Annotated in this window: 50 protein-coding genes, 1 tRNA gene and 1 riboswitch (1 of these 52 running past the window's edge); of the genes, 36 read left to right on the top strand and 15 right to left on the bottom strand. The window is 72.9% G+C overall.

The features are described 5' to 3' along the window. The 4 genes in view from ABD811_RS08955 to ABD811_RS08940 are tightly spaced (at most 59 nt apart) and all read left to right on the top strand, a layout consistent with a single transcriptional unit that may run on beyond the window. Positions 1-215, top strand: partial view of a TadE family protein gene (locus ABD811_RS08955; protein WP_344943691.1) — the end only. It extends 262 nt beyond the left edge of the window; 215 of the gene's 477 nt are visible here — the last part of the coding sequence; the start codon falls outside the window, past its left edge; it ends in the stop codon at positions 213-215. 59 nt (positions 216-274) lie between these two features. Further along, positions 275-697, top strand: coding sequence for a TadE/TadG family type IV pilus assembly protein (locus tag ABD811_RS08950; RefSeq protein ID WP_344943688.1), 423 nt, complete (start codon positions 275-277; stop codon positions 695-697). Between the two features lie 8 nt (positions 698-705). Then, positions 706-1,143 carry a TadE/TadG family type IV pilus assembly protein gene (locus ABD811_RS08945; RefSeq protein WP_344943685.1) on the top strand — a complete coding sequence of 146 codons (438 nt, stop codon included), beginning with the start codon at positions 706-708 and terminating at the stop codon, positions 1,141-1,143. A gap of 7 nt (positions 1,144-1,150) precedes the next feature. Next, entirely contained in the window at positions 1,151-4,309 is a 3,159-nt protein-coding gene (locus ABD811_RS08940) for an AfsR/SARP family transcriptional regulator (protein WP_344943682.1), read from the top strand. Between the two features lie 30 nt (positions 4,310-4,339). Here the strand turns inward: ABD811_RS08940 and ABD811_RS08935 are convergent, their stop codons facing one another. The 4 genes from ABD811_RS08935 to ABD811_RS08920 form a co-directional block, all read right to left on the bottom strand. Further along, positions 4,340-5,530 (bottom strand): hypothetical protein, encoded by a 1,191-nt coding sequence (locus tag ABD811_RS08935; RefSeq protein ID WP_344943679.1) that lies wholly within the window; start codon positions 5,528-5,530, stop codon positions 4,340-4,342. Between the two features lie 92 nt (positions 5,531-5,622). After that, positions 5,623-6,681, bottom strand: a complete 1,059-nt coding sequence (locus tag ABD811_RS08930; RefSeq protein ID WP_344943676.1) for an NYN domain-containing protein — start codon at positions 6,679-6,681, stop codon at positions 5,623-5,625. Positions 6,682-6,878: 197 nt separating this feature from the next. Then, entirely contained in the window at positions 6,879-7,118 is a 240-nt protein-coding gene (locus ABD811_RS08925; RefSeq protein ID WP_344943673.1) for an acyl-CoA carboxylase subunit epsilon, read from the bottom strand. A gap of 42 nt (positions 7,119-7,160) precedes the next feature. Next, positions 7,161-8,753, bottom strand: coding sequence for an acyl-CoA carboxylase subunit beta (locus ABD811_RS08920; protein WP_344943670.1), 1,593 nt, complete (start codon positions 8,751-8,753; stop codon positions 7,161-7,163). Between the two features lie 198 nt (positions 8,754-8,951). Between ABD811_RS08920 and ABD811_RS08915 the strand changes: the two genes are divergently transcribed. Further along, positions 8,952-11,546 carry a phosphoenolpyruvate carboxylase gene (locus ABD811_RS08915; protein WP_344943847.1) on the top strand — a complete coding sequence of 865 codons (2,595 nt, stop codon included), beginning with the start codon at positions 8,952-8,954 and terminating at the stop codon, positions 11,544-11,546. Between the two features lie 35 nt (positions 11,547-11,581). Here the strand turns inward: ABD811_RS08915 and ABD811_RS08910 are convergent, their stop codons facing one another. Continuing rightward, on the bottom strand, positions 11,582-12,364 hold the full coding sequence (locus ABD811_RS08910; RefSeq protein WP_344943667.1) for an enoyl-CoA hydratase/isomerase family protein: 783 nt from the start codon (positions 12,362-12,364) through the stop codon (positions 11,582-11,584). Positions 12,365-12,425: 61 nt separating this feature from the next. Here ABD811_RS08910 and ABD811_RS08905 point away from each other — a divergent pair, with 61 nt between their 5' ends. Together ABD811_RS08905 and ABD811_RS08900 are read left to right on the top strand one after the other, a co-directional pair. Next, positions 12,426-13,301 carry a biotin--[acetyl-CoA-carboxylase] ligase gene (locus ABD811_RS08905; RefSeq protein WP_344943665.1) on the top strand — a complete coding sequence of 292 codons (876 nt, stop codon included), beginning with the start codon at positions 12,426-12,428 and terminating at the stop codon, positions 13,299-13,301. Positions 13,302-13,477: 176 nt separating this feature from the next. Continuing rightward, a complete protein-coding gene (locus ABD811_RS08900) occupies positions 13,478-14,551 on the top strand; it encodes an adenylate/guanylate cyclase domain-containing protein (RefSeq protein WP_344943662.1) in 1,074 nt (357 codons plus the stop codon). Positions 14,552-14,643: 92 nt separating this feature from the next. On the opposite strand, the gene bfr is transcribed toward ABD811_RS08900, so the two are convergent. Further along, positions 14,644-15,141 carry a bacterioferritin gene (gene bfr, locus ABD811_RS08895; protein ID WP_344943659.1) on the bottom strand — a complete coding sequence of 166 codons (498 nt, stop codon included), beginning with the start codon at positions 15,139-15,141 and terminating at the stop codon, positions 14,644-14,646. A 93-nt stretch (positions 15,142-15,234) separates the two neighbouring features. Then, entirely contained in the window at positions 15,235-15,441 is a 207-nt protein-coding gene (locus ABD811_RS08890; protein ID WP_344943656.1) for a (2Fe-2S)-binding protein, read from the bottom strand. Between the two features lie 197 nt (positions 15,442-15,638). On the opposite strand from ABD811_RS08890, the gene glgX reads away from it, so the two are divergent. The 5 genes from glgX (at position 15,639) to ABD811_RS08865 (ending at position 24,478) form a co-directional block, all read left to right on the top strand. Then, positions 15,639-17,807 carry a glycogen debranching protein GlgX gene (gene glgX, locus ABD811_RS08885; protein ID WP_344943653.1) on the top strand — a complete coding sequence of 723 codons (2,169 nt, stop codon included), beginning with the start codon at positions 15,639-15,641 and terminating at the stop codon, positions 17,805-17,807. Beyond that, on the top strand, positions 17,800-20,151 hold the full coding sequence (gene treY / locus ABD811_RS08880; protein WP_344943651.1) for a malto-oligosyltrehalose synthase: 2,352 nt from the start codon (positions 17,800-17,802) through the stop codon (positions 20,149-20,151). The genes glgX and treY overlap by 8 nt, the downstream gene beginning before the upstream one ends. Then, positions 20,148-21,995: a malto-oligosyltrehalose trehalohydrolase gene (gene treZ, locus ABD811_RS08875; RefSeq protein WP_344943648.1), complete on the top strand. Its 1,848-nt coding sequence runs from the start codon at positions 20,148-20,150 to the stop codon at positions 21,993-21,995. The genes treY and treZ overlap by 4 nt, the downstream gene beginning before the upstream one ends. Before the next feature lie 216 nt (positions 21,996-22,211). Continuing rightward, positions 22,212-22,883 carry a response regulator transcription factor gene (locus ABD811_RS08870; protein WP_019629095.1) on the top strand — a complete coding sequence of 224 codons (672 nt, stop codon included), beginning with the start codon at positions 22,212-22,214 and terminating at the stop codon, positions 22,881-22,883. Positions 22,884-23,200: 317 nt separating this feature from the next. After that, positions 23,201-24,478, top strand: coding sequence for an ATP-binding protein (locus ABD811_RS08865; RefSeq protein ID WP_344943645.1), 1,278 nt, complete (start codon positions 23,201-23,203; stop codon positions 24,476-24,478). On the opposite strand, the gene ABD811_RS08860 is transcribed toward ABD811_RS08865, so the two are convergent. Then, the gene (locus ABD811_RS08860) at positions 24,462-25,172 is read right to left on the bottom strand and encodes a GtrA family protein (protein WP_344943642.1); all 711 of its coding nucleotides are present in this window, start codon (positions 25,170-25,172) and stop codon (positions 24,462-24,464) included. The two genes, ABD811_RS08865 and ABD811_RS08860, sit on opposite strands and share 17 nt — an antisense overlap. Positions 25,173-25,413: 241 nt before the next feature. Between ABD811_RS08860 and ABD811_RS08855 the strand changes: the two genes are divergently transcribed. Both ABD811_RS08855 and purE read left to right on the top strand, forming a co-directional pair. Then, a complete protein-coding gene (locus tag ABD811_RS08855; RefSeq protein WP_344943638.1) occupies positions 25,414-26,595 on the top strand; it encodes a 5-(carboxyamino)imidazole ribonucleotide synthase in 1,182 nt (393 codons plus the stop codon). Next, a complete protein-coding gene (gene purE / locus ABD811_RS08850; RefSeq protein WP_344943636.1) occupies positions 26,592-27,089 on the top strand; it encodes a 5-(carboxyamino)imidazole ribonucleotide mutase in 498 nt (165 codons plus the stop codon). The genes ABD811_RS08855 and purE overlap by 4 nt, the downstream gene beginning before the upstream one ends. Here the strand turns inward: purE and ABD811_RS08845 are convergent. Then, positions 27,086-27,502 (bottom strand): CoA-binding protein, encoded by a 417-nt coding sequence (locus ABD811_RS08845; protein WP_344943633.1) that lies wholly within the window; start codon positions 27,500-27,502, stop codon positions 27,086-27,088. The genes purE and ABD811_RS08845 overlap by 4 nt on opposite strands. Positions 27,503-27,556: 54 nt before the next feature. Continuing rightward, entirely contained in the window at positions 27,557-28,831 is a 1,275-nt protein-coding gene (locus ABD811_RS08840; RefSeq protein ID WP_425549386.1) for a UDP-glucose dehydrogenase family protein, read from the bottom strand. A gap of 199 nt (positions 28,832-29,030) precedes the next feature. Here ABD811_RS08840 and ABD811_RS08835 point away from each other — a divergent pair, with 199 nt between their 5' ends. From ABD811_RS08835 to ABD811_RS08820, 4 genes are all read left to right on the top strand, one after another. Further along, positions 29,031-30,200 (top strand): acyl-CoA dehydrogenase, encoded by a 1,170-nt coding sequence (locus tag ABD811_RS08835; RefSeq protein WP_344943628.1) that lies wholly within the window; start codon positions 29,031-29,033, stop codon positions 30,198-30,200. A gap of 113 nt (positions 30,201-30,313) precedes the next feature. Next, on the top strand, positions 30,314-31,711 hold the full coding sequence (cysS, locus tag ABD811_RS08830; RefSeq protein ID WP_344943625.1) for a cysteine--tRNA ligase: 1,398 nt from the start codon (positions 30,314-30,316) through the stop codon (positions 31,709-31,711). A 137-nt stretch (positions 31,712-31,848) separates the two neighbouring features. Next, positions 31,849-32,781 carry a 23S rRNA (guanosine(2251)-2'-O)-methyltransferase RlmB gene (gene rlmB, locus ABD811_RS08825; protein WP_344943623.1) on the top strand — a complete coding sequence of 311 codons (933 nt, stop codon included), beginning with the start codon at positions 31,849-31,851 and terminating at the stop codon, positions 32,779-32,781. A gap of 66 nt (positions 32,782-32,847) precedes the next feature. Continuing rightward, positions 32,848-32,920, top strand: a tRNA-Thr gene (locus tag ABD811_RS08820). Positions 32,921-33,046: 126 nt separating this feature from the next. Here ABD811_RS08820 and ABD811_RS08815 read toward each other — a convergent pair. Continuing rightward, entirely contained in the window at positions 33,047-33,502 is a 456-nt protein-coding gene (locus ABD811_RS08815; protein WP_344943620.1) for a tellurite resistance TerB family protein, read from the bottom strand. 152 nt (positions 33,503-33,654) lie between these two features. On the opposite strand from ABD811_RS08815, the gene ABD811_RS08810 reads away from it, so the two are divergent. From ABD811_RS08810 to ABD811_RS08800, 3 genes are all read left to right on the top strand, one after another. Next, positions 33,655-34,230 carry a TerD family protein gene (locus ABD811_RS08810; RefSeq protein ID WP_344943617.1) on the top strand — a complete coding sequence of 192 codons (576 nt, stop codon included), beginning with the start codon at positions 33,655-33,657 and terminating at the stop codon, positions 34,228-34,230. A 370-nt stretch (positions 34,231-34,600) separates the two neighbouring features. Next, positions 34,601-36,622, top strand: a complete 2,022-nt coding sequence (locus tag ABD811_RS08805; protein WP_344943614.1) for a S8 family serine peptidase — start codon at positions 34,601-34,603, stop codon at positions 36,620-36,622. Positions 36,623-36,728: 106 nt separating this feature from the next. Continuing rightward, the gene (locus tag ABD811_RS08800) at positions 36,729-37,028 is read left to right on the top strand and encodes an SHOCT domain-containing protein (protein WP_344943611.1); all 300 of its coding nucleotides are present in this window, start codon (positions 36,729-36,731) and stop codon (positions 37,026-37,028) included. A 40-nt stretch (positions 37,029-37,068) separates the two neighbouring features. Here ABD811_RS08800 and ABD811_RS08795 read toward each other — a convergent pair whose 3' ends face one another. Then, on the bottom strand, positions 37,069-37,659 hold the full coding sequence (locus tag ABD811_RS08795; RefSeq protein ID WP_344943609.1) for a MarR family winged helix-turn-helix transcriptional regulator: 591 nt from the start codon (positions 37,657-37,659) through the stop codon (positions 37,069-37,071). 476 nt (positions 37,660-38,135) lie between these two features. Between ABD811_RS08795 and ABD811_RS08790 the strand changes: the two genes are divergently transcribed. The 3 genes from ABD811_RS08790 to ABD811_RS08780 all read left to right on the top strand — a co-directional run bounded on the left by ABD811_RS08790 (position 38,136) and on the right by ABD811_RS08780 (position 40,310). Beyond that, complete coding sequence (locus tag ABD811_RS08790) at positions 38,136-38,453, top strand: DUF3263 domain-containing protein (protein ID WP_344943606.1); 318 nt, start codon at positions 38,136-38,138, stop codon at positions 38,451-38,453. Between the two features lie 19 nt (positions 38,454-38,472). Next, positions 38,473-39,321, top strand: coding sequence for a trehalose-phosphatase (gene otsB / locus ABD811_RS08785; protein ID WP_344943603.1), 849 nt, complete (start codon positions 38,473-38,475; stop codon positions 39,319-39,321). A 167-nt stretch (positions 39,322-39,488) separates the two neighbouring features. Then, positions 39,489-40,310 carry a hypothetical protein gene (locus ABD811_RS08780; RefSeq protein WP_344943600.1) on the top strand — a complete coding sequence of 274 codons (822 nt, stop codon included), beginning with the start codon at positions 39,489-39,491 and terminating at the stop codon, positions 40,308-40,310. Between the two features lie 30 nt (positions 40,311-40,340). On the opposite strand, the gene ABD811_RS08775 is transcribed toward ABD811_RS08780, so the two are convergent. Further along, positions 40,341-40,973 (bottom strand): PadR family transcriptional regulator, encoded by a 633-nt coding sequence (locus ABD811_RS08775; protein WP_344943598.1) that lies wholly within the window; start codon positions 40,971-40,973, stop codon positions 40,341-40,343. Positions 40,974-41,168: 195 nt separating this feature from the next. On the opposite strand from ABD811_RS08775, the gene ABD811_RS08770 reads away from it, so the two are divergent. Further along, complete coding sequence (locus ABD811_RS08770; RefSeq protein ID WP_344943595.1) at positions 41,169-41,873, top strand: GNAT family N-acetyltransferase; 705 nt, start codon at positions 41,169-41,171, stop codon at positions 41,871-41,873. 67 nt (positions 41,874-41,940) lie between these two features. Here ABD811_RS08770 and ABD811_RS08765 read toward each other — a convergent pair whose 3' ends face one another. Then, positions 41,941-44,130 (bottom strand): serine/threonine-protein kinase, encoded by a 2,190-nt coding sequence (locus ABD811_RS08765; protein ID WP_344943593.1) that lies wholly within the window; start codon positions 44,128-44,130, stop codon positions 41,941-41,943. Between the two features lie 55 nt (positions 44,131-44,185). Between ABD811_RS08765 and ABD811_RS08760 the strand changes: the two genes are divergently transcribed. Together ABD811_RS08760 and ABD811_RS08755 are read left to right on the top strand one after the other, a co-directional pair. Beyond that, the gene (locus ABD811_RS08760) at positions 44,186-44,737 is read left to right on the top strand and encodes an RNA polymerase sigma factor (RefSeq protein ID WP_344943590.1); all 552 of its coding nucleotides are present in this window, start codon (positions 44,186-44,188) and stop codon (positions 44,735-44,737) included. 194 nt (positions 44,738-44,931) lie between these two features. Then, positions 44,932-46,047 carry a sulfotransferase family protein gene (locus tag ABD811_RS08755; RefSeq protein WP_344943587.1) on the top strand — a complete coding sequence of 372 codons (1,116 nt, stop codon included), beginning with the start codon at positions 44,932-44,934 and terminating at the stop codon, positions 46,045-46,047. A gap of 42 nt (positions 46,048-46,089) precedes the next feature. Here ABD811_RS08755 and ABD811_RS08750 read toward each other — a convergent pair whose 3' ends face one another. Continuing rightward, entirely contained in the window at positions 46,090-47,556 is a 1,467-nt protein-coding gene (locus ABD811_RS08750) for an alpha,alpha-trehalose-phosphate synthase (UDP-forming) (protein WP_344943585.1), read from the bottom strand. Between the two features lie 142 nt (positions 47,557-47,698). Between ABD811_RS08750 and ABD811_RS08745 the strand changes: the two genes are divergently transcribed. From ABD811_RS08745 to ABD811_RS08705, 9 genes are all read left to right on the top strand, one after another. After that, entirely contained in the window at positions 47,699-48,664 is a 966-nt protein-coding gene (locus ABD811_RS08745) for a cation diffusion facilitator family transporter (protein WP_344943582.1), read from the top strand. A 260-nt stretch (positions 48,665-48,924) separates the two neighbouring features. Continuing rightward, positions 48,925-49,066, top strand: a riboswitch (SAM riboswitch). 15 nt (positions 49,067-49,081) lie between these two features. Beyond that, positions 49,082-50,326 (top strand): threonine synthase, encoded by a 1,245-nt coding sequence (gene thrC, locus ABD811_RS08740; RefSeq protein ID WP_344943580.1) that lies wholly within the window; start codon positions 49,082-49,084, stop codon positions 50,324-50,326. Positions 50,327-50,405: 79 nt separating this feature from the next. Continuing rightward, positions 50,406-50,684 carry a MoaD/ThiS family protein gene (locus ABD811_RS08735; protein WP_344943577.1) on the top strand — a complete coding sequence of 93 codons (279 nt, stop codon included), beginning with the start codon at positions 50,406-50,408 and terminating at the stop codon, positions 50,682-50,684. Between the two features lie 161 nt (positions 50,685-50,845). Further along, on the top strand, positions 50,846-51,424 hold the full coding sequence (locus ABD811_RS08730) for a nucleotidyltransferase domain-containing protein (RefSeq protein ID WP_344943575.1): 579 nt from the start codon (positions 50,846-50,848) through the stop codon (positions 51,422-51,424). 460 nt (positions 51,425-51,884) lie between these two features. Next, positions 51,885-53,510 carry a chaperonin GroEL gene (gene groL / locus ABD811_RS08725; RefSeq protein ID WP_344943572.1) on the top strand — a complete coding sequence of 542 codons (1,626 nt, stop codon included), beginning with the start codon at positions 51,885-51,887 and terminating at the stop codon, positions 53,508-53,510. A 120-nt stretch (positions 53,511-53,630) separates the two neighbouring features. Beyond that, the gene (locus tag ABD811_RS08720; RefSeq protein WP_344943569.1) at positions 53,631-54,413 is read left to right on the top strand and encodes a TetR/AcrR family transcriptional regulator; all 783 of its coding nucleotides are present in this window, start codon (positions 53,631-53,633) and stop codon (positions 54,411-54,413) included. Positions 54,414-54,589: 176 nt separating this feature from the next. Further along, a complete protein-coding gene (locus ABD811_RS08715; RefSeq protein ID WP_344943566.1) occupies positions 54,590-55,210 on the top strand; it encodes an LURP-one-related family protein in 621 nt (206 codons plus the stop codon). Positions 55,211-55,452: 242 nt separating this feature from the next. Continuing rightward, positions 55,453-56,043 carry a phospholipid scramblase-related protein gene (locus ABD811_RS08710; protein WP_344943564.1) on the top strand — a complete coding sequence of 197 codons (591 nt, stop codon included), beginning with the start codon at positions 55,453-55,455 and terminating at the stop codon, positions 56,041-56,043. A gap of 217 nt (positions 56,044-56,260) precedes the next feature. Then, positions 56,261-56,548 (top strand): hypothetical protein, encoded by a 288-nt coding sequence (locus tag ABD811_RS08705; protein WP_344943561.1) that lies wholly within the window; start codon positions 56,261-56,263, stop codon positions 56,546-56,548. Positions 56,549-56,951 lie beyond the last annotated feature (403 nt).

Here is a 56,951-nt window from a genome sequence, read left to right as displayed (position 1 = left end):
CCGGCGACGTCCACCAGATCGGCTCGCAGCTGATCAGCGGGCTGCGGGTGCGGACGGGGGAGACCGGCGACCAGCGCTGGGTGGAGGTCAGCGGGGAGGCGGTGCGGGTCATCCCGTTCCTGACCTTCCGCGTGTCGCAGCGGTCGCAGGGGCCGATCGAGTGCTTCCGCCCGGACGTGGGGGAGGGCACGGCCTGTGAGGGAGGCGCCCGGTGACGCGCCCACTGCCGCATCCGGCCGCGCGGCCACATCCGGCCACGCGCGACGCGGGGTCCATGTCGCTCGAGATGGTGCTGGTCGCGCCTCTGTTCGTGGCGTTCCTCATGCTGCTGGCCGGAGCCGGGCGGATCGTGGACGCGCAGAGCCAGGTGGACGGCGCCGCACGTGACGCGGTGCGCGCCGCCTCCGTGGGACGCAGCGCGGGCGCCGCCGTCCGTCTCGCCGACGACGCCGCCCGCGCCAACCTGAACGGCAACGACTGGTGCGCCGGTGGGCCGCGCGTCGACACCGACACCAGCGACTGGCGTCCGGGCGGGCGCGTCGCCGTCACGATCGTGTGCGACGTCGACCTGGGCGACCTGACGTTCATCGGCCTGCCCGGAACCAAGGCGCTGCAGGGCAGGGCGGTCGCGCCGATCGACACCTACACCTACCGGGGGACCGACGTCGTCGGCGGCGCACCGGAGGACGCGGGATGAGACGCCGGATGAGCGGACGCCGGCACCCGGCCCGTGGCGATGGCGGCACGATCGCCACGTATGTCGTGCTGTTCACCCCGGCGGTGTTCCTGCTGGCCGGGCTGCTGGTGGACGGCGGTCTGGCCATCCACGCCCGGCAGCGCGCCGCCGACATGGCCGAGCAGGCCGCGCGGGCGGGCGCCAACGAGATCGACACCGACGCGCTGCGCCGCACCGGAGAGCCGGTCGTCGACCCGGGCCGGGCGCGGGCGGCCGCGTGCGACCTGCTGGACGCCTACGGCGAGGACGTCACCGGCCGCAGCTGCGTCGCCGACACCCAGCAGGTGCAGGTGACCGTCCAGCTGACCGTCCGGCCGCAGCTGCTGTCCATCGTGCCGGGGTTCGGGGAGTTTACGATGAGCTCGACGGCGTCTGCCCATCCGGTCACCAGCGGAGACGATCAGTAGGGGTCAGATGACGGTACGGCGGACAGGCAATCTCCCAGGCGATCCCCCCAGCGGCGGCGAGCCCGGCCTCGGCAGGGCGCGGCGGCTGGGGCAGGCGACGCGCACGCCCGTGCGGGTCCGCGCGCGGCGCGGCCCGCGTGACGTGCTCGCCGGGCTGGGCGCGATCGCCGCGCTGGCCGTGCTGCTGGTCGGCGTGCCCTACGCGCTGCTGGCGGTGTTCGGCTCACCGATCCCCGACCGGCTGCCGAGCGCCGGCGACCTCACCGGGCGGATGGGCGAGAGCGCCCTCATCACCGTGCTGGTCGCCCTGGTCTGGCTGGCGTGGCTGCAGTTCGCGCTGTGCGTGGTCGTCGAGGTGTACGCGGGGGTGCGCGGCATCGGCGTGCCCGCGCGGGTGCCGCTGGCGGGCGGCACGCAGTCGCTGGTGCACCGGCTCGTGGCGACGGCGCTGCTGCTGTTCACCGCCACCACGGCGATCATGCCCGCGTTCTCCGGCCGGGAGCTGCACCAGCAGCGTCCCGCGCAGGTGCAGACGCAGGAGTTCCGTCCGGTGGCCGCGGTCGCCGCCGAGCCGCGGGCCGCCGCAGCGGCCGAGCACGCCGCCCCCGAGGAGGCCGGCGGCCCGGAGCGCTCGGCCCGCACCACCAAGATCTACCGGGTGCAGCCGCCGGAGGGCCGCCACCACGAGAGCCTGTGGGAGATCGCGGACAAGTGCCTGGGCGACGGCCGCCGCTACAAGGAAATCTACGCGCTCAACAAGGGCCGTACCCAGCCGGACGGCAGCCGCCTGACGATCGCCAGCCTGATCCGTCCCGGCTGGATCCTGGAGATGCCCGAGGACGCCAAGGGCGCCAAGGTCATCCCGGTCGAGGAGCTGGACGACTACTTCCGGCACGGCCACGCCGTCCCCGACAAGCCCAAGGAGAAGCCGCGCCCCGCCCCCGAGCAGGGCGCGCCGGCCAAGCCCACCCCGCAGAAGTCCGCCCCCCAGACCCCTGCCCCGCACGCGCCGGCCCCTCAGACGCCCGCGCCCCACACGCCCGCGCCGCAGACGCCCGCGCCGCAGGCACCGGCTCCGGCGCCCTCGGTGTCCAAGCCCGCCCAGCCCCCCGCGACCCCCACTCCGCGGCCGTCCCAGACCAAGGCGCCCGAGACGCCGCCCGCGTCCAGCACCCCGGCGCCGCAGCCGTCCAGCGAAATGGGCGGCGGCGCGGACACCGGCGGCGCCGGCGTGCCCGGCCACCGCGACGGCGCGGTCCTGCCGTTCGACCTGGACTGGCCGCACGGGCTGGCCGCGGCGTCGCTGCTGGCCGCCGGGCTGCTCGGCGCGCTGGGCAGGCGGCGGCGCGCGCAGATGTGGCACCGCGCGTTCGGCCACATGATCAAGCGGCCGGTCGGCGCCGCCGCGCAGGCCGAGCAGGCACTGCGGATCGGCGCCGACGAGAACGCCGCGCGCCTGCTGGACCTGGGGCTGCGGCACCTGTCGCGGTCGATGGCCGCCGAGGGACGCGCCCTGCCCACCGTCTACGGCGTGCACCTCGGCCCGACCAGCCTCGACCTGTGGATCGCCCCCGCCGACCGCAACCCGCCCGCCCCCTGGCAGGCGTACGACGAGGGGCAGGTGTGGCGGCTGCGCGCCGACGCGCTGCCCACCCTGGAGGCGTCCGACCTCGGTGACGTGCTCGCCCCCTACCCCGGGCTGGTGTCGATCGGCACCAACCCCACCGGCCGCATCCTGGTCGACCTGGAGGCCGCGCACGGCCTGATCGCGCTGAACGGCCCGCCGGACGCGCGCCGCTCCGCGCTGGCCGCGATCGCGCTGGAACTGGCCACCAACCGCTGGTCCGACCACATGCGGATCACGCTGGTCGGGTTCGGCCGCGACCTCGGCGAGGGCCTGGCCGGCATCGCGCCCGACCGCATCCGCGTCGTCGACACCCTGGACGAGGCGCTGCCCGAGCTGGAGGGCCGCAGCGAGGAGGTGCGGCAGGCGCTGGCCGCCTCCGGCGTCGACTCGGTGCTGACCGGACGCTGCCGCGGCGTGTTCGGCGAGGCGTGGATGCCGCACTACCTGATCATGGCCGAGCAGCCCACCGAGCGGGAGGCCGACCGGCTGGTCGCGCTGGCCCGCACCGGCACCCGGATGGCCGCGGGCTACCTGGTGGCGGGCGAGGTGCAGGGCGCCACCTGGACCTGGGAGCTGGACGCGGCCGGGCGGCTGCACGCCGGGGTGCTCGGCTTCGAGGTGGACGCCCAGCTCGTCCCCGAGGACCACTACCGCGCCGTGGTCGACCTGTTCCACACCGCCGCGCGCCTGGAGTCGGTGCCGCTGCCCGACGTGGCCGACGACATGCGGCTGCTGGCCGGCCCCGACCACGCGGGCTCACCGGAACCGCCCGGCACGGGCCAGTTCGCGGTGGACATCCGGCTGCTCGGCCCGATCGAGATCGACGCGCCCGGCCCGATCGACGACAGCCGCCGCGAGCTGTGCACCGAGATCCTCCTCTACCTGGCCACGCACCCGGGCGGTGTGCATCCCACGGTGCTGGGCGGGGCGATCTGGCCGCGCGGCGTCAGCGCCGGGGTGCGCGACGCGTCCATCGCCCGGGTATCGGACTGGCTGGGGCGTGACGCCCGGGGCCGCCCCAACCTGTACTACGACGAGCGGGGCCGCATCCGGCTCGGCTCGGAGGTGCGGGTCGACTGGGCGGTGTTCCGCTGGCTGGTGTGGCGGTCGGCGGCCGAGCCCGAGTCCGAGACCGCCTACATGTCGTACGCGCTGGACCTGGTGCGCGGCCCCGTGCTGGCCGACCGGCCGCGCGGCCGGTACGCCTGGCTGGCGGCCGACGACCTGGAGTACGAGGTGACCGCCCGCGTCATCGACGTCGCGCACCGCCTGGTCGTGCTGCGCCTGGACGAGGGCGACGCCCGCGGCGCCGTCGGCGCGGCCCGCGCCGGTCTCCGCCTCGCCTACGACGACGAGGGCCTGTGGCGCGACCTGCTGCGCGCCACCCACGCCACCGGCGACGAAGGCCAGGTCCACGTGGTCATCGACGAGATGCGCTCCCGCCTGCTCGACCGCACCGCCTACGACGAGCTGCAGCCCGAGACCGAGGCCCTCATCGAGGAACTGCTGCCCTACGCCCAGCGCCTCCAGGCCAGCTGACCCCGTGCGCTCAGCGGAAGTGGACGGTGCTCAGCGGAAGTGGGCGGTGCCGCCCAGGCTGTAGCGGCCCGGCTGGGGGTAGAGCAGCGCGTTCGCCGGGCGGCCGTCCAGCCGCACCGTGCGGGTGAGGCGGCCGTCGTCCGGGGAGACGGCGTACGCCGTGCCGGCGGCCGGGGCGGTGAGCCACAGCGCGGTGCCGTCGACGGTGACGCCGCCCGGCGCCGTCCTCCCGGTGCGGGGCAGGCGCCGGCGGGCGGTCACGCGGCGGGCGGCGAAGTCGATGGCGGTGAACGAGCCGTCGCCGCGGCCCAGGACGTACAGGGTGCGGGCGTCCCGGCTGGGCAGGAGGCCGTGCGCGCCCGGAGCGGTGGCGATGAACCCGGTCGCCCGCAGGCGCGCCGCGTCCACCAGCCAGACGCCGCCTTTCACGGGGTCGGCCACGTAGAACAGCGAGCCGTCGGGGGCCAGCCGCACGTCCTGGGGATGGGAGCCGGCGGGCAACGCGAGCGTGCCGGTGGTGACGCGGCGGGCCACGTCGACACGGACGAGCAGGCCGGGCCGGACGCAGGCGAGCACGAGCGTGCCCTCGTCGGCGGAGAGGTCGGCGTGCGGGGTGCCGGTGCAGGGCAGACGCAGGGCGGCGCGCGCCCGCATGGTGACGGGGTCGCGGAAGACGACCCTGCGTGAGGCGATCGTCACCGCCTCACGTCCACGGGAGGTGAAGTACAGCCCCTTCACCCGGGGGACGGGGCGCACCCGGCCACGGCGTCCGCTGCGCGCGCTGACCGGCAGCAGGCCGTCGCGCCCCACCACCCACAGCCACCTGAGGTTCCAGGACGGGACGACGCGCGCGGTTCGGCCGCCGGGCACGGGAATGCGGCCGACGAGCCGTCCGCCGGGCAGTGCCAGGACGTCCACGGTCCCGGTCGCGGCGTTCGGCACGTACAGGCGGGGCGGCAGCGCGCGGGTCGCGGGGCTCAGCATGCCGGGGCGGGTGGCCGCGTAGACGTCGCTGCCGGGCACCGCCGGGCTCGCGGCCGTCCGGGGACGCGACGCGACCACGACCGGGGCGGGACCGCCCAGCCCGATCACCGGGTCGTCCGGTGCGCCCTTCCCGGGCGGGTAGAACGGCACGGGCGACTCGCACGCCGACAGCAGGCCGCACACCACCGCCGTGGCCGCCGCCCGTCGTCCGTGACGTCGTCCGGATCCCCCCAACACGGCCGGAACTGTAGCGGCGAAAGCACTCCGCGTGCCCGCCCCATCACGAAAGGTTTCTCAAACCACGGGGCAGACGAGGACTGGGCGGACGGCTAGGAAGACTTGCCGATGCCGATTCCGAACTCGCGGTAGACCCGCTCCCAGAACCCGTCACGCAGCCAGGTGCGGGCCTCCTGGTAGGGACGCAGCGACCCGCCCAGCTCCTTCTCGGCCTCGATCAGCAGTTCCTTGTCGATGACCGGCGGCAGGATCGGGCCGGGCAGCAGGTCCCGGATGTTGTCCCGGCCCCGCTCGAAGATCCACTTCTGGGCGACGTGCTCGCCGATCTCCAGCATGTGGTCGCGGTCCGGGCCGAGCTTGCCCTCGCCCGGGGCGGGCGCGGGGGCGGTGTGGTTGTTGACGTGCGCGGCGGCGGCCGCGGGCGCGCCCTGCCGCACGGCCGGACTGGGGCCGAGCGGGGCCGCCGACGGCTTGACCGCCGGGGTGCGCCCGGCGAACACCTGGGACGGCGACGGCACGGGCGCGCGCCCCCCGGCGCCGTCGCGCACCGCAGCCGCGTCCGGCGGGGCGGCGGGCACCGGCAGGGCCTTGGCCTTGGTGAAGTAGGGGCGCAGGAAGTCGGCCGGCAGCACCTCGACGGTGTCGGACTCCCACACCAGCCATTCGGCCTGGTTGGAGCCGTGCGTGGGTTCCACGCCCCACAGGTGGACGCGCACGCCGTAGCGCTGCGCGGCCTCCACGGCGGGCAGCATGTCCTCGTCTCCCGCCAGCAGCACCGCGTCGGTGATCGCGCGGTGCCGGGCCAGCGCCTCCAGGTCGTTGCGGAGCTGGGCGTCCACGCCCTTCTGCTGGCCCTGCGCGTTCAGGTTGCCCAGGCGCAGCTTCACCAGCGGCAGGTTGGCGATGACGCGCTGGTCGACGGTGGGCTGCTTCTTGGGCGCCGCGTCGTACCAGTAGACGCGCAGCAGCTCGCCGAGCAACTGGTCGTCGGCGTGGCTGGTCAGCGCTTTGATGAGTTTCTCGGCCGCCACCCGGTACTCGCGACGGGAGCTGCAGCCGAGGAGCAGGGCACCGGAGGCCGCGTAGAGGTATCCCGCGTCGACGAACACGGCGTATCGCGCGGGCTGTGGAACGAACTCCGAGGTGGCCATGGCCTTTCACCTTATTCGTGCAGGCCCTGTTCCCGTGCGTGAACCACGGTTACATGTGCCTGCTCCTTCTAGGCACAGCATTTCCCGGGACGGGGGCCGCACACGCGTCCGGCGTGCCCGGCCCGCCCCGGGAAGCCCGCGCGACGCTACCGTCCGAGCGCCCGCGGCGCCACCACCTCAGCCCGTGAAGGGACGTGTCACCTCGGTAGCCCGCTGGCCCGCCACGCCCCCGGGCCGCGGGGCCGCAGCCCCTCCGACACCGGCCCGCGCATCATCCGCGACCGGTCGGCCCACCGCGACACGCCCGGCTGCTGCGCCGGTGCCGCCGCGGCGGCCGCGGCATGGGCCCGCGCGGTGAGCACGGCGACCAGCGCCGCGACCTCCTCGGGCGCCGCGTCGCCCCGCACCACCTGCAGGAACGGCTTGTTCTCGGCCATCGGCCGCACCTTTCTCCGGGGGACCCCCTCAACCCAATGAGATCACAGCGGGATGTTGCCGTGCTTCTTCGGCGGAAGCGTCCGGCGCTTGTCGCGCAGCGCCCGCAGCGCCTTGATCACGTACGCCCGGGTCTCCGACGGCTTGATCACCGCGTCCACGTAGCCGCGCTCGGCGGCGATGTACGGGTTGGCCAGCGTGTCCTCGTACTCGGTGATCAGCTCGGCGCGGCGCGCGTCCGGGTCCTCGGCGGCGGCCAGCTCGCGCCGGTACAGGATGTTCACCGCGCCCTGCGCGCCCATCACCGCGATCTGCGCGGTCGGCCAGGCCAGGTTGATGTCGGCGCCCAGGTGCTTGGAGCCCATGACGTCGTAGGCGCCGCCGTAGGCCTTGCGGGTGATCACCGTGACCAGCGGGACGGTGGCCTCGGCGTAGGCGTACAGCAGCTTGGCGCCGCGCCGGATGATGCCGTTCCACTCCTGGTCGGTGCCGGGCAGGAAGCCGGGCACGTCCACGAACGTCAGCACCGGCACGTTGAACGCGTCGCAGGTGCGCACGAACCGGGCCGCCTTCTCCGAGGCGTGGATGTCCAGCGTCCCGGCGAACTGCATCGGCTGGTTGGCCACCACGCCGACCGCGCGGCCCTCCACGCGCCCGAACCCGACGATGATGTTGGGCGCGAACTGCGCGTGCACCTCCAGGAACTCGCCGTCGTCCAGCACGTGCTCGATGGCGGTGTGCATGTCGTACGGCTGGTTGGGCGAGTCGGGGATCAGCGCGTCCAGCTCGGGGTCGGTCTCGTCGGCGTCGTCCGGCGCCTCGAACACCGGCGGGTCCGACATGTTGTTGGACGGCAGGTAGGACAGCAGCGCCTTGACGTACTCGAAGGCGTCCTCCTCGTCGGAGGCCTGGTAGTGCGCCACGCCCGAGCGGGTGTTGTGCGCGTGCGCGCCGCCGAGCTCCTCGAACGTCACCTCCTCGCCGGTGACCGTCTTGATGACGTCCGGCCCGGTGATGAACATGTGCGAGGTCTTGTCGACCATGACGATGAAGTCGGTGATCGCCGGGGAGTACACCGCGCCGCCCGCGCACGGCCCCATGACCAGCGAGATCTGCGGGATCACCCCGGAGGCGTGCACGTTGCGCTTGAAGATCTCGGCGTACAGGCCGAGCGCGACCACGCCCTCCTGGATGCGCGCCCCGCCGGAGTCGTTGATGCCGATCACCGGGCAGCCGGTCTTGAGCGCGTGGTCCATGACCTTGGTGATCTTCTCGCCGAACACCTCGCCGAGGGAGCCGCCCGCGACGGTGAAGTCCTGGCTGAAGATCGCCACGTGCCGGCCGTCGATGGTGCCGTAGCCGGTGACCACGCCGTCGCCGTAGGGACGGTTCTTCTCCATCCCGAAGTTGGTGGACCGGTGCCGGGCCAGCTCGTCGAACTCCACGAACGAGCCGGGGTCCAGCAGCGCGTCGATCCGTTCGCGCGCGGTCATCTTGCCCTTGGCGTGCTGCTTCTCGACCGCACGCTGCGACCCCGCGTGCACCGCCTCGTAGCGGCGGCGTTCCAGGTCCGCGATCTTCCCGGCGGTCGTGTGGACGTCGATGTCGACCGCGGGTTCCGGAGCTTCCATCGCCATGCGGGTCAGAGTAACCGGCCGCCGTTCCGTGGAATCGAGCGGGGGCGCCCGCCGGGCGCGTGTCGCCCCCGCGGCCGCTCCCGCGGCCGTTCGCCCCGCCTTCACGGCTAAGGAACGCCCTGGTGACGAGCGGGCCACGGGCCGCTCATTACGCTGGGCTGCGTGGCTACGAACACGCGGGACACCCTCCGTCAGGACATGCCCGAGCCGCTGCGCCGGGACGTTCGGCTGCTGGGCTCGATGCTGGGCGACAGCCTGGTCGAGTACGGCGGCCGGGAACTGCTGGACGACGTGGAGCGGCTGCGGCACGCGGTGATCGGCGCGCGTCGCGGCGAGGTCGGCATCGACGAGGTGGCCGCGCTGGTCGACGGCTGGTCCCTGGAACGGGCCGAGCAGGTCGCCCGCGCGTTCACCGTCTACTTCCACCTGACCAACCTGGCCGAGGAGCACCATCGCATCCGCACGCTGCGCGAGCGCGACACCGGCGGGGACGCCCCGGTGCCCGGCTCGATCGCCGCGGCGGTCGAGGAGATCGCCGGCGCCGGGGCCCCGGCCGACCGGCGGCAGGCCGTGCTGGACGACCTGGAGTTCCGGCCGGTCTTCACCGCCCACCCGACCGAGGCACGCCGCCGCGCCGTGGTCACCGCGATCCAGCGGGTCAGCGATCTGCTGGCGGCGCTGAACGCCGACCCGGGCGAGGGCGACCGCGCCGACCTGGAGCGGCGGCTGCGCGAGGAGGTCGACCTGCTGTGGCGCACCGCGCTGCGCAGGCGCACCCAGATGGACCCGTTGGACGAGGTCCGCACCGCGATGGCCGCGTTCGACGAGACGATCTACCGGGTGGTGCCGCGCGTCTACCGCACGCTGGACGCCGCGCTCGACCCCGCGACCGGCGCCCGTCCGCCGCTGGCCCGCCCCTACCTGCGCTTCGGCAGCTGGATCGGCGGCGACCGCGATGGCAACCCGTACGTGACGGCGCGGGTCACCCGGGACGCGATCGCGATCCAGTCCGAGCACGTGCTGCGGGCGCTGGAGAACACCTGCGCCCGGATCGGCCGCGAGCTGACCGTCCACGCGACCACCACCCCGCCGTCGGCGGCGCTGCGCGACCGGCTGGCCGCCGCGCGCACCGCCCACCCCGGCCGGTTCGCCGAGATCGCCAAGCGGTCGCCGGACGAGCCGCACCGGCAGTTCCTGCTGTACGCGGCCGAACGCCTGGCCGCCACCCGCGAGCGCGACGCCGACCTGGCCTACGGCTCGCCCGAGGAACTGCTGTCCGACCTGCGCGTCGTGCAGGACTCCCTGGCCGAGGCGGGCGCGGTGCGCCAGGCGTACGGCCGTGTGCAGGACCTGGTGTGGCAGGTCGAGACGTTCGGCTTCCACCTGGCCGAGCTGGAGATCCGCCAGCACTCGGGCGTGCACGAGCAGGCGCTGGCCGAGGTCCGCGCGGGCGGCCCGCTGAGCGAGATGACCGAGGAGGTGCTCGACACGCTGCGGGTGGTGGCGTGGATCCAGAGCCGCTTCGGGGACCGGGCCTGCCACCGCTACATCGTGTCGTTCACCCGCTCGGCCGGCGACATCGCCGCCGTGCACGAGCTGGCCGCGTCCCTGGACAACCCGCCGGTGCTGGACGTCATCCCGCTGTTCGAGACCGGCGAGGACCTGGAGCGCGCCCCGGCCGTGCTGGACGGGATGCTGGAGATCCCCGCCGTCCGGGCCCGGCTGGAGCAGACCGGCCGCCGGCTGGAGGTCATGCTCGGCTACTCCGACTCGGCCAAGCAGCTCGGTCCCACCACGGCCACCCTGCGGCTGTACGACGCGCAGGAGGCCCTGGTGGCGTGGGCGGCCCGCAACGACGTGCGGCTGACGCTGTTCCACGGCCGCGGCGGGTCGCTGGGCCGGGGCGGCGGCCCGGCGGGGCGCGCGATCCTGGCGCAGGCGCCCGGGTCGGTCGCGGGCGGCTTCAAGGTCACCGAGCAGGGCGAGGTCATCTTCGCCCGGTACGGGCACCCGCAGATCGCCCGCCGCCACATCGAGCAGGTCACCAACGCGGTGCTGCTGGCGTCCACCGACGCGGTGCAGGAGCGCGCCCGCGCCGCCGCCGCCCGGTTCCGCCCGCTGGCCGACAAGATCAGCGACGCGGCGCGCGCGGCGTTCCGGGGGCTGATCGAGACCGACGGCTTCGCCGAGTGGTTCGGCCGGGTCAGCCCGCTGGAGGAGATCGCCGAGCTGCGCATCGGGTCGCGTCCGGCGCGCCGCAAGGCGGCCCGGGGCCTGGAGGACCTGCGGGCCATCCCGTGGGTGTTCGCCTGGACGCAGACCCGCGTCAACCTGCCCGGCTGGTACGGCCTGGGCAGCGGCCTGGCGGCCGTGTCCGACAACGGGCGGCACCTGGACGAGCTGCGCGAGGCGTACCGGTCCTGGCCGCTGTTCGCCTCGCTGATGGACAACGCCGAGATGAGCCTGGCCAAGACCGACCGCGCCATCGCCGAGCGCTACCTGGCGCTGGGCGACCGGCCCGACCTGGCCGAGACGGTGCTGGCCGAGTACGACCGGACCCGGTCGCTCGTGCTGGGGGTCACCGAGCACGAGCGGCTGCTGGCGAACCGGCGCGTGCTGTCGCGCGCGGTCGAGCTGCGCAACCCGTACGTCGACGCCCTGTCCCACCTGCAGCTGCGCGCCCTCAAGGCGTTGCGCGACGGCGTCGAGGACGACGCCGAGCGCGCCCGCCTGGAGGAACTGCTGCTGCTGTCGGTCAACGGCGTGGCCGCGGGCCTGCAGAACACCGGCTGAGATTCGGGAGCCCCCGGGGGAGGCCCCCGGGGGGCTCAGCTGGGCCAGTTCGGCTTGCGCTTCTCGTTGAACGCGGCGATGCCCTCGCGGCGGTCGGGGGAGAAGGCCACCGACCGCCAGGCGTTCTCCTCGATGTCCAGCCCGGCGTCCAGGCCGACGCCGCCGCCGAGCCGCATCGCGCGCTTGGCCGCCCGCACCGCCGTGGGCGAGTTCGCGGCGATCGTCGCGGCGATCGTCAGCGCCTCCTGCCGGGCCGAGCCCGCCGGGACGCGCCGGTCCACCAGGCCGTAGGCCTCGGCCTCGTCGATGCCCAGGCGGCGTCCGGTCAGCACCAGGTCGGCGGCGCGTCCCGTCCCCATCCGGCGCACCGCCAGCTGGGTGCCGCCGCCCCCGGGCACCAGCCCGACGGTCACCTCGGGCAGCCCGAACACCGCGGTCTCGTCCGCCACGATCAGGTCGCACGACAGGACGAACTCGCAGCCGCCGCCGAGCGCGTACCCGTGCACGGCCGCCACCACGGGCTGTGGCAGGTCGAGCACGCCGCGGAACGCGGCGCGCAGCACCGGCCGCTGCGCCAGCAGCTGGTCGTCGGTCATGCCGTTGCGCTCCTTGAGGTCGGCGCCCACGCAGAACGCCTTCTCTCCCGCCGCGCTCAGCACCACCGCGCGCACCGACGAGTCCGCCGCCACCTCCGCGCACACCTGCGCCAGGCGCCGTGCCAGCGCCGTGGAGATGGCGTTCAGGGTCTCCGGCCGGTCGAGCACGATCTCGGCCACGTGCGGGCTCGTCCCGTCCCGCCGCAACGTCACTCCGTCCACGCGAGCACTCTAAGATCTCCGGCTTCCACTGGCGATCGCGGGGTTGCGGTTGGATGGAGTGGTGAGCGAGTCACCGTACAGCGACCTCGGCAGGCCGCCGCTGCACGAGGGGGCGTTGCGCCGGCTGCTGGTGCGGCCGGGGACGTTGTGGACCGATGTCCGGGTCGTCCCCGAGACCGGGTCCACCAACGCCGACCTGGCCGCGCTGGCGCGGGAGGGCGCGCCGGAGGGCACCGTCCTGGTCACCGAGATGCAGACGGCCGGGCGCGGCAGGCTGGGCCGGCCGTGGTCGGCGCCGCCGCGCTCGGGGCTGATGTTCTCGCTGCTGCTGCGTCCGGCGGTCGGGGTGGCGCGGCTGGGCTGGGTGCCGCTGCTGACGGGGGTGGCGGTGGCGACGGCGGTGCGGCACATGACCGCATGGACGCCCCCCGCCGAGCAGCGGATCAACGACGGCGCGGCGGACGCGGCCGCCGAGCGGCCGGTGGACGTGCGCCTCAAGTGGCCCAACGACCTGCTGGTCGGGGAGCGCAAGCTGGCCGGGATCCTGGTGGAGAAGGTGGACGGCGCGCTGATCGTCGGCGTCGGGCTGAACGTCGGCCTGCGCGAGGACGAGCTGCCGGTGCCCACCGCGACCTCGCTGCTGATCGAGGGGGCCCCGCTCAGCGACCGGGCGCCGCTGCTGCGCGCGATCCTGCGCGAGTTCGAGGACTGGTACCGCGACTGGCACGCGCTGGACGGCGACCCCGAGCGCAGCGGCCTGCGCACCGCCTACAAGCGGCTGTGCGCCACGCTCGGCCGGTCGGTCCGGGTCATGCTGCCGGGCGACCAGGTGCTGACCGGAACCGTCCGGGACGTGGACGCGACCGGGTGCCTGGTGGTCGCCGCCGACGACGGGGATCGTGTGGTCAGCGCGGGGGACGTGGTCCACGTTCGGTGATATTGACCTCGACTTTGGCGGAATACCCATGAAGCGGACGAGCCAGGTCTTTGCCGGACCGATGGCCCCTTCCCGGACCGCGTCTGTCACGATATTGCGCGGAGGAGCGTACCGTAAGCGCACCACGAACCGCCGCTGACGTCCGCGACGTCGCCGGCAGGCGGAGGGCAAGGGAGATGTCTGCTGGGTTGCCGGATGAGCTGCCCGACCCCGGGCTGCCCGCCCCCAAGGAGGTCGAAGAGCTCCTGCTTGGCGGGCAGCTGCGCTACACCCGCGTCGACGCCGTGCGGCTGTCCGGCGTCAGCCGCGAGTTCTCCGGGCGGGTGTGGAAGGCCTTCGGCTACCCCTCGATGCCGGACGAGACCGTGGCCTACACCGAGGGCGACGTCGCCGCGCTGACCCGGCTCAAGCGGCTGATCGACGAGGGGGTGCTGGACGAGGACTCGGTCGTGCGCATGGTGCGCGCCTTCGGGCAGACCATGGCGCGGCTGGCCGAGTGGCAGGTCAACCTCCTGACCAACATGCTGCAGCGGGCCGACCCCGGCGAGGCGCCGCCGGCCGAGGCGATCCGGTCGATCGTCGACATCGCCGACAAGTACCTCGACGACTTCGAGCCGCTGGTCGTGCACGCCTGGCGGCGCCAGCTCGCCGCCGCCGGGACCCGGGCGCTGGCCTCGGCCGCCACCCGCGACGGCCGCGAGACCGACCCGGCCGCGCCCGCCGCCCGCAGTCCCATCACGGTCGGCTTCGCCGACATGGTGTCCTTCACCCAGGTCAGCCGGGAGCTGGAGGAACTCGAGCTGGCGCGCGTGGTGGAACGTTTCGAGGAGACCGCCTCCGACATCGTCGCCTCCTGCGGCGGGCGGCTGGTCAAGACGCTGGGCGACGAGGTGCTGTTCTGCGCCGAGGACCCGGCCGTCGGGGCGGAGATCGCGCTCAGCATCGCCGCCGCCGTCAAGGACGAGACCGAGGTGCCGGACGTGCGGGTGGGCGTGGCCTTCGGGCCGGTGCTGCCGCTGATGGGGGACGTGTTCGGCACCACCGTCAACCGCGCCGCCCGGCTGACCTCGCTGGCGCGTCCCGGCACCGTGGTGATCGACGCCGAGCTGGCGGCCGAGCTGCGGGACGAGCCGGCCTTCCAGACCACCCGGATCGTCCGGCGCCCGGTCCGCGGCCTGGGCATCATCCAGCCCTACGTGCTGCGCCGCATGTCCCCCAACGGCTTCCGTCCGCGCGACCCGCACGCCTGACCCGCGCGCCGGGCACGGGCGCGGGGGGACGGCGCCGTGGGACGCCCGGGGACGGTGGGCACCGTCCCCCGGGGCGGCCTCGGGGCGGGCGGTCAGTCGGCGCTGGGGGTGTTCTCGCCGGGGGCGTCGGTCAGCCGCAGCAGGTAGTTCTGCTCGCCGAGCGACTCGACGAGCGCCAGCTCGGTCTCCAGGTAGTCGATGTGCTCCTCCTCGTCGGCGAGGATGTCCTCGAAGATCCGGGCGGAGGTGACGTCGCCGCGCGAGCGCATCAGCTCGATGCCGGGGCGCAGCCGCGCCACGGCCTCCAGCTCGATCTGCAGGTCGGCGCGCAGCTGCTCGACGACCGTCTGGCCGATGCGCAGCGTGTTGAGCTTCTGGTAGTTGGGCAGGCCCTCCAGGAACAGGATGCGGTCGGTCAGCCGCTCGGCGTGCCGCATCTCGTCGATGGACTCCTCGCGGGTGTGCCTGGCGAGCCGGGTGTAGCCCCAGTTCTCCTGCATCTTGGCGTGCAGGAAGTACTGGTTGATGGCGGTGAGCTCCGCGGTGAGCTGCTCGTTGAGCAGGCCGATGATGTCCTTGTCGCCTTCCATGACGACCATGCTTCCACGTCCCGATTCATGTGGACAGCACTGAACCCCCGTACGGGACATCCGGGACCGGACGGGGTGACGCGGAAGACTCGCTCAGGCTGCGGTCGGCTGGACCGTCCCCCTCTCGCCGTCGCTCTCGGGGCCGTGCTGCCGGATGAGGCCGTAGAGCCGCTTGGTGCAGGCGCCGCAGCCGGGCTTCATGCCGCAGGCGGCGCGGACCTCGCGTGCCGTGCAGGCCCCCTGCGCCAGACAGCCGCGGACGTCGTCCTCGGTGACGGCGTGGCAGATGCAGACGTACATGCGGCGGGGACCTTCCTCGCTGACCTCTCCGGACCCGCGCGGCACCGCGTGGGGTGCTCGCACTAAGGCTGCCCTCAATAAGGTAAGGCATGCCTAAGGTAGTGGAAAGATGTCCGTTCTGACCAGAGCCCTCCCAATCGGTGTGATCCATCCCCTAGGGGGAAGCATCCCGACGGCGACCACGGGAGGGCGGGAGAGTGGAGAACCTGTGGCCGGGCGACGCGTATCCGCTTGGCGCCCATTTCGACGGTGCCGGAACCAACTTCGCGGTCTTCTCCGAAGCGGCCGAACGGGTGGAGCTGTGCCTGTTCGACGATGACGACGAGGAGGCCCGCTGGGAACTGCCTGAGGTCGACGCGTTCGTCTGGCACGGATACCTGCCGGGCGTGATGCCGGGGCAGCGGTACGGGTTCCGGGTGCACGGGCCGTACGAGCCCGAGCGCGGCCACCGCTGCAACCCCCACAAGCTGCTGCTCGACCCCTACGCGCAGGCGATCGAGGGCACCGTCGACTGGAACGAGGCGCGGGGCGCGGAGGCGCTGTTCGGCTACCGCTTCGGCGACCCGTGGTCACGTAACGACCTCGACTCCGCCCCGCACACGATGCGTTCGGTGGTCGTCAGCCCGTACTTCGACTGGGGCGACGACCGCCCGCCGCGCATCCCGTACCACGAGATGGTCATCTACGAGGCGCACGTCAAGGGCCTGACCGCGCGCCACCCCGACATCCCGGCCGAGCTGCGCGGCACCTACGCCGGGCTCGGCCACCCCGCGGTGATCGAGCATCTCACCGATCTCGGGGTGAACGCGGTGGAGCTGATGCCCGTCCACCAGTTCGTGCACGACGGGCACCTGCTCAAGCGGGGGCTGCGCAACTACTGGGGCTACAACACCATCGGGTTCTTCGCCCCCCACAACGAGTACTCCTCCGGGGGCTCGCGCGGCGAGCAGGTGCTGGAGTTCAAGGCGATGGTGCGGGCGCTGCATGAGGCGGGCATCGAGGTCATCCTCGACGTCGTCTACAACCACACCGCCGAGGGCAACCACCTGGGGCCGACGCTGTCGTTCCGCGGCATCGACAACGCCTCCTACTACCGCCTGGTGGACAACGACCCCCGGTACTACATGGACACCACCGGCACCGGCAACAGCCTGCTGATGCGCAGCCCCCATGTGCTCCAGCTCATCATGGACTCGCTGCGGTACTGGGTGACGGAGATGCACGTCGACGGGTTCCGCTTCGACCTGGCCGCCACACTGGCCCGCGAACTGCACGACGTGGACCGGCTGGCGGCGTTCTTCGACCTGGTGCAGCAGGACCCGGTGGTCTCCCAGGTCAAGCTGATCGCCGAGCCGTGGGACGTGGGGGAGGGCGGCTACCAGGTCGGCAACTTCCCGCCGCTGTGGACCGAGTGGAACGGCAAGTACCGCGACACGATGCGCGACTTCTGGCGCGGGCAGCCCGGCAGCATGCCCGAGTTCGCCTCCCGCCTGGCCGGCTCCAGCGACCTGTACGCCGACGACGGCCGCAAGCCGTTCGCCTCGATCAACTTCATCACCTGCCACGACGGCTTCACGCTGCACGACCTGGTCTCCTACGACGGCAAGCACAACGAGGCCAACGGCGAGGACAACCGGGACGGCACCGACGACAACCGGTCGTGGAACTGCGGCGAGGAGGGGCCCACCGGCGACCTGGAGATCCTCGCCCTGCGGGAACGCCAGAAACGCAACCTGCTCGCCACGCTGTTCCTGTCGCAGGGCGTGCCGATGCTGTCGCACGGGGACGAGCTGGGCCGCACCCAGCGCGGCAACAACAACGCCTACTGCCAGGACAACGAGCTGTCCTGGGTCGACTGGGAGGCGTTGCTCGACCAGTTCCCGCTGCTGGACTTCGTCCGGCGGCTGTCGGCGCTGCGGGCGCGCCACCCGGTGTTCCGGCGGCGCCGTTTCTTCGAGGGCCGCGCCGCCGAGGCGGCGCGGCGGCGTTCGGCGCGGGGCCGCGGCACGGGGGGTGGTGAGGCCCTGCCCGACCTGGTGTGGTTCACCCCGGGCGGACGTGAGATGACCGACGGGGACTGGAACGTCGGCTACGCCAAGTCGCTGCAGGCCTTCCTGAACGGCGAGGCCATCAGCGAGCCCGACCGGCGCGGCCGGCGGATCGCGGACGACTCGTTCCTGCTGCTGTTCAACGCGCACGACGGCGACCTGGGGTTCAAGGTGCCGCCCGTGCGCTACGGAGGGATGTGGTCAAAGGTGCTGGACACGGCCGACCCCATGCTGGCCGAGGAGGAGTCCCCTGTGGTGAAGGCCGGCGAGAGCGTGACGGTGGAGGCCCGGTCGGTCCAGGTGCTCCGCCGTGTCTGACGGAGAGGTCACGCGGGAGTCCCCCTTGGAGAGCACCCCCGGCGCGCGGGAGACGGCCCACCCGCCCACCGGCACGTACCGGCTGCAGTTGCGGGGAGGCACGGGCCCGGAGCGTTTCGGCTTCGCCGAGGCCGCCGCCCTCGCCCCCTACCTGGAGGCGTTGGGGGTCTCGCACGTGTACCTGTCGCCCGTCCTGCAGGCCGCCCCCGGCTCGACCCACGGTTACGACGTCGTCGACCCCACCCGGCTGTCGGAGGACCTCGGGGGCGAGGAGGCGTTCCGCGCGATGACGGCGCGGTTCCGTTCGCACGGGCTGCGGGTGCTGGTGGACGTGGTGCCCAACCACATGGCGATTCCGGTGCCGCCCACCCTGAACCGCGCGTACGCGTCGGTCCTGGAGGAGGGCGCCGGTTCGCCCTACGCGCGCTGGTTCGACGTGGACTGGGACGCGGGAGGCGGACGCATCGTCCCGCCAGGGGAGGGCGAACCCAACTACCGCCGGTTCTTCGACATCTCCGGCCTCATCGCCCTGCGCCAGGAGGATCCGGAGGTGTTCGCCGAGACGCACCGGCTGCTGCTGCGGCTGGTGGCCGAGGGCCAGGTCGACGGGCTGCGCGTCGACCATCCCGACGGGCTGAGCGATCCCCGCGGCTACCTGGAGCGGCTGCGGGCCGAGGCGGGCGGCTGCTGGCTGCTCGTCGAGAAGATCACCACCGGTGCGGAGGAACTGCCGACCGACTGGCCCTGCGCGGGCACCACCGGCTACGACGCGCTCGGCATGGTCGGCGGGCTGTTCCTGGACCCCGACGGGGAACAACCCCTGACCGAGACCTACGCGGCGCTCACCGGCGGCACCCCCGATTTCCGCGAGGTGGAGTTCGCCTCACGACGGTACGTGGCCGAACACGGGCTGCGTCCGGAGGTGGCCCGCCTGCACCGCGTGCTGTGCGGGGCGCTGCCGGCCCGTCCGAAGGACACCCTGGAGAGGGTGCTGGTCGAGCTGCTGGTGGCCATGCCCGTGTACCGCGCCTACGTGGTGCCGGGGGAGAAGGCCCCGGCCCAGGCATCCGATGTCCTCGCCCAGGCGGCCGAACGGGCCCGCGAGCACCTGCCCCCTGAGACGCACCCCGACCTGGACGCCGTCGTACGGCTCGCCCTCGGGCTCGACCCGGACGAGTCCCCGGCCCCCGCGGACCCCGGCGTGCAGGCGGCACGCCGCGAGTTCGTCGTGCGGTTCCAGCAGACCTCGGCCCCCCTGGCCGCCAAGGGCGTGGAGGACACGGCGTTCTACCGCTGGTCGCGGCTGGTGTCCCTGAACGAGGTCGGCGGCGACCCGGCGCGGTTCTCCGTCTCCCCGGAGGACTTCCACGCCTTCTGTGCCCGGCAGGCGCGCGACTGGCCCTCCGCGATGACGACGCTCTCCACCCACGACACCAAACGCCAGGAGGACGTGCGCGCGCGTCTGGCCGTGCTCAGCGAGATGGCGGGCCCGTGGGCGGCGGCGGTCCGACGCTGGCGCGCCTGGGCGGGAGACGGCTCGCCCCTGGAACCCGACCTGGACTACCTGCTGTGGCAGACGCTCGTGGGGGCCTGGCCCATCGAGGAGGGCCGCCTGGCGGAGTTCCTCACCAAGGCCATGCGCGAGGCCAAGACCCGCACGTCCTGGCTGGACGGCGACCCCGGCTACGAGGCGGCCGTGCTCGCCCACGCGCGCCGCGTCCTGGAGGACGCCGACCTGGTGGCCGACCTGGCCACGTTCGTGTCGCAGCTGGAGCCGTACGCGCGCGTCGTCATGCTCGGCCAGAAGATCGTCCAGCTCACCATGCCGGGCGTGCCGGACGTCTACCAGGGCTGCGAGCTGGTCGGCCTGTCCCTGGTGGACCCCGACAACCGGCGTCCGGTCGACTACGGCTCCCGCCGCGCCCGCCTGGCGCACCTGGACGCGGAGGGCGCGCCGCGCGACGTGGACGACCTGAAGCTGCTGATCACCTCGCGGACGCTGCGGCTGCGCCGCGACCACCCCGAATGGTTCAGCGCCTCGTACGAGCCCGCGCGCGTCACCGGGGCCACCTCGGCACACGCCGTGGCCTTTCTACGCGGCTCCGGCGCTCTCAGCGGCCGCGGTGGGCGTCCCGGCGGCGCGCGGGTCCTCACGCTGGCGACCCGGCTGCCCGTCGGCCTGGAGATTCACGGCGGATGGGGCGAAACGACCGTCGACGTCCCGGCGGGCCGCTGGCACGACCGCCTCACCGGCCGCGTCCACGAGGCCGGCGGCCCGCTGCCCCTCGCCGAGCTGCTCGCCGATCTCCCCGTCGCCCTGCTGGTCCGCGAGGAGCCCCGATGACGTGGTTCGAGGTGTGGGCCCCGAACGCCGAGAGTGTGCAGGTCGCGGTCGGCTCCCGAGACGATCTCGTCCGCCACCCCCTGCGCCCCCTGGACGGACGCCCTCCGGGCCGGTGGGGCGCGGCGGTCCCCGGGGCGGGCCACAGCACCGACTACGGATTCGTCCTCGACGACGGCGAGGTACTGCCCGACCCCCGCTCCCTGTGGCAGCCGTACGGGGCGCACGGCCTCAGCCGCGTCTACGAGCACGATCGGTTCTCCTGGACCGACCGACGCTGGCGCGGCCGTCCCCTGCGAGGCAGCGTCCTGTACGAGCTGCACGTCGGCACGTTCACCCCCGAGGGCACCCTGGACGCCGCCTGCGAACGGCTCGACCACCTGGTGGCCCTCGGCGTGGACGCCGTGGAGCTGATGCCCGTGGCCTCGTTCTCCGGCGAGCACGGATGGGGCTACGACGGCGTCCATCTGTGGGCGGTGCACGAACCCTACGGCGGCCCGGACGCGTTCAAACGCTTCGTCGACACCGCCCACGCCCTCGGGCTGGCGGTCGTCCTGGACGTCGTCTACAACCACCTCGGCCCCAGCGGCAACTACCTGCCCCGGTACGGCCCGTACTTCACCGACGCCTACAGCACCCCCTGGGGCGACGCGGTCAACTTCGACCAGGCGGGCGCCGACGAGGTGCGGGCGTACGTCGTGGACAACGCGCTGATGTGGCTGCGCGACCATCACGTCGACGGGCTGCGCCTGGACGCCGTGCACGCCATCAACGACCGCCAGGCCGTCCACATCCTGGAAGAACTCGCCGTCGCCGTCCGGGGCCTGTCGGCGCACCTGGGGCGCGAGCTGTTCCTCATCGCCGAGTCCGACCTGAACGACTCCCGGCTCGTCACGCCCCGGGAGGCGGGCGGCCACGGGCTCGACGCGCAGTGGAGCGACGACTACCACCACGCCATGCACGCCGCCCTCACCGGGGAGCGCCAGGGCTACTACTGCGACTTCGGCTCCCTGGACGCCCTGGCCAAGGCCCTGACGAAGGTGTTCGTCCACGACGGGACGTGGTCGACCTACCGGGAGCGCCGCCACGGCCGCCCCGTGGACGTGCTGCGCACCCCGGCCGACCGGTTCGTGTGCTTCCTGCAGAACCACGACCAGGTCGGCAACCGCGCCTCCGGGGACCGCCTCACCGCGTCCCTGCCCCCGGGCCTGCTCAAGGTGGGCGCGGCGCTGCTGCTGCTGGCGCCGTTCACCCCCATGCTGTTCATGGGCGAGGAGTGGGGGGCCACCACGCCCTGGTGCTACTTCACCGACCACGTCGAACCGGAACTGGCGCGAGCCGTCAGCGAGGGCCGCCGCCGCGAGTTCGCCCGGCACGGCTGGTCCGGCCACGTCCCCGATCCACAGGCTGTGGAGACCTTCCGGGGCTTGGTGCTCGACTGGGACGAACTCCACAAGGCCCACCACCCCGAGCTGCTGGAGTGGCACCGCTCCCTGATCGCGTTGCGGCGCTCCTGGCCCGAGCTGACCGACCCCAGGCTCACCGAGGTCCACGTCGAGACGGCACGGGAGGACACCGGCGAACGCTGGCTCGTGCTGCGGCGCGGCCGCGTCTCGATGGCGGCCAACCTGGGCACGCGGCCCGCCGAGATCGAGCTTCCCGCCTCGCGGCTGCTGCTGGCGTCCGACCCGGACGTGCGCCTGGACGAGTCGGCCGGCGCGGGCGCGTCCGCCGGGTCCGCCGAGGGACGGCCCCTGGCGCCGCGCTCGCGCGTCGCCCTCCCGGCGACCTCCGTGGCGGTCGCCGCCGCCTCACTCGTCCGTCCGCCGCGGGCCCGCGACCACTGACCCGGCCCGCGCCGACCCACCCCCCGGATCCGCGCGCGACCACCCCCGGAGCCGCGGAAGCGATCGGTGACACTCTCGTCACCGGTCGTTACGTCTGGATAGCTCCGGGTTGGTTGTAGTTCATCCGTGTTCGAGGATGTACTACGTGTGGCAAACCGCAGGTCAAGAGCGCGGCGGGTGCCGGGAAACGTTCATGAATGGTCATACGATCGACTCATGACCTCAGTACTGCTCGCCGAGGACGACACGTCCATCTCCGAGCCCCTGGCCCGCGCGCTGCGGCGCGAGGGGTACACCGTGGAAGTCAGCCCGGACGGCCCGCAGGCGCTGGAGCGGGCGCTCGGGGGAGGCGTGGACCTCATCGTGCTCGATCTCGGCCTGCCCGAGCTCGACGGCCTGGAGGTGGCGCGCCGCGTCCGCGCCGAGGGCCACGGCGTGCCCATCCTGATCCTCACCGCCCGCGCCGACGAGGTGGACACCGTCGTCGGGCTGGACGCGGGCGCCGACGACTACGTCACCAAGCCGTTCCGGCTGGCCGAGCTGCTGGCGCGGGTGCGCGCACTGCTGCGCCGCGGCAGCACCGAGACGCCGATCGTGCAGGGCGTGCGGATCGACGCCGAGTCGCGCCGCGCGTGGATGGGCGACCAGGAACTCCAGCTCACCACCAAGGAGTTCGACCTGCTGCGCGTGCTGGTGCGCGACGCGGGCAAGGTGGTGACCCGCGAACAGATCATGCGGGAGGTGTGGGACACGAACTGGTGGGGGTCCACCAAGACGCTCGACATGCACATCTCCTGGCTGCGTCGCAAGCTGGGGGACGACGCCGGCAGCCCGCGTTACATCACCACGGTGCGGGGCGTCGGCTTCCGGTTCGAACGCGGCGACTAGACCGGCCGCCATGACCATGCGGTTCTGTCGTCCGCGCCGGGCCCGCCGGTTCGTCCATGCCCGGCGGGCCTGCCGCCCGCGTCCGGGCGCGCGGCCCCGCTGCGGGGAGCGCCCGCCCGTGCCCGCGCCCTGCCACCACACGGCCTCGTGCCACCCGGCCTCATTCCACCCGGCCCCGTGCCGCCCGGCGTCCCGGCGCGCCGCCGATCCGGCGCGCTCGCGATGCGCGCCGCCTCCGCGCGAGGCGGGGCGGTCCCGGGATCGTCCATGCGGAGGAGGGACCGCGTGATCATGGCTTCGTCCCCGAAGGAGCCCTGATGAGGCGCCGGCTGCTCCTGTCGACGCTCGCGGTGGCGGTCGTCGCGATCCTGCTGCTCGGCATACCCCTCGCCTACGCCACGCACAAGCTGATCTACGAGGAGGCCCGGCAGTCGCTGGAGCGCGAGGCCTCGTCCATCCTCGGCGGAGTCGGCTTCAGCCTGGAGTCCCGCCAGCCGATCACCACGCAGAAGATCGCCCAGGAGTACCCGGGGCGGTTCATCACGATCACGCTGCCGGGCAACCAGGTGGTGACGGCGGGGGCGCGGCCGCCGAACGGCGCGGGCCTGCTGACCGCCTCGGCCGACGCCGGCGGCACGCACGTGCAGGTCTCCCAGGAGGCCAACGAGGTGCGTGACGCCGCGCTGCGCCAGCTGCTGCTGATCGGCAGCCTGGCCGCGCTCGGTGTCGCCGTCACCGTGGGCCTGGCCATGTTCCAGGCCCGCAAGCTCACCCTGCCGCTGATCGACCTGGCCGAGACCGCCGACCGGCTGGGCAGCGGCAACGCCCGGCCGCGCCGCCGCAGGTACGGCATCCCCGAGGTCGACCGCGTCGCCGAGGTCCTGGACCGCAGCGCGGTGCGGATCGCCGACCTGCTGGCGGCCAGCCGGGAGTTCGCCTCCGACGCCAGCCACCAGCTGCGCACCCCGCTGACCGCGCTGTCCATGCGGCTGGAGGAGATGATCGAGGCCGCCGACTACCCCGACGTGGTGCGCGAGGAGGGCGCGGCCGCCGTCGCGCAGGCTGAACGGCTGGTGGCGGTGGTCGAGCAGCTGCTGGCGCGGTCCCGGCACGACCGCACCGGAGCGGCCGTGCCCGCCCCGATCGACGACATCATCGCCCAGCAGGTGGAGGAGTGGCGCCCCATCTTCCGCCGGGCCGGCCGCGACATCCGCATCACCGGACGCCCCGGCCTGGTCGGCATGACCAGCCCGGAGGGGCTGTCCCAGATCATCGCCACTTTGCTGGACAACTCCCTGGTGCACGGCCGCGGTACCGTCACCATCACCACCAAGCCGGGCGCGAACTCGGTGGTGGTCGAGGTCGGCGACGAGGGCCCGGGCATCCCGCCCGAGCTGGAGGCCCGCATCTTCGAACGCAGCGTCACCAGCGGCAAGGGCACCGGCCTGGGCCTGTACCTGGCCCGGTCCCTGGCGGTGGTGGACGGCGGGCGGCTGGAGCTGATCCAGGCCCGTCCGGCGGTGTTCGGGGTGTTCCTGCGGCAGGCGTCGGAGGCCAGGCTGGCGGAGGAACGGGTCGTCAGCGGCCCTGTCTGACGGCCGCCTGCCGCGCGGCGTCGGCGGCCCGCCCGTTGACGGGGTGCCCGTTGACGGGGTGCCCGTTGACGGGGTGCCCGTTGACGGGGTGCCCGTTGACCGTGTGCCCGTTCACCGTGTGCCCGTTCACCGGGTGGTGGGCCGGGTGGTGGGAGCCGTTGACGGGCGCCCCGCCGGCCGGAGCGGTACCGGCGGCCGCCTGGCCGGAACCGGGCGCCGCACCCGCCTCCGGCAGGCCCGAGGCCGGGTCGACCTGCGGCGCCGTCGCGGGCAGGAACACCCACTTCTTGTACGACCAGAAGCGGAACAGCGTCGCCACCGCGGTGCCGACCACCAGCGCGCCGTTGTAGGCCAGCGCCCCGTGCAGCCCCAGCACGTAGTAGGTGAACCCGATGAACAGCTGCGTGATCACCAGGCCGACGCCGTTCAGCGCGAAGAACAGCACGTACTCGCGGCCCAGCCCGGTGCGGTCGCGGTGCCGGAACGTCCAGTAGCGGTTGGCCAGGTAGGCGAACGTGGCCGCCACGGCCGTCGCGATACCGTTGGACGACAGCGGGCCCATGCCGAGGCCGGTGTGCAGCGCGTTGCCCACGGCGAACGTGATGACGGACGCCACGGCGCCCACGCTGCCGAACTTCGCGAGCTCGTGCACGAGGTGCGCGAAACGTCGGTAGAGATTGGCGACCAGGCTCACGAAGGGGAACCGTCCTTCCGGACTTCGGATGCTGGGATCGGGCTCACCGGCGTGGGGCCCGGCGCCCCGCGCTCATACCGGGGCCAGAACGAGAATAGACGCATGGTGCCCGTGAGACGTCGGCAGTTGAACGATCGTTGTACCCGGCTCGGTTCCTGCCCCCGGCGATGGAGATCACACACCGTTGGACGCCGGGACGGCCGCGTTCGTTCATCCCTCGCGTCCCGATAGCCTTCTCCACGTGAAGAATCCAGCTCAGACGCCGGTTGTCGGAATGGTGGGCGGCGGCCAGCTGGCCCGCATGACGCACCAGGCGGCGATCTCGCTCGGAGTGCCGCTGCGGGTGCTCGCCCGTGACCCCGGCGAGTCGGCGGCGCAGGTCTGCGCGGACGTCCGAATCGGCGACGAGCGCTCACTGGACGACCTGCGCGCCTTCGCCAAGGACTGCGACGTGGTGACGTGGGACCACGAGCACGTTCCCCAGGAGCTCATCAAGGCCCTGGAGGAGGCGGGCACGGCCTGCCGGCCCGGCTCCGACGCCCTCCTGCACGCCCAGGACAAGCTGGTCATGCGCGAGCGTCTGTCGTCCTTCGGGGCGCCGTGCCCGGCGTTCTCCCACGTCCCGTCCCGCGCGCCGCTGGCGTTCCTGGAGGCGTTCGCCCGCGAGCACGGCTGGCCGCTGGTGCTCAAGGCGACCCGGGGCGGCTACGACGGCAAGGGCGTCTGGGTGCTGGACGCCCTCGACCGCGACACGGCCGAGCTGGTGAACCGGCTGCTGGACGAGGGCGTCGACCTCCTCGTCGAGGAGCACGTGGCCTTCCGGCGGGAGCTGGCGGCGCTGGTCGCCCGGTCCCCCTACGGCCAGGGCGCCGCGTACCCGATCGTGGAGACCGTCCAGCGCGACGGCATCTGCCACGAGGTGATCTCGCCCGCGCCCGGCCTGGACGAGGACACCGCCGCCGAGGCCCAGCGCCTGGCCCTGGACATCGCCGAGCACCTCGGCGTCACCGGCCTGCTGGCCGTCGAGCTGTTCCAGACCGACTCCGGCCTGGTCGTCAACGAGCTGGCGATGCGGCCGCACAACTCCGGGCACTGGACGATCGAGGGCGCCCGCACCTCGCAGTTCGAGCAGCACGTGCGGGCCGTCCTGGACCTGCCGCTCGGCTCCACCGAGGCCACCGCCCCGTACGTGGTCATGGTCAACGTGCTCGGCGGAGACGACCCGGACGTCTACCCCCGGTACGTGCACGTCATGGCGCACGACCCGGGTGTCCGGGTGCACATGTACGGCAAGCAGGTCCGTCCCGGACGCAAGATCGGCCACGTGACCGCGCTCGGCGACGACCTCGACGAGGTCCGCGAACGCGCCCGCCACGCCGCCGACTACCTGCGCTGGGGCCCCGCCATGAAGGAGCGTGGATGACAGAGCCCGTGGTCGGCGTGGTGATGGGCAGCGACTCGGACTGGCCCACGATGAAGGCCGCCGCCGAGGCCCTGGACGAGTTCGGCGTGCCCTACGAGGCCGACGTGGTCTCCGCGCACCGCATGCCGCACGACATGATCGCCTACGGGTCCGAGGCGGCGTCCCGCGGCCTGCGTGTGATCATCGCGGGGGCGGGCGGCGCGGCGCACCTGCCCGGCATGCTCGCCTCGGTGACGCCGCTGCCGGTGATCGGCGTGCCCGTGCCGCTCAGGCACCTGGACGGCATGGACTCGCTGCTGTCGATCGTGCAGATGCCCGCGGGCGTGCCGGTCGCGACCGTCGCCGTCGGCGCCGCCCGCAACGCCGGCCTGCTGGCCGTCCGCGTCCTCGCCGCCTCCGACGAGACGCTGCGCGCCAAGATGACCGAGTTCCAGCAGACCCTGTACGACCAGGCCAAGGCCAAGGGGGCCCGCCTGCGCGAAAGCCTCGGCTAACGGCGCAGCGCCCACTCCACGGCCGGGCAGCGGTCCATGACCACGTCGAGCCCGGCCTCCTGGGCCCGCCGCGCCGCGGCCTCGTCCACCACGTCCAGCGGCAGCCACACCGCGCGGGCGCCCACCGCGATGGCCTCGTCCACCGCCGCGCCCGCGTGCTCGGCCCGCCGGTAGACGCCCACCACGTCCAGCGGCCCCTCGTCCGCGGGGATCTCCGCGAGCGAGGTGTACCCGCGCTCGCCCAGCACCGTCGCCCCCGACGGATGCACCGGGATGATCCTCTTGCCGCGCTGCTGCAGCAGCCGCGCCTGCGTGTGCACCTCGCGCGCCGGGTTGTCGCCCAGCCCCACGAACGCCCACGTCCTGGACTCGTTCAACAGCCGCCGGATCACGTCCACATCAGCGAATTTCATACGCCGCACAACACCGCCCCCGGCAGATCGTTCCCGCGGCCCCGGCGGCCCGGGTCAGGGGCGGCCGAGGGCGCGGTAGGTCCAGCCGGCGGTGCGCCAGCGTTCGGGGTCCAGGGCGTTGCGGCCGTCGACGATGTTGCGTTCGGCGACGACGCCGGCCAGGGCGGCGGGGTCCATCTCGCGGAACTCCCTCCACTCGGTCAGGAGCAGGACGACGTGGGCGTCGCGGGCGGCGTCCAGGGCCGAGGTGCCGAACTTCAGGTCCGGGTGGGCGCGGCGGGCGTTGTTCATGGCCTGCGGGTCGTAGACGGTGACCGCGCCGCCCTGGGCGTGGATGGTGGCGGCCACGTCGAGGGCGGGGGAGTCGCGGACGTCGTCGGAGTCGGGTTTGAAGGCCGCGCCCAGCACGCCCACGGTGCGTCCGGCGAACGAGCCGCCGAGCAGCTCGCGGGCCAGGTCGACCATGCGGATGCGGCGCCGGATGTTGATCTCGTCGACCTCGCGCAGGAACGTCAGGGCCTGGTCGACGCCCAGCTCGCCGGCGCGGGCCATGAAGGCGCGGATGTCCTTGGGCAGGCAGCCGCCGCCGAAGCCGAGGCCGGGGCCGAGGAACTTGCCGCCGATGCGGTCGTCGTACGACAGCGCGAGCGACAGCTTGGTGACGTCGGCGTGTGCGGCCTCGCACACCTCGGCCATCGCGTTGATGAAGGAGATCTTGGTGGCGAGGAAGGCGTTGGCGGCCACCTTGACCAGTTCGGCGGTGGCGTAGTCGGCGACGATGAACGGGGTGCCCTCGCCGATCATGGACGAGTAGACCTCGCGCAGCACCTTCTCGGCCCGCTCGGCGGCGCCCTGGTCGTCCGGCACCCCGGCGACGATCCGGTCCGGGTGCAGGGTGTCCTTGACGGCGTAGCCCTCGCGCAGGAACTCGGGGTTCCAGGCCAGCACGGCGTCGCCGCCGGCGGGCGCCAGCTCGGCCAGCCGCGCCGCCAGCCGGGCGGCGGTGCCCACCGGGACGGTGGACTTGCCGACGACCAGGCAGGGGCGGTGCAGCCGCGGCGCCAGCTCCTCGATCGCCGCGTCCACGTAGGTCAGGTCGGCGGCGTACTCGCCGTGCTTCTGGGGGGTCCCCACGCACACGAAGTGCACGTCGCCGAAGTCGGCCGCCTCGTCGTAGGAGGTGGTGAAGCGCAGCCGTCCGGCGGCCAGGTTGCGGCGCAGGATCGGCTCCAGGCCGGGCTCGTAGACGGGCAGGTCGCCCGCGGCGAGCCGTTCGACCTTCGTGGCGTCGGTGTCCAGGCCGACCACCTCGTACCCCAGGTCCGCCATGCAGGCGGCGTGGGTGGCACCGAGATAGCCGGTTCCGATCACCGTCAGGCGGTGCGCCAAGACAACTCCTCTCGATCCGTCGCCAGTCCCCACCGGGACCTCGCCCCCGGCTCCAGTTGTAGTGCCCTCTGTCTTGCCCGCCCCTGACGGGTACCCCGTACGCGGCCGACGGACTTTACCGGCGGGTAGCATCTGCCGTATGAGTCCCGACTTTCCCACGTATGCCCCGTCGGACGAGCACGAGATGCTGCGCAGCACGGTCCGCGAGCTGGCCGAGGCCAAGATCGCGCCGTTCGCGGCGCAGGTGGACGAGGAATCCCGTTTCCCGCAGGAGGCGCTGGACGCGCTGGTGCAGAACGACCTGCACGCGGTGCACATCCCCGAGGAGTACGGGGGCGCCGGGGCGGACGCGCTGGCCACCGTGATCGTGATCGAGGAGGTCGCCCGGGTGTGCGGGTCCTCCTCGCTGATCCCGGCGGTCAACAAGCTGGGCACGGTGCCGGTGCTGCTGGCCGGCTCCGAGGAGCTGAAGAAAAAGTACCTGGCCCCGGTCGCGCGGGGGGAGGCGATGTTCTCCTACGCGCTGTCGGAGCCCGAGGCGGGGTCGGACGCCGCGTCGATGAAGACGCGGGCGGTGCGCGACGGGGACCACTGGGTGCTCAACGGCACCAAGATGTGGATCACCAACGCGGGGGTGTCGCAGTACTACACGGTGATGGCCGTGACCGACCCGTCGGCGGGGGCGCGGGGCATCTCGGCGTTCATCGTGGACAAGGACGACGAGGGCGTGTCGTTCGGCGCCAAGGAGCGCAAGCTGGGCATCAAGGGGTCGCCGACGCGGCAGGTGATCCTGGAGGACGTGCGGATCCCCGCCGACCGGATCATCGGCGCCGAGGGCACCGGGTTCAAGACCGCCCTGGCCACCCTCGACCACACCCGCATCACCATCGCCGCCCAGGCCCTGGGCATCGCGCAGGGCGCGCTGGACTACGCGCTGGGCTACGTCAAGGAGCGCAAGCAGTTCGGCAAGGCGATCGCCGACTTCCAGGGCGTGCAGTTCATGCTGGCCGACATGGCGATGCGGCTGGAGGGCGCGCGGCAGCTCACCTACCACGCGGCGATGAAGTCCGAGCGGGCCATGAACGGCGAGAAGGTGCCGGACCTGACGTTCGTGTCGTCGGCGTGCAAGTGCCTGGCCTCGGACGTGGCGATGGACGTCACCACCGACGCCGTGCAGCTCCTGGGCGGGTACGGCTACACCCGCGAGTTCCCGGTCGAGCGGATGATGCGCGACGCCAAGATCACCCAGATCTACGAGGGCACCAACCAGATCCAGCGCATGGTGATGGCCCGTCAGCTCCTCAAGTGACGCGGTCGCGGCGGCCCGGAGCGCCGCGCGGCGGGCCGTGGAAACGGGCCGTGGAGCGCGCAGCCGGTGCGAAGGGCCGCACGATCGCATGAGGGATCCAATAACCTGGGCACGTGAGTCTGCGCCTGTACGACACCGGAACCCGTAGCGTCCGCACGTTCGAGCCCCTGGAAGAGGGCCGCGTGGGGATGTACGTGTGTGGTGCCACGCCGCAGGCCGCCCCGCACATCGGCCATCTGCGCTCGGGCGTCATCTACGACGTGCTGCTGCGCTGGCTGCGCCGGTCCGGCTACGAGGTGACCTTCGTCCGCAACGTCACCGACGTCGACGACAAGATCATCGCGGTGTCGCAGGCCCAGAACCGCCCGTGGTTCGCGGTGGCCGAGGCCAACCAGCGCGTGTTCACTCAGGGCTACGACCTGCTCGGCTGCCTGCCGCCCACGATCGAGCCGCGCGCCACCGGGCACGTCCCGGAGATGATCGTGCTGATCCGGCGGCTGATCGAGGCCGGGCACGCCTACGCCGTCGGCGGGGACGTCTACTTCGACGTCAGGTCGTGGGCCGACCGGTACGGGGCGCTGTCCAACCAGCGCCTGGAGAACATGCGCTCGGCCGGGGACACCCCGAACGAGGAGTTCAAGCGCGACCCGCGCGACTTCGCGCTGTGGAAGAGCGCCAAGCCGGGCGAGCCGTCCTGGGAGACCCCGTGGGGCGAGGGACGTCCCGGCTGGCACCTGGAGTGCTCGGCCATGGCCACCAAGTACCTCGGGCCCGCGTTCGACATCCACGGCGGCGGCGTCGACCTGATCTTCCCGCACCACGAGAACGAGATCGCCCAGTCGCAGGCGGCCGGGGACGGGTTCGCCCGCTACTGGCTGCACAACGGGCTGCTCACCGTCGACGGCGAGAAGATGGCCAAGTCGGTCGGCAACGTCGTGCTGCTCGACGACCTGCTCGGCAAGGCCCGTCCGGCCGAGGTCCGCTACTACCTGGCGTCGGCGCACTACCGCTCCCTCATGGACTACACCGACGCGGCGCTGGCCGAGGCCGTGTCCGCCTACCAGCGCGTCGAGGGGTTCGTGACCCGCGCCGCCGAGCTGGTGGGGACGGGCCTCGCCGAGGGTGAGCTGCCCGAGGCGTTCACCGCCGCGCTGGACGACGACCTGGGCGTGCCGCAGGCGCTGGCCGTCGTGCACGAGACCGTGCGGGAGGGCAACAGCGCCCTGGCGTCCGGCGACCAGGAGGCCGCCCGCCGCCACCTGGCCTCGGTGCGGGCCATGATGGACGTCCTGGGGCTGGACCCGCTGTCGCGGCAGTGGTCCCGCGCGGGCGAGGAGGACCTGCTGCCCGTGGTGGAGGCCCTCGTCACCGTCGCGCTCGAACAGCGGCAGGCGGCCCGTGCCCGCAAGGACTACGCCTCCGCCGACGCCATCCGCGACCAGCTCGCCAAGGCCGGGATCGTCGTCGAGGACACCCCCCACGGCCCCCGCTGGGAACTCAAGCGCGACTAGCCGGGTCGTCGTGGCGCGACGCGGCGGTTCGTCGCGACGCGGCCATTCGGTACGCGACATAAAATCGCGTGTTCGGGGCGTTCGCCGCTGTGCCGCCCTAACGCGAGCGGAACTGCAGAAGGGCGTACGGAACAACCATGGCCAAGCGCAAGGGCAGAGGACCCACCCCCAAGGCCGAAGACCGCCACTGGCACGCCAAACGGCAGCGTGCCAGGGCCGCCAAGAACGCCCGCCGCACCGGCACCCCCACCCTGGGGCCGGGCGGACGGGAGAAGCTGGCCGAGACCCAGCGCGCCGCCGACGCGGCGGGCAGGGGCCGTCCCGCGGGCGCCCGCCGCTCCGACGGCGACGCCCCCGAGCTGGTCACCGGCCGCAACCCCGTGGTGGAGGCGCTGCGCGCGGGAGTGCCGGGCAGCGCGCTGTACGTGACGTCCAGCACCGACGAGCGCGTCCGCGAGTCGATCCAGCTGGCCGCCGACCGGGGCATCCCGCTGCTGGAGACGGCCAAGCCCGAGCTCGACCGCCTCACCGACGGCGCCGTCCACCAGGGCATCGCCCTGCAGGTGCGGCCGTACCGCTACGCCCACCCCGACGACCTGCTGAAGGGCACCGCGCCGCTGATCGTGGCCGTGGACGGCATCACCGATCCGCGCAACCTCGGCGCGATCGTGCGGTCGGCCGCCGCGTTCGGCGCGTCCGGGGTCGTGGTGCCCGAGCGCCGCGCCGCCGGGGTGACCGCGGGCGCCTGGAAGGCGTCGGCGGGCACGCTGGCCACGGTCCCGGTGGCCCGCGCCACCAACCTGGCCCGGCAGCTCAAGGCGTACCAGCAGGCGGGCTGTTTCGTCGCGGGCCTGGACGCGCGCGGCGGCGTCACCGTCGCCGACCTGGAGGTCGCCGACGGGCCGTTCGTGCTGGTCGTCGGCTCCGAGGGCAAGGGCCTGGGCCGGCTGGTCGCCGAAACCTGCGACATGCTGACGACCATCCCCATGCCGGGCCGCGCCGAGTCCCTCAACGCCGGCGTGGCCGCCGGCATCGCCCTGTACGAGATCGCCCGCCGCCGCGCGTCCTGACCGCTTCCTTCCCGAATACCGGCAAGCGCATCACCCGCGACGTCGACTACCATGCGGGACGAACCTGCCGGTGTAGCTCAATTGGCAGAGCACCTGTCTTGTAAACAGGGGGTTAGGGGTTCAAGTCCCCTCACCGGCTCTGGCACGTCAGGGCGTCCTCCCGTCAGACGGGGGGACGCCCTGACGTTTTCTTTTCGGTCACCAGGCGGGGCGGGGCGATCCGGCCCGAGGCGCTGTCCCGGCGGGCGCCGGGGTCAGGCGGGGGTCACAGGTCGAACTCGGCGGGGTTGAGGCCGAGGGCGAAGCACGCCTCCCGGACGACGGCCTTCTCGTCGTCGTCGAAGTTCCCGTCGGCGCCGCCGATGACGATGCCGATCTGGACGACCGCCCGCGCCTCGTTCTCCTTCTTCTTCGCCTTGCCGATGTCCTGCAGGACCGAGACCTTGCCGAAGGAGAAGTCGGCGGTCAGCTTGGCCACGTACTCGTCGAACCGGCGCCGCAGGTCGTCGGCGGGGAAGTTCTGCAGCACCTCGTTGGAGGCGATGAGGGCGGCGGTGCGCTGCCGTTCGGACGGGTCGACGCTCCCGTCCGCGGCCGCGACCAGCGCGCACATGGCCATCGCCGCGTCGCGGAACGCTCCGCTCTTGAGTTCGTTCTTCTTGCTGAGGAGCTGGGACTGCATCTGCTGGGTGGATTCACGCAACCGGTTCCACAGGGCCATCGCTTCCTCCGTGCGGTCGGGTCGGCTTCCTGAACATCCGCCGATCTGCTACAAGTGTCGTAGCAAATTCCGTCCGCCGCAGCCCGTTACCGGTGAAATCCTCACCACACCGCGCGGCGGACCGCGGACACCGACGACGAAGGGGGAGGGCAATGGGCGTCAGCCTGTCCAAGGGCGGCAACGTGTCACTGACCAAGGAGGCGCCGGGTCTGACGGCGGTCACGGTCGGCCTCGGCTGGGACCTGCGCACCACGACCGGCGCGGACTTCGACCTGGACGCCAGCGCGCTGCTGCTGAACGAGTCCGGCAAGGTCGTGTCGGACCAGCACTTCGTGTTCTTCAACAACCTGCGCAGCCCGGACGGCTCGGTCGAGCACAGCGGCGACAACCTCACCGGTGAGGGCGAGGGCGACGACGAGCAGATCAAGGTGAACCTGGCGGCCGTCCCGGCGGAGGTGGCCCGCGTCGTCTTCCCGGTGTCGATCCACGACGCCGACGCCCGCGGGCAGAACTTCGGGCAGGTCCGCAACGCCTTCATCCGCGTCGTCAACCAGGCCGACGGCAGCGAGCTGGCCCGCTACGACCTCACCGAGGACGCCTCCGCCGAGACCGCCATGGTCTTCGGCGAGCTGTACCGCAACGGCGCCGAGTGGAAGTTCCGCGCCGTCGGCCAGGGGTACGCCTCCGGCCTGGCGGGCGTCGCCAAGGACTTCGGCGTCAACGTCTGACGGCCGGGCCCTCGCTCTCGTCCGTCCGGACGCGGCGGGCGAGGCGAGGGCCCGCTCCGACCGGCAGTCGTCCACGATGACGCGATGCGCGTGTCCGCCGCCCATGCCCATACGCCAGGGACGCGGAATCCGCGCTGTCCCGGAGCGTGCCTGAATGTGCCGAGTGCCCGGGCCGTGCCGTATCCCCATGGCAGAATGACAGCCGTTCGGAGAGGCGCCAGGGCTCCTGATGGCCGCTGCCCGCCCGCCTCCTCGATGAGGATTCACGGACCACGGTCGCCTTCCGCGACGAGGCGGAAGCGGGGCTTTCCAGGGAGCACCGGGGTCCGGGGCACCCCCCGGACCGACTGCCGGGAGGAGGTGCGGTGGCGTGTCCCACGCCGGTCGGCGCCTGCCCGCCCGCCTCGGTGCGACGCTCTCGGCGCTGACCCTCGCCGCCGTCTTCGCCGTCCCCGTGCGGCCCGCCGGCGCCGCGGCCGTCGCCGGCACCGACCAGATCCGGGCCCGGCAGTGGCATCTGACCGCGCTGCGCGTCCCCCGCGTGTGGCGCACGTCCAAGGGCGGCGGCGTGACCGTCGCGGTGCTGGACACCGGGGTCGACCGGAGGCACCCCGACCTGGTGGGCAGGGTGACCGCCGGGCCCGACCTCACCGGCGGGCTGCGGCGTCCCGGCAGCCGCTACTGGGGCCTGCACGGCACGTCGATGGCGAGCATCATCGCCGGGCACGGCCACGGCCCCGACGGCGCGCAGGGCGTGATGGGCGTGGCGCCCCAGGCCCGCATCCTGTCGGTCCGGGTGACGTGGGAGAACGACGACCCGCTGCGGCAGGGCGGCGGGCAGCTCGGCGGCCGCAACCGGGACGCGGTCGCGCAGGGCATCCGGTACGCGGTCGACCAGGGCGCCGACATCATCAACATGTCCCTGGGCGGCGGCAAGCTGTTCTACGACGGCAGCTCCACCGAGGAGAACGCGATCCGGTACGCGCTGAACAAGGGCGTGGTCCTGATCGCGTCGGCGGGCAACGACGGGTCGGGCGCCAACCGTAAGAACTTCCCCGCGGCCTATCCCGGGGTCATCGCCGTCGGGGCCGTCGACCGGCGGATGCGCATCTGGAAGGACAGCAACCGGCACTCGTACGTGGCCGTGTGCGCGCCCGGCGTCGACATCGTCAGCGCGGACGCCAGCAGCGGCTACGTGGTCGGCACCGGAACGAGCCCGTCCTCGGCCATCGTCGCCGGGGTCGCCGCGCTGATCCGCGCCCGCTACCCGAAGCTGACGCCGCAGCAGGTGCGGCAGGCGCTCGTCGAGGGGTCGGTGCCCCGCGAGCAGCCCGGCGGCGTCACCACGTGCTCCACGACGCTGGACGCCGTCCGCGCCATGACCGTCGCCGCCGGCATCAGCCGATCCGGTGACCCGGGCGCGACCCCCGCCCCCTCGGCCGGGCCGGTGGAGCCCGACGGCGCCTTGGAGGAGGAGGGGACGGGCATCATGCTGCCCGCCATTTTGGTGGGCGGCGGCGTCCTGGTGGCGGCGGGCGTGCTGCTGGGGTGGCTGCAGCGGAGGCGACCCGAGGACGACTTCGAGGACGACCCTGAGGACGACTCCCCCTACGACGTGCTGCGGCCGAAGCATCCGCCCGAGCCCGTCGGCGCGCAGGCGGGCGACCCGTCCGGCATCCCGGTGGCCCCTGTGAACGCCCCCTTGTGGCAGAGCAACGAGGTCTTCCCGGGGGGCCGGCCGCCCATGACGCACATGGCCCCGCCGCCTCCGCCGCCCGAAGCGGAGTCCCGGCCTGTGCCGGAGCCCGCCCCCGAGCCGTGGCCAGAGCCGGAGCCCTGGCCTGCGCCCGCGCCTGAGCCCCAGCCTGAGCCCGAGCAGCAGTGGCAGTTGCGTCCCTTCGTCCCGGAGGAGTTCACCGGCAACTGGCACGGTGGCGTCACCGGCGTGAACGGCTCTGGGACGGCCCCCGCCGAGCCCCCCGAGGGCCACAGGCTGGACGGCCTGAACGGCTTCCACGGCAAGGCCAACGGCGTCGACCCGTACGGCGAGCCTCCCCGCCAGGCCGACGAGCCGATGATCGACGACGAGGCGTGGGAGAGGTTCCGCCGCAGCGTGCTGGACGACGGCCCCTACTCCACCGGCGACCCCTACTCCACCGCCCTTCCCCCTCTACCGCGCCAGGGGGACACGCCTGAGGCGCCTCCGGACAACGCGACCGACGAACTCCCCGCGGTGGCGTTCCCGTCCGCGCCCCCGCCCGGCCTGGACGACACCAGCCCGCCACCCGGCAAGTTCATCTCACCCCCCGGCATGGACGACGACCCCCTGGGGCGCCCCTCACGCAAGCAGCGCCCGCCCGACGAGGACGACTACCGGCCGCCATGGTGGTGAGCCCCGGGCTACTCCACGTGGCGTAGCGGCGGAGCCTCCAGACGTACGACGACACGGCCCGGACCCGTCGCCGAGCATCGACACATCCGACGACGACAGGAGGTCGATGACGATGATGGCGACGCTCACCGCACTGGCCGCGCACCCGGGCCCCGGCGGCGGCTGGCACGACAACGGCTGGAACGACGCGCCCGCCTGGTGGCCGGTGTTCCCGATCACCTTCGGGCTGTTCTGGGTGGCCGTGGTGGCGGCGGGCTTCTACCTGGTCCGCCGCCGCATGGCCACGACCGCGGCCCAGGCCGACCCGCTGGCCCGCGCGCACGCCACGCTGGCCGAACGCTTCGCCCGCGGCGAGATCGACGAGGACGAGTACTACAGCCGCTCGTCCGCCCTGCGCCAGGGCTGACCCCCACCGGTGCCGTCCGGGGGGCGGGGGAGCGGGGCGGTCAGTCGGCGCCGGCCTCGCGGAAGATCTTTTCGATGCCCTCCAGCTCGGCGGGCGCCTGGACGGCGGCCTCGGCGAAGCGGGTGAGCAGGCGGGCGAACTCGGTGCGCTCCTCGGGCGTCCAGTCGGACATCAGGCTGGCCAGATAGGCGCGGCGGGAGCGTTCGGCGACCTGCCGGACGCGGCGTCCCGCCTCGGTGAGTCCGAGGTTGGCGCGGCGGGCGTCCACCGGGGACGGGCGGCGCGACACCAGGCCCGCGTCGATGGCGTGGCCGACCAGCCGGCTGGCGGTGGACGGGTCGATCTCCAGGCGTTCGGCGACCGCGCCGACCGTGACCTCGGCCGCGGGGGAGTCCGGGTCCTCCGCGGCGGCGTTGAGCGCGGCGACCGCGTGCACCACCATCAGGTTGGACAGCTGCAGCGGGCGCCCGCCCGGCCCGCCGGAGGTCTGCGCCCGGATCTTCTTCATCAGGTCGGGCTTGATCCAGACCCGGCGCAGATGGAACAGCGCCAGGCCGATCTCCGACAGGACGGGGTCGGCAGGCTCGGCGGAGTCCTGGGAGAGCCCCCCGGACGCGTGCTCCGTCGCCATTGCCACGGCCTCCGTTCACCGTGTCGGTCTGTCCGCAAATACGATTGCAGCGTACACACGAAAACGCGTGCAATCTACATGCGTTCCCTCGTGTCCCTACTCCTGACACAACGCGGATCGTCGTCCGATAGTGGCATGCCCGGGGCACGACGTTCGTCCCTGGGCGCGATCGCGGAAACGTCGGCGGGAAACCGCCGACAGTCGCGCCAAGGCGCACCGTCCGAAGGCCGGTTTGTGGTGCACTGGTAGCCGTTCGCGACGACGAGGCCCCTCAGACCCACGCCATCGATGGCCACCGCCGTGCCGTTCCGGCGGAACACCCGGCCGATGTCCGCGCGGACGCGTACCATGGCACCGGCCGAACCCGGACGACCCGGGATCAGTAACCACAGAGGGGACGTCATGCGCGAGACGTCGGCCCCCGCCGGCGACCCCCCGCGTGCGGCCCCGACGACGGCCCCCGACAGGACGGCAGCATGAACGACGGCCCAGCCCTGCAACCGGTGCCCGACGGCCAGGACGACGATCTCGCCTTCCCGGCCGGCAAACTGTCCGAGCGCGACCGCCAGATCCTCGCCTTCGAACGGCAGTGGTGGAAGTACGCCGGCGCCAAGGAACAGGCGATCCGCGAGCGGTTCGACATGTCGGCGACGCGGTACTACCAGCTCCTCAACATCCTGCTCGACCGCCCCGAGGCGCTCGAGTACGACCCGATGCTCGTCAAGCGCCTGCGCCGGGTGCGCGCCCAACGGCAGCGGCAGCGCGCCGCGCGCCGGTTCGGCATCCGGCCCTGAGGTGCCCAACACTGGACGGGTGAACCTCTTCTCCCCAACCACGGCCGCCGGCACGGACGGCCTGGACGCGATCCGCACCGACCCGGGCGGCGCCGTGCTCGGGTTCGACTTCGACGGCACGCTCGCGCCCATCGTCGACGATCCGGCGGCGGCGCGGGCCCATCCCCGGGCGGCCGCGGCGCTGGCCCGCCTCGCCCCGCGCGTGGGCGCGCTGGCGATCATCACAGGCCGTCCGGCGGCCGTGGCCGTGGAGTACGGCGGGCTCGACGGCGTGGACGGCCTGGTGGTGCTCGGGCAGTACGGCCTGGAACGCTGGGAGTCCGGCGCGCTGACCACGCCCGAGCCGCCGCCCGGCGTCGCCGAGGCGCGCGCCAAGCTGCCCGAGGTGCTCAAGGCCGCGGGCGCGCCGGACGCGACCTACGTCGAGGACAAGGGGCAGGCCCTGGCGGTGCACACCCGCCGCTGCGCCGAGCCGCAGGTCGCGCTCGACCGGCTGCGCGGCGTCCTGGAGGCGCTCGCCGAACGCACCGGCCTGGCCGTGGAGCCGGGACGGTTCGTCTTGGAACTGCGCCCGCCCGGCATGGACAAGGGCATGGCCCTGCGCCGTTTCCTGGACGAGACGCGCCCCGCGCGCCCTGGCGGCCGCCCCTTCCCGTCGGCGGTGCTGTTCGCCGGGGACGACCTCGGTGACCTGGCCGCCTACGACGCGATCGACGCGCTGCGCGCCGAGGGCGTCCCGGGGGTGAAGGTGTGCAGCGGCTCGGCCGAGGTGACCGCCCTCGCCGACCGCGCCGACCTGGTGGTGGACGGCCCCGACGGGGTGGTCCGCTTCCTGGACGCTCTCACCGACTCCCTGGACGCACGCTAAGCCTCCGGGCCCGGGACTCGTCACCCGGTGACGAGCGGAACGCCGCCGCCCGGCGTACTTCGCGATGTCCAGGGGGTGAACGGTTCGGTCCTGCGCCTGCGTCAAACTGTTCACGGCCACGGCGCGACGCAGCCGTGGCACGGGGGCCGACGGACAGGAGCGTTGACGTGGACACCGACCAGGAAAGACCCTTCCCGCCGTCCGCGACGGGCACGGGCCCGATCGGCGTTCACGACACCAGCGGCATCCAGGTGCGGCTCCGGCCGCGCGGCACCGATCGCCGCCGGCGCGGTCGGCGGCGCTCCGGACGCCGCGCGGGCGTCCTGGCCGCGTGCGCCATGGCTGTCGCCGCCGTGCTGATCGGCGCGGGGGTGCTGCTCATGCCCGGCCTGCGGGACGGGAACCCGCGTGCCGGGAACCCGCGGGACGGCGGCGGCGCGACTCCCGAGGTGAGCCGGACCGTCGCGGCCCGACTCCGAGCGGGCTCGCCGGTCGACGTCGGCACGGCGGACGGATCCCGCTACCGGCTCCAGGCGGTGACCGGGGGCCTGGGTGACGGCGCCGTCACCACCCAGCAGTCGTCCCAGCCCCCGCACAAATCGTTCCCCTACATCGACTACATCCTGAGCAACCCCACGGGGGACAGGGTGCTGCTCGACTTCCCCGGCGACGTCTTCGTCAGGCGGAACCTGGTCGCCGCGCGGGACCGCGGCCGCTGCGTGTGGCAGGCGGGCGTCCCCGAGACCATGTGCACCCCGCCGACCAGGAGCGAGGTCGTCCGGACGCTGTCGGGCGGCGCACTGATCGTCGGGGACGGCGGCGACCGCTACATGCCGCCCCGCTCGTCCTACCTGGTGCGCGCGACCGTCGAGGTCCCCGTCGACCGCCGCCTGCGCCGCGGCGACCTGCGCCTGTACGTCTGGAAACAGCTCTACATGGCCGACCGGCCGGCCCGCGAGGCCCCCTTCCCCGCCCGGCCACGCCGGTGATCGCGCGCGGTCACCGGCGCCGGGTGCGGGTCATTCGGCTTCGGGGTCGTCGGCGAGGATGCCGTACAGGCGGCGGCGGGCGTCGTTGACGACCTGCAGCGCGCGCTCCTGCTGGGCCGGGCTGCCGACGGCCGCGACCTGGTGCAGCGCGCCCATCAGCTGGCCGATCGCCTCACGGCCGCGCAGTTCCTGCTCGCCGACGTTCTCCGTCACCTCGTCCCAGGGCGGGGCGGGCTGCGCGGCGGCCTCCTCGCGGCCCGCGTCGGTCAGGCTGAACAGGCGCTTGCCGCCGTCCTGCTCGCTGACGACCTTGCCCTCGTCCTCCAGCATCTGCAGCGTCGGGTAGACCGAGCCGGGGCTCGGCCGCCAGACGCCGCCGGTGCGCTCGTCGAGTTCCTGGATCATCTCGTAGCCGTGCATGGGCCGCTCGGCCAGCAGGGCCAGCAGGGCCGCCCGCACGTTGCCGCGCTTGGTGCGGCGTCCGCGTCCGCCGCCGGGCCCCCGCCTGCCGGGACGCCCCGGGCCGAAGCCTGGTCCGAAGCCGGGGCCGAACCCTGGGCCGCCGGGACCAGGGCCCCAGCCGCCGAACGGGTCGCCCCGCCGCCCTCGTGACTCCTCCTCGGGGAACCGGCCGTGCCTGATGTGGTGATCGTGGTGGCGCATCGCTCTCGTCCTTCCACTCATGATTGATCGCGATGCATTAACGATATATCGGGAACCGGTCGCGATGCAACAGTCGGGTGCCGGACAGAGTGGTCCCTGCGGAGGCTGAGGCGGAACCGGCGGTAGCCTCTCTCGGCCCATGACAGTCGTCCGGGGGCCGGCTCCCGCGCGCGCAGGACAGGAGAGGCACAGCACATGATCGACAGCGACGTCGCCGTACTCGATGACCCGGTTGGTGAGTCGCTCCGTGGCCCTCACGGACATCTGGCCCGCCGGCTCGGCCGCGCGGCCGGATACCTGCCGGAGGTCGCCACCTTCTCCACGGTGTCCGCCGACCCGGACCCGGCGGAGTGGGCCGACCTCGCCCGGTTGCTCGGCCGCGGCGAGCTGGCCGACCTGTTCAGCTGCCCGGCGACCCCGCCCGCGGACTGGGAACCGGTCTTCACCCTCGACGGCCTCCAGATGATCGGCCCCGCCGGCGACACTCCCGGCCGCCCCGAGGCCGAGCCCGGCTCGGAGGTGGTCGAACTGGGCGCCGGCGATGTGCCCGAGATGCTCGAACTCACGGCGCGGACCCGACCGGGACCGTTCTGGCCCCGCACCCGCGAACTGGGCACCTATCTGGGCGTCCGCGAGAACGGCACGTTGGTCGCCATGGCGGGCGAACGTCTCCGTCCGCCGGGATGGGCCGAGATCAGCGCCGTCTGCACCGCTCCCGAGGCGCGCGGACGCGGCCATGCCACCCGCCTGGTGCGTGCGCTCGTCGCACGCATCACCTCCCGGAACGAGCGCCCGTTCCTCCACGTGGCCGCGGCCAACACCGACGCGATCGCGCTGTACGAGCGGCTCGGCTTCGTGGTCCGCAAGCGTGTGACGTTCCGCGGGTTCCGGACGCCGTGACGGCGACGGGTGCGGGCAGGGCACGCCGGCCTCGGCACGCCCGTCCGCACGCCGCCGTGACCGCCGTTTACGGGGCGGTCAGCTTGAGGTTGTCGAGGATGGTCTTGGTCAGGTTGCGGTTGTCGTTCTCCTTGATCCGGATCCACACGCCGAAGGTCCCGCGGCTGTCGCGCAGGCCGACCTCGGTGACGGACGGCGTGCCGACCCGGCACCCGGTGAACCGCGTGATCGTGCCGGTCAGGGCCTTGTCGGGCGAGGTGTAGTTCTCCGTGCCCGCCGGGGTGCAGGTGCGGTGCCCCGACACGCCGGGCGGAGGCAGCTTGCCCTGCGCGACGTCCTTGGTGAGGCCGATGAACACGCCCGGTGCCGTCCCGTCGCCCTTGAACTGCGTCACGTTCGGGGTGGCGCGCAGCACCGGCCGGGCCTGCGCGTCGTTCAGCGCCACGGTCGTCGGCACCCAGGTGGGCTCCTGCCGGTCCAGCGGCCAGGCCCGCGGCACCGCCGCGCGGATCTTGCCGGAGGCGTCCGCGACCTGCGCGAAGTCCTGCGGGACGCGCGGCTTGTCGGGCTGCTTCTTCTCGTCGTCGCCGGACAGGACGGTGCCCAGCGCCAGCCCGACGACCAGCGCCACGCACAGCAGCGCCGCACCGATGACCAGTGGCAGGGGGACCTTCCGCGACGACGACCCGCCCCCGCCGCCCTGCTGCTTCGAGCGTCCCGGCAGCGCGATGTTCTTCAACCGCGCCAGCCGTCCCTGGCCTGCCCGGCCTCCCCGATTCTGCTGGGCCGGCTCGAAACCGGTGGGCGGCGGCGGTTGCCCTCCCTGGTACGGCGGCGCGCTGTGCGGGGCGGGCGGGAGCACCGCGGTCCTGTCGCCGGGCGGCTGCGCCGGCCCCGGGCCCTGCGGCCCCTGATGGCCGTGTTGCGGCGGGACGGGAAGCGCCGCCGTACGGTCGTCGTCCTGCGGGGCGCCGGGGGACGCCGGACCCTGGGGGCCGGGAGGACCCAGTGGGGTCGCGGGCGGGCCGAACGGCGTGGAGCCGCGGCCGCTCGGGTGGTCGACGACCGTGACCGCCTCCAGATCGCCCACGTCCGACCAGTCCTGGCGGGTGGAGTCATCGTCCACCGGGGCGCCCGGCCCGGGCGATTGCGGGTAAAGCGGCTGAGGCGGGGATGGGTGAGGCTGGGGCGGCTGCGGCTGCCCCTGGTGGCTGGGCGGCTGCGGTTGGGGCGTCGGGGGCTGCTGACGCTGCGGCTTGTCCCTGACGGTCCTCTCGACGTCGAACGTGCTGTAGGGCTCGTCCACGGCCGTCGGCGCCGGCTCCGCAGGAGGCGGCGGAGCAGGAGCGGCGGACGGCGGCGCGGTGGACGATGGCGGCGCGGTGGACGATGGGGAAGCCGAAGCCGCGGACGGTTCGGCGGCCCCGCCGTCGGACGCGCCGCGTCCCTGCGCGGGCGGCGAGCTGGTCGGCCGCAGCGTGGAGAGCGCCTCGGCGAACGCCTCGGCCGTGGGGTAGCGCTTCTCGCGTTCGACCTCCAGCGCGCGCAGGATGACCTCGTCGAACGCGGGCGGCACCCCTTCGCGCAGCTCGCTGGGCCGCTTCTTGACGGGGGCCGGCCCCGGGGGACGCCCGGCGATCATGTGGTACGTCAGCGCGCCCAGCCCGTACACGTCGGCCCGCACGTCCAGGCCGCCGCCGAAACGGGCCTGCTCGGGCGACATGTACCCCGGCGTGCCCACCGGCAGGGTGAACGCGCCGGAGGCGTGCGCCAGCGCCTTGGCCAGCCCCAGGTCGGCGATCAGCAGCCGCTCCCGCCCGTTGCGGGTGGACTGGAACAGCACGTTGGACGGTTTGAGGTCGCGGTGGATCACGCCGAGCGCGTTGATGACCTCGACCCCGTACGCGATCTCCTCGGCGTACGCAAGGGCCTCGTTGACCGGAAGTGGCCGTTCGCGCATCCGGTCGCCGAGGGTGCCGCGGTCGGCGTAGGACATGACGAAGTAGGGGCGCCCGTCCGGAAGCTCCCCGATGTCGTGCACGCGGACGAGCCGCTCGGAGTCGGCGCGGCGCAGGATCCGCGCCTCCTCCAGGAAGCGATTGCGCACGTCGAGGTCGTCGAGGAGGCTCCCGGACAGCACCTTGATCGCGACCTGGGCGTCCAGCGCCTCGTCGTGCCCCAGCCACACTGAGGCGAACGCCCCGGATCCGAGGACCCGCTCGATTCGGTAACGACCGACAGTTGGTGGGAAGGACACTCCCGTATCATGCCCAACGAACGGGGTGTGTGTGCGAACGAGCTGAGGCGCGGCGATGGCACTGGACGACAGAACCGAGCAGCTGGCCGTCAAGGCCGCCCAGGGAGACCGGGCGGCGCTCGACGATCTGCTCCGCACGATCGAGCCCGACGTGCTGCGGCACTGCTCGCGTTTCCTGCCCTGCCGCCAGGACGCCGAGGAGGCGTGCCAGGACGCGCTGCTGCAGGTCGCCCGCAACATCCACCGGTTCGAGGGACGCTCCCGTTTCAGCACGTGGCTGCACGTGGTGGTCGCCAACTCGGCGCGTTCCACCTACCGCTCGCTCAAGCGCCGCTCGCTGGAGCAGGCGGGCGAGCTGCCGCAGCAGCGTCCCGACCCGCGCCGCACCAGCGTCATCGCCGGGTCCCGCGTCGACATCCTGGACGCCATGGAGGACCTGGAGGCCCGCAAGCCCGACCTGATCCAGGCCCTGGTGCTGCGGGACGTCTCCCAGCTGGAGTACGCCGAGATCGCCGAGCAGCTCAAGCTCCCGCTCGGCACGGTCAAGTCCCGCATCCACGAGGCCCGCAAGCAGGTCCGCCAGACCCTGGGCGAGTCCTACACCTGACGCCCACCTGACGCCCGCGTCCGCGCCGCCGGCGCCCGTTCCGCACGGCCGCCCCCGCGCGGACCGGCCGCGTGCCGGAATGTCTACAGGCGGCGGAATCCGCTGGTCAGCTGCTGCCAAGCATCCGTAATGCCTTGGCAAGCGTGCGCCTAGGCGCGCGATGGCGGGCGGGCCCGTCGGCCAGCATCCCGAGCATGTTTGCCCACACTGACCGCCCGATCTTCGTCCTCGGGTGCCCACGGTCGGGGACGACGCTGCTGCAGCTGATGCTGCACTCGCACCACCGGATCGCCGTCCCCGCCGAGACCCGGTTCGTCATCCCGGCCTGGACGTCGCGGTGCGACTTCGGTGACCTGCGCGACAGCCGGAACCGGCGGGCGCTGGCCGACTGGATCACCACCGGGCGGGGGACCAAGTTCGCCGACCTCGGCTTGGACGCCGACCGGACCGCCGACGAGATCGCGGCCGCTCCCCCCACGCTGGGTTCGGCGCTGGCCGTCGTGTTCCGCGCCTACGCCCGCCGCTTCGACCGGGTGCGCTGGGGCGACAAGCGGCCCAGCTACTTCCGGTACGTCGACGCGCTGCGGCGGATGTACCCCGACGCCCAGTTCGTCCACGTGGTCCGCGACGGCCGCGACTGCGTGGCCTCGCTCAAGGAGATGCCCTGGTACAAGCAGGACATCAACCACGCCATCTGCGTCTGGCGGGAGGCGATCGACCAGGGCCGCCGGTACGCCGCCGAACTCGGCCCCGACGCCTACTACGAGCTGCAGTACGAGCGGCTCGTCGCCGACCCGGCCGACGAGCTGATGCGGCTGTGCGCGTTCCTCGGCGAGGAGTACGACCCCGCCATGACCGAGCCGAACAGGGTCGCGCGGCTGACCGTCCCGCCGCAGAAGAAGTGGCACCGCCGCACCCACGCCGCCGTCGACGGCGGCAGCGTGGGGTCCTGGACGCGGCGGCTGGAGCCGTGGGAGGTCGGCCTGGCCGAGGCGGCGTTCGGGGAACGGCTGGCCGAATACGGCTACGAGCCGAGCGGCGCGCCCCGTCCCACGCGCGGGCAGCTGGCCAGGCTCGCCAAGGTCAGCACCCACCGCCGCATGTCCCAGAGCAAGCAGCGGATGCGGGAGCGGTGGCGCACGCGCAGCGAGCCGAACCCGGTCGAGTCGCTCCTCACCACCGTGTGGACCGGACCCGCCCCGCTCATCGTCGAGCCCGCCTCGCCGTTCGGCGTGGTGCCCGCGCCGTCCCCCGTCCCGCTGGCCGAACGCCGCGCCGAACCGGCCCGCACAGGCCACCCGGGCATCTGACCACCGCCCGCCTCGCCGCTCTCGGCGTCGGCCGGGGCGGGGTCAGTCGAGGGCGGCCAGCTGGTCGGCGAACCAGCGGCGTGGGGGGAGCGCGGTGGCGGCGGCGGCCAGCCGGGCGCTGCGTTCGGCGCGGCGGTCGGGCGGCATCAGCAGCGCCTGGTGCAGCGCCTCGGCGGTCTGCGACACGTCGTAGGGGTTGACGACGAGCGCGTCGGCCGCCAGTTCGGCCGCCGCGCCCGCCTCCCGCGACAGCACCAGGGCGCAGCCGTGCTCCGACACCACCGGCCCCTCCTTGGCGACCAGGTTCATGCCGTCGCGGATCGGGTTGACCACCAGCACGTCGGCCATCCCGTAGGCGGCGAGCGAGCGCGGATAGTCGTCGTTGACCTGCAGGATCAGCGGATCCCAGGTCGCGGTGCCGTACTCGTCGACGATCTGCGCGGCCAGCCGCTGCACCGCCGCGGTGTACTCGCGGTACTCGGGCAGGTCGTGCCGGGACGGGTAGGCGAACGCCAGGTGCACCACGCGGCCGTGCCACTCGGGATGGTTGGCGAGCATCTCCCGGTAGGCGGCCAGGCCGCGCACGATGTTCTTGGACAGCTCGGTCCGGTCGATCCGCACGATGAGCCGCCGGTCGCCGACCTGCTCGCGCAGCGCCCGGCGGCGTTCGGCGACGTCCGGTTCGGCGGCGCGCGCCCGCAGTTGCTGCCCGTCGACGCCGAGCGCGTGCACGCCGACGCGGGTGACGTGGCCGGCGAAGGTCACCGTCCGGGCCGCGCGGTCGACCCGGGCGCCCGGCAGCAGCTGCTCGCAGCAGTCCAGGAACGCCGCGGCCCACCGTTCGGCGAGGAAACCGGCGTGGTCGGCGCCGAGGATGCCGTCCAGCACCGCCGCGCCGACGTCGTCGGGCAGCAGCCGGTAGTACTCGGGGGACGCCCACGGCGTGTGCGAGAAGTGCACGATCTTCAGGTCGGGGCGGCGGTCGCGCAGCATCCGCGGCGCCAGCGACAGGTGGTAGTCCTGCACCGCCGCCTTGGCGCCCGGGGCGGCGTCGCGGGCCAGGGCGTCGGCGAACGCCGCGTTGTAGGCCTCGTACGACTGCCAGTCGCGCCGTGCGCGCGCGTCGAAGTGCGGGACGCGGGGCGTGTCGTAGAGCAGGTGGTGGACGAACCACAGCGTGGAGTTGGCCACGGCGTTGTAGGCGCGGTGGAACGTCGCGGGCGGTATGTCGAGCATGCGCACGGCCGCCCCGCCCGTGTCGTGCCCGTCCAGGTCGAGCCTGCCCTCGGGGGCGCGACGCGCGGCCGAGCGGTCGGCCTCCCCGAGCGCCGCGCACACCCACAGCACGTCCGGCGGCGCGCAGCCGTCGTCCGGCTCGCGCCCGCCGCCCGTCACCGCGGCCAGCCCCGACACCAGGCCGCCCCCGCCGCGCCGCAGCGTCAGGGAGCCGTCGTCGGCGAGCGAGAACGACACCGGGCCGCGGTTCGACGCCACCAGCACTTGGCTCATAGGGGAAGCGTCTCAGTTCGTGAGCGCGCGCTTCAAAGAGACCCGCAGGAAGGCGTTTTCGGGCCGTCCCCAGACGGTGCAATGCCCGGTGTCACAGGGCCCCGGCGTGTATGTCGATCTTCTCCGGGTAAACGAGCGCGGCGTGAGCAGGGCCGAGACGACGAAAACCGTTCTGGTCGCGGGGACGGCGAACCTGTTGCTGGCGATCACCAAGCTGGTCGCGGGGGTGCTGGCGGGGTCCAGCGCCATGCTGGCCGAGGGCGCGCACTCGGTGGCCGACACCCTCAACCAGGCGTTCCTGCTGGCCTCGCTGCGGCGCAGCGCGCGCCCGCCGGACCGGCGGCACCCCTTCGGATACGGCAACGAGCGGTACTTCTGGTCGCTGCTGGCGGCGTTCGGGATCCTCGTCGCCGGGGCCGGCTACTCGATCTTCGAGGGCGTGCTGGCGATCGTCGGCCGGGAGCCGGGCGGCGAGCAGGTCTGGCTGGCCTTCACCGTGCTGGCCGTCGCGGCGGTGCTGGAGGGGACGTCCTGGCTGCGGGCCTTCACCCAGGCGCGCCGCGAGGCCCGCGGCACCGTGGTCGGCCATGTGCGCCGGACCCCCGACGTGACGTTCAAGGCGGCCCTCTTCGAGGACACCGCCGCGATGATCGGCCTGGCGTTCGCCGCGGCCGGGCTGACGCTGCGGGAGGCGACCGGCTCGCCGGTCTGGGACGGGATCGCCTCCATCCTCATCGGGCTGCTGCTGGTCGTGGTGGCGTTCGCGCTCGGCCGCGACAGCCGGCACCTGCTCATCGGGCAGGCCGCCGACCCCGCCGCGCAGCGCGAGATCCGCGCGGAGATCACCGCCGCGCCCGGGGTGGACGGCGTGGAGGAGCTGTTCACCATGCACTTCGGCCCGGAGGAGATCCTCGTGGCCGCCAAGGTGCACTTCTCCGACGCCATCAGCGCCGACGAGGCCGAGGACATCGCCGGGGACATCGACCGGCGGCTGCGCGAGCGGCTGCCCGCCGTCCGTCACGTCTTCCTCGACCCCACGCAGGAAGACGCCCCCCAGCGGGACTCCGCTCCGTCGATGGACCCGGCCCGGCGCGACCTCACCGGGTAGCCGTGACGGCCCGGCCCGGCTGCTGGGACGGCGCGTGGCGCGAGTGGCCCGGACCTGTCCGGCCGGGACGCGTGACGTGGCGAGGAGGTGGGTAATGTCTCACATTGCGAGACCCTCTTGTCCGGCAACCGGTCAGATCATGTAAAGTCGCGCATACGACGTGATACCGCTCATGCGGAACGTTCGGCGAACGAGCGTTCTCTCCGCGCGGACACACGCGACGGCGGCCGCCCCCGGCGGCCCGCACCACAACTGAAGAACGCTCATCCAGAGGGGTGGAGGGACCGGCCCTGTGAAGCCCCGGCAACCACCTGGTTCGTAAGCGCTCGCGATCCCGCGAGGCCGGCCAGGAAATGGTGCCAACTCCGGCCTGCGACCAAGGTGGCGCAGGAAAGATGGGGAGAAAGGCCTCGCCACATGGCTGTCACGCCTGCCGTCGATCTGGGACCCGCGACCGCCCTCACCTGCCGCGAATGCGGTCACACCCGCGAACTCGGCCCGCACTACGCGTGTGAGGAGTGTTTCGGCCCGCTGGAGATCTCCTACGACTTCGCCGGCGTCTCCCGCGCCGACATCGAGGCCGGGCCGCGCAACATCTGGCGCTACCGCGGGCTGCTGCCGGTGCCGGGCAACGTCGCCGACACCCCCAACACCGAGCCCGGCCTGACCCGCCTCGTCCGCGCCGACCAGCTCGCCGAGTCGCTGGGCCTGCGCCGCCTGTGGGTCAAGGACGACAGCGGCAACCCCACCCACTCGTTCAAGGACCGCGTGGTCGCGGTGGCGCTCGCCGCCGCCCGCGAGCTCGGCTTCAAGGTGCTGGCCTGCCCGTCCACCGGCAACCTGGCCAACGCGGTCGCGGCCGCCGCGGCCCGGGCGGGCATCCGCAGCGCGGTGTTCGTCCCGTCCGACCTGGAACGGCAGAAGATCCTCACCACGGCGGTGTACGGCGGCACGTTCGTCACCGTCGACGGCAACTACGACGACGTCAACCGGCTGGCCTCCGAGATCGCCGGAGAGCAGGACGACTGGGCCTTCGTCAACGTCAACGTGCGCCCCTACTACGCCGAGGGCTCCAAGACCCTCGGCTACGAGATCGCCGAGCAGCTCGGCTGGCGGCTGCCCGACCAGATCGTGGTCCCGGTCGCCTCCGGCTCCCAGCTCACCAAGATCGACAAGGCGTTCCAGGAGCTGATCAAGCTCGGCCTGGTCGAGGACAAGCCGTACCGGGTCTTCGGCGCCCAGGCCACCGGGTGCTCGCCGGTGGCGGCCGCGTTCAAGCAGGGCCACGACGTCGTCCGGCCGGTCAAGCCCGACACCATCGCCAAGTCGCTGGCCATCGGCAACCCCGCCGACGGCCCGTACGTGCTGGACGTGACGCGCCGCACCGGCGGCGCGGTCGAGGACGTCACCGACGAGCAGGTCGTCGAGGGCATCCGGCTGCTGGCCCGCACCGAGGGCATCTTCGGCGAGACCGCGGGCGGCGTCACCGTCGCGTCCCTGCGCAAGCTGGCCGAGTCCGGCGCCCTCGACCCCGAGGCCGAAACCGTGATCATCAACTCCGGGGACGGGCTGAAGACCCTGGACGCCGTCGCCCCCGTCGTCGCGCCGACCGCGAACATCGCCCCCTCCCTGGAGGCGTTCCGCGCCGCGGGCCTGGCCTGACCGGACGCCCGCCGCGGCCGCGCGTCTCTTCGGCGGCCGCGCATCCCGTCGTACGACCCGAGCACTTCGAGGAGCCAGCATGAGCACCGTGTCCGTTCGGATCCCGACGATCCTGCGGAGCTACACCGGCGGCGAGGCGGAGGTCAAGGCCGAGGGCGCCACGCTGCGCGCGGTCGTGGCCGACCTGGAGGCCAGCTACTCCGGCATCTCCGCCCGCATCCTGGACGACAACGGCAAGATCCGCCGCTTCGTCAACGTGTACGTGGGCGACGAGGACGTCCGGTTCGCCGAGGGCCTGGACACCCCGACCCCCGAGGGCGCGCAGATCTCCATCATCCCGGCCGTCGCCGGCGGCTGACGGCACCGACAACGGCCCGCGCCCGGCACTCGTCGGGCGCGGGCCGCTTTTTCCCGCGCGCGGGACAAAGCACGAAAACCGGCTTCCCGTTCGCCGCCATCGGGTACGGGCCCCTCATGGGCATAGCGGAGGACGTCGCGGGGACGGTGGAAAGTCATCCCATGGTCCGGAAGGTGAACCTGGTCGGCTCCCGGGCGCGCGGAAACGCCACCGAGTTGTCGGACTGGGACTTCCACGTCACCGTGGACGACTTCGCCGGGGTCGCCGCCGTCCTGCCGGGCATGGTCGCCCCGTACGGGCCGCTGGCCGCCCAATGGGACCCGCTCGGCGACTGCGCGAGTTATCTGCTGATCTTCCCCGGTCCCGTCAAGGTCGACCTGCTCTTCCCGGAGATGCCGCGCAGTTGGAACCCGCCGTGGCGGGTCGGCCCCGACACCCTTCCCGCGATCGACGCGCACTTCTGGGACTGGGCGTTGTCGCTGGCCGGCAAGCGCCGCCACGGAAAGTCCGACCGCGTCCGCGGCGAACTGCTGAAGATGACGCGATTCCTGCTGGGCCCACTCGGAGTGCAGACCGTCCCGCAATCCCTGGAGGACGCCGCGGCGCGTTTCGTACGGGCCCGCGACCGCCTGGAGTCGCGATATGGGCTGCGCATCTCCCGGCGCCTGGAGGAAGAGGTTCTGCCACTCCTGCGTACTCCCGAGACCGGCCATTACCGCCCGTCCGGCCTTCCCTCGTAAACGGCCGCGCTCCCCGACGGGCGCGGTTTCGCCATGCCTCTCGCGGGGCGGGCGCGGCTCTTCCCGCCTGCGTCGCCTGCGCGCGGAACACGGCCCCTCCCGGCGACGCGACCCGGGTCCGCGTTCAGCGAACGTTCCGCGAACGTGCCGCGACGAGCGGCGGACGGCCACCCGCGGCGGCGCCCGGCCCGCCCCCGACGCCGGATGCTTTCGCAGGTCAGGGGGTGTCCGGGCAGGTAAGGAGGGTACAGCCGGGGGGAAGGTCGGCCGCTTGCACTCGGACGGGTAGAGTGCTAAACACGTCGTTGGCACTCTACTGTGGAGAGTGACAATCCCACAGTGTGGGTCGGGGCGATGAGGCCATGCCTCCGGCGGCGGAATGGCAGCCGTCGGGCAGGTCGTCCGTCGCGGGCATCGGCTCGATCCGTAAGGCCACCCTGTTCCGGGAGGACTGGAGCCTATGGCTGCAAAGATGATCTCGTTCGACGAGGATGCCCGGCGCGGCCTCGAGCGCGGTATGAACCAGCTCGCGGACGCCGTCAAGGTCACCCTTGGCCCCAAGGGCCGCAACGTCGTGCTGGAGAAGAAGTGGGGCGCCCCCACGATCACCAACGACGGCGTGTCGATCGCCAAGGAGATCGAGCTGGAGGACCCCTGGGAGAAGATCGGCGCCGAGCTGGTCAAGGAGGTCGCCAAGAAGACCGACGACGTCGCCGGTGACGGCACCACGACCGCCACCGTGCTGGCCCAGGCGCTGGTACGCGAGGGCCTGCGCAACGTCGCGGCCGGTGCCAACCCGATGTCGCTCAAGCGCGGCATCGAGGCCGCGGTCGAGCGGGTCAGCGAGGAGCTGTCCAAGCTGGCCAAGGACGTCGAGACCAAGGAGCAGATCGCCTCCACCGCCTCCATCTCCGCGGGTGACACCCAGATCGGCGAGATGATCGCCGAGGCGATGGACAAGGTCGGCAAGGAAGGCGTCATCACCGTCGAGGAGAGCCAGACCTTCGGCCTGGAGCTGGAGCTCACCGAGGGTATGCGCTTCGACAAGGGCTACATCTCGCACTACTTCGTGACCGACCCCGAGCGGATGGAAGCGGTCCTGGAGGACCCGTACATCCTGATCGTCCAGGGGAAGGTGTCGGCCAACAAGGACCTGCTGCCGGTCCTGGAGTCGGTCATGCAGGCCGGCAAGCCGCTGCTGCTGATCGCCGAGGACGTCGAGGGCGAGGCCCTGGCCACCCTGATCGTCAACAAGATCCGCGGCATCTTCAAGTCGGTGGCGGTCAAGGCCCCCGGCTTCGGCGACCGCCGCAAGGCCATGCTGGGCGACATCGCCACCCTGACCGGCGGCCAGGTCATCAGCGAGGACGTCGGCCTGAAGCTGGAGAACACCACCGTCGACATGCTGGGCCGCGCCCGCAAGGTCGTCGTCTCCAAGGAGGAGACCACGATCGTCGACGGCGCCGGTGACGCCAACGAGATCGCGGGCCGGGTCAACCAGATCCGGGTCGAGATCGACAACACCGACTCCGACTACGACCGCGAGAAGCTGCAGGAGCGGCTGGCCAAGCTGGCCGGCGGCGTGGCGGTCATCAAGGCCGGCGCGGCCACCGAGGTCGAGCTGAAGGAGCGCAAGCACCGCATCGAGGACGCCGTCCGCAACGCGAAGGCGGCCGTCGAGGAGGGCATCGTCCCCGGCGGTGGCGTGGCGCTGCTGCAGGCGGGCGCCAAGGCGTTCGACAAGCTGGAGCTGAACGGCGACGAGGCCACCGGCGCCAACATCGTCAAGCGCGCGCTGGAGGAGCCGCTCAAGCAGATCGCGGTCAACGCCGGCCTCGAGGGCGGCGTCGTGGTCGAGAAGGTCCGCTCGATCGAGCCGGGCCAGGGCCTGAACGCCGCGACCGGCGACTACGTCAACATGTTCGAGGCGGGCATCATCGACCCGGCCAAGGTGACCCGGTCGGCGCTGCAGAACGCCTCGTCCATCGCGGCGCTGTTCCTGACCACCGAGGCCGTCATCGCCGAGAAGCCGGAGAAGGAGAAGGCCCCGGCGGGCATGCCCGACGGCGGCGGCATGGACTTCTGAGTCCGGCTCCGTACGACTCGGTACGCCTGGCAGAGGGGCGGTTCCCCACGGGACCGCCCCTCTTCGCGTGCGCGGGCCGCCCGGCACGGCCCGATTAGTCTTTCCGCGGGAGGTGGGACGGTGGCGGACGCCGAGCACGTGAACATCTGGATGCTGCCCGAACGTCCGGCCCGGGGGCCGCGGCCCGCCTACAGCAGGGCGCAGATCACCGAGGCGGCCGTCCGGATCGCCGACGCCGAGGGACTGGACGCGGCCTCCATGCGCAGGATCGCCGCCGAGATCGGCGCGGGCGCCATGTCGCTGTACCGGTACGTCCCGAGCCGCACCGACCTGATCGAGCTGATGATCGACCACGCCCTCGGCGAGATGGACCTGCCGGAACATCCCTCGGGCGACTGGCGCGCCGACGTCACCCTGCTGGCCGGGCGGCAGCGGGCCATGCTGCTGCGTCATCCCTGGATGCTGGGGCTGCGGCGACGTCCCGGATTCGGGCCCAACCAGCTGCGCCTGATCGAGTTCGGCTGCCGCGCGCTGGACTTCGGCCAGCCCATCGACGACATCCTCGCCGCGTACGCGATGCTCAACGGCTACGTCGAGCAGGCCGTCGCGGAGCAGCTGACCTGGATCGAGGAGCAGCGCCGCACCGGCCTGAGCCGCGAGGACGTGATGGTGCGCAATTCCGCCTACGTCCGCCAGATCCTGGCCAGCGGCGAGTACCCGATGTTCATTCGCATCATCCGCGACGCCGTCCAGCCGCACATGGACGACGACCGGCGCTTCCACTACGGGCTCGACCGCGTCATGGCCTGCATGGCCGCGATCCTCCCCACCGACAACACCACAGGAGCCCCCGCCGACACCCCAGGGGAAAGCACCCGCCCCCCGGACACGGGACCCGACTGAGTTCGAGCGGGGCCGTCCGGCCGGGGACCGGCGGGGGGTGTGGAAGCGGGCGGGGGAGGGCACGTGCTCAGGGGCCGCATTCGGGCCATTGGCACGGTTGAGGTCGCCGGCGCGTTGTCAGGGTGAGGCATTGATGCGTTGACGCGGTCAGACCGGACGCCTTCGGGAGGTGTGGAATGACGGACGCGTTCGGCACGATGCGCCACGTGTACGGTCTCTTCGGCGCGTCCATCCTGCGTGTCGAGCAGCCCAGGCGGCTGCCCGCCGCCAAGTCCCAGTACAGGATCTTCGACGGGCCCGGGACGCTGGTCGCCGAGGCGGAGGAGGAGAACGTCTCCATCCGCCGTCAGGCGTCCCGCGTGCTGTGGGGCGGCTCGGAGGCTTCCGCCCGCACCGTGCGGGTGTCCGACCCGCAGGGCGTGCCGCTCATGGTCATCGACAAGCCCGTGCATTCGCAGAACGCAACCGTGTACGACCCGGACGGCGCGTTCGTCGGCGTGTTCCAGCAGGAAGACCACACCTTCCGCTACGGCCTCCACGACGTCGCCGGACGGCGCGTCGGCGAGCTCAAGGGCAACCGGCTCGGCCGCAGGTTCGCGGTGCTCGACGCCCACGGCGCGCACGTCGCCCAGGTCGACAAGAAGTGGGCCGGCGTCGGCAAGGAGGTCCTGACCACCGCCGACCGCTACACCGTGGAGATCTACCGGTCGCTCCCGTACCCGCTGCGGCACCTCGTCGTCGCGGCCGCCCTCGCGATGGACATGATCCATTACGAGGAGAAGGACTATTTCAACTGACCGCGCCACCCGTGACCGGGGAGCGCGCGGGGCTACCCCGCCGCGCCGACCGCGTCGGTGCCGTAACACGCCTCGGCCCTCGGCGGGGGTTCCCCTCGCCGTCCCGCCTTGGCAGGATCACCCAAGCGCCGCCACGCACCGAACCGGTGCCGGGCCCCGGCCGTACCGCTGTGCGGATCGCGTCGGCGGCGGACGGAGCCGGTCATCGCGGACCGCGCACGCGAACGAGGCCAGGAGGACACGTGAGCGATTTCTTCGGCGCTTCGGTGCTCAGAGTCGAACAGCCTCGCAGAGGCCCGTTCGCCAGATCGAAGTACAAGGTCATGGACGGTGACGGCACGGTGCTGGCCCTCGCCGACGAGACCGGAGCGCGCGGCCGCACCGAGACGCTGCGCACGGTGTTCCCCGGCAAGTCCGAACTGGACGCCCGGGCGGTGCTGCTCAGCACGCCGGACGGGGAACCGCTGCTGATCGTCGACAAGGAGCGCGGCCGGATGCTCACCGCGGTGCGGCGCCCGGAGGGCGAGCTGGTCGGCACGATCCGCACCGAGCGCGTCGGCCGCCTGTACAGGCTCTACGACGGCGACGACAAGCGCATCGGCGAGATCGCGGTGGACGTGGCGCGCAGCAACTTCGTGGTGAGCGACGGCGAGGGCAACCGGGTCGCACGCGTTCGCAAGAAGTGGGCCGGCCTGGCGACGCACCTGCTGACGACGGCCGACAAGTACGACGTGGAGATCCACGACCCTGTTCCGGAGCCGCTGCGGACGTTGGCGGCGACGACGGCGATCGCCATGGACATGACGCTCCACGAGTCCAAGGACATCACCTGACCCGGGACGCCCGGAAACCCCAAGCTTGGTCACCTCGGGCATGGTGCGTCTCTTCCTCGGGCGCCGGCCGGGCGGCTTGAGGTGAGGACTCGGACATGTCCCGTTGATCGAGGTTTGAGCCAGGGGTGCGGCGAGGTAACTAACGGTCGTGCAGGCCATGCCCGAACGTTCGACCGGTTGGTGGATATCACCGGCAATACCGACCATCGCCAACTGCGTGCTGGCCGCACTCTGGGTCTTCTCCACGGCCGGAGGGTGGGCCGTGTCGGCGTTCTGCGGAGACGCCGAGGAACGGGACGGCGCATGCGCGGCCGACGTCGCCATGGCCGAGGTGGCGTCCGTGCCGTTGGCGGTCGTCGCCGCCTTCATCGCGGTGACCGCTTGGGCGGTGCCGGCGGTCCGCCGCAGGTACGACCGGCTCGACGGGCTTCTCACCGTCGCGGCCCTCGTCTGGGTGGCGGCCGAGGGGGTTCTCTTCGTCGGCGGGTACGTGGCCAAACCGTGACCACCGCGATCTGTGGGCATTCGTACTGGTAGGAGCCGCGGACGCCCGACACGTGCGGGGCGTGTGCGCCAGCCGGTTTGACGAGGGCCCCTCGTGGGCATACTGTTCTCTTCGCCCCACGGGGAAACGAACGCCAAGGGCGGTCGGCCCGGGGGTATCCACCACCGTTCTCCACAGCGGAGCGGCGTACGCCGCCTCCGTCGTGTGTGCGCGTGTGGCGGCATCGGAAACAGCGCGATTTTGACAATCGGGCCGGATCTGATGAAATAGCACGGCCGCCCGGAAGTCGCCGCGAAAGTAGCGCCGGAAGGGCGGATACCGGAAAAGAACGGGAAATTGACAGCCCGATCGGATCTGGTAAATTAGAAGAGTCGCCCCGGGGGCGGGAAACGCGAAAGCGGGA

It is taken from the genome of Actinomadura miaoliensis (genome assembly GCF_039536785.1).
In the GTDB taxonomy this organism is placed as follows: domain Bacteria; phylum Actinomycetota; class Actinomycetes; order Streptosporangiales; family Streptosporangiaceae; genus Spirillospora; species Spirillospora miaoliensis.
This window is presented reverse-complemented; position numbering and strand designations above follow the sequence as displayed.

Bases quoted from the DNA above. Each gene is read 5' to 3' on its own strand.
- ABD811_RS08950 (WP_344943688.1), top strand. From the start codon at position 275: ATGTCGCTCGAGATGGTGCTGGTCGCGCCTCTGTTCGTGGCGTTCCTC.
- ABD811_RS08945 (WP_344943685.1), top strand. From the start codon at position 706: ATGAGCGGACGCCGGCACCCGGCCCGTGGCGATGGCGGCACGATCGCC.
- ABD811_RS08940 (WP_344943682.1), top strand. From the start codon at position 1,151: ATGACGGTACGGCGGACAGGCAATCTCCCAGGCGATCCCCCCAGCGGC.
- ABD811_RS08930 (WP_344943676.1), bottom strand. From the start codon at position 6,681: ATGGCCACCTCGGAGTTCGTTCCACAGCCCGCGCGATACGCCGTGTTC.
- ABD811_RS08925 (WP_344943673.1), bottom strand. From the start codon at position 7,118: ATGGCCGAGAACAAGCCGTTCCTGCAGGTGGTGCGGGGCGACGCGGCG.
- ABD811_RS08920 (WP_344943670.1), bottom strand. From the start codon at position 8,753: ATGGCGATGGAAGCTCCGGAACCCGCGGTCGACATCGACGTCCACACG.
- ABD811_RS08915 (WP_344943847.1), top strand. From the start codon at position 8,952: ATGCCCGAGCCGCTGCGCCGGGACGTTCGGCTGCTGGGCTCGATGCTG.
- ABD811_RS08900 (WP_344943662.1), top strand. From the start codon at position 13,478: ATGTCTGCTGGGTTGCCGGATGAGCTGCCCGACCCCGGGCTGCCCGCC.
- bfr (WP_344943659.1), bottom strand. From the start codon at position 15,141: ATGGAAGGCGACAAGGACATCATCGGCCTGCTCAACGAGCAGCTCACC.
- ABD811_RS08890 (WP_344943656.1), bottom strand. From the start codon at position 15,441: ATGTACGTCTGCATCTGCCACGCCGTCACCGAGGACGACGTCCGCGGC.
- treZ (WP_344943648.1), top strand. From the start codon at position 20,148: ATGACGTGGTTCGAGGTGTGGGCCCCGAACGCCGAGAGTGTGCAGGTC.
- ABD811_RS08870 (WP_019629095.1), top strand. From the start codon at position 22,212: ATGACCTCAGTACTGCTCGCCGAGGACGACACGTCCATCTCCGAGCCC.
- ABD811_RS08865 (WP_344943645.1), top strand. From the start codon at position 23,201: ATGAGGCGCCGGCTGCTCCTGTCGACGCTCGCGGTGGCGGTCGTCGCG.
- purE (WP_344943636.1), top strand. From the start codon at position 26,592: ATGACAGAGCCCGTGGTCGGCGTGGTGATGGGCAGCGACTCGGACTGG.
- ABD811_RS08845 (WP_344943633.1), bottom strand. From the start codon at position 27,502: ATGAAATTCGCTGATGTGGACGTGATCCGGCGGCTGTTGAACGAGTCC.
- ABD811_RS08840 (WP_425549386.1), bottom strand. From the start codon at position 28,831: ATGGCGGACCTGGGGTACGAGGTGGTCGGCCTGGACACCGACGCCACG.
- ABD811_RS08835 (WP_344943628.1), top strand. From the start codon at position 29,031: ATGAGTCCCGACTTTCCCACGTATGCCCCGTCGGACGAGCACGAGATG.
- rlmB (WP_344943623.1), top strand. From the start codon at position 31,849: ATGGCCAAGCGCAAGGGCAGAGGACCCACCCCCAAGGCCGAAGACCGC.
- ABD811_RS08815 (WP_344943620.1), bottom strand. From the start codon at position 33,502: ATGGCCCTGTGGAACCGGTTGCGTGAATCCACCCAGCAGATGCAGTCC.
- ABD811_RS08810 (WP_344943617.1), top strand. From the start codon at position 33,655: ATGGGCGTCAGCCTGTCCAAGGGCGGCAACGTGTCACTGACCAAGGAG.
- ABD811_RS08800 (WP_344943611.1), top strand. From the start codon at position 36,729: ATGACGATGATGGCGACGCTCACCGCACTGGCCGCGCACCCGGGCCCC.
- ABD811_RS08795 (WP_344943609.1), bottom strand. From the start codon at position 37,659: ATGGCGACGGAGCACGCGTCCGGGGGGCTCTCCCAGGACTCCGCCGAG.
- ABD811_RS08790 (WP_344943606.1), top strand. From the start codon at position 38,136: ATGAACGACGGCCCAGCCCTGCAACCGGTGCCCGACGGCCAGGACGAC.
- ABD811_RS08775 (WP_344943598.1), bottom strand. From the start codon at position 40,973: ATGCGCCACCACGATCACCACATCAGGCACGGCCGGTTCCCCGAGGAG.
- ABD811_RS08770 (WP_344943595.1), top strand. From the start codon at position 41,169: ATGATCGACAGCGACGTCGCCGTACTCGATGACCCGGTTGGTGAGTCG.
- ABD811_RS08760 (WP_344943590.1), top strand. From the start codon at position 44,186: ATGGCACTGGACGACAGAACCGAGCAGCTGGCCGTCAAGGCCGCCCAG.
- ABD811_RS08755 (WP_344943587.1), top strand. From the start codon at position 44,932: ATGTTTGCCCACACTGACCGCCCGATCTTCGTCCTCGGGTGCCCACGG.
- ABD811_RS08750 (WP_344943585.1), bottom strand. From the start codon at position 47,556: ATGAGCCAAGTGCTGGTGGCGTCGAACCGCGGCCCGGTGTCGTTCTCG.
- thrC (WP_344943580.1), top strand. From the start codon at position 49,082: ATGGCTGTCACGCCTGCCGTCGATCTGGGACCCGCGACCGCCCTCACC.
- ABD811_RS08735 (WP_344943577.1), top strand. From the start codon at position 50,406: ATGAGCACCGTGTCCGTTCGGATCCCGACGATCCTGCGGAGCTACACC.
- ABD811_RS08730 (WP_344943575.1), top strand. From the start codon at position 50,846: ATGGTCCGGAAGGTGAACCTGGTCGGCTCCCGGGCGCGCGGAAACGCC.
- groL (WP_344943572.1), top strand. From the start codon at position 51,885: ATGGCTGCAAAGATGATCTCGTTCGACGAGGATGCCCGGCGCGGCCTC.
- ABD811_RS08715 (WP_344943566.1), top strand. From the start codon at position 54,590: ATGACGGACGCGTTCGGCACGATGCGCCACGTGTACGGTCTCTTCGGC.